The following is a 57671-nucleotide window of genomic DNA, read 5'->3' as shown; positions in this document are numbered from 1 at the left end:
TGTCTTGAGTAGGAAGCAACAACTAACAGAAAATTTTACAGACGCGATGAATCGGGTATCTACAACAGACGCGATGAATCGGGTATCTACAACAGACGCGATGAATCGGGTATCTACAACAGACGCGATTCATCGCGTCTCTACAAATATTGATCCGGTACGTGCTGGTTTGATTGCAGATTACTGCTTTGTACCCCATCCCGATCGCCCGAACTTGCTACCAGTATCAACTTTTGAGCGCTGGGATCGAATCGGTTATGCAGCGACTACAGCCTATAATGAGATATTAGAGTGGTTAGAACAGCAGCGATCGCAACAAGAACTACGTTTAATTCCCAGTCCCATTTCTCTGTTAGACAGAGCAATTCAGCGCTTTTTGTGGAATGGTAGTAATCTTCCCTACGAACAACTGGCAGCGCTACGAGAATTATTAGAAACTGCCCAACACTACTGGGAAATTGACACCAGATTACGACAAATTGCTCCAGTTGAGACAACGCCTTACACAACTATTATTGAATTTATTCAACTACTGCGACGTGGGACTATTACCGCCAACCCTTACCCTGTGCGTCCCATTGGTGGAGTGAGAAAGGCTGTCACCTTAGCAACTATATTTCAATATCGATCTAGTAGGCGATCGCACCGTTGGCATTTTTGGCTAGATGCTGGTTCACCTCTATGGGCGAAAGGTGGTGCCGCGACTTTGTTCGGTGCGCCGTTTTTCCTGCGAGACAGATTAGGCGAACCTTGGACAGCAGAAGATGAGAAATTAGCAGAAGAACAACGACTGCGAAGGATTTTGACAGATTTACTGTCTCGTGTATCCGAGAGAGTTTATTTGTGTCATAGCGATTTAGCGGTGAATGGACAAGAACAACTAGGGCCGCTGTTACCTTTAGTGAATGCTTGTGTAACGGTTATTTCTGAATCTACTGTTAATTGAATAGCTCAAGCTCAGATCCCCGATTTCTTCAAGAAGTCGGGGATCTATAGCGGTTCTCAGTTGGATGCAATACAGTTTGACCTCTCTCCAAACCTCTCTCCTTTTAGGAGAGAGGCTTTGAATCTTACTCCCCAATGCTACAAGGGTTGGGGCTGGGGGTTAGGTCTGTATTGCACTCAACTGAGAACCGCTATAGTTATTCACGAATGATTAGGGACTTCCAAGAAATAAATTATCCAAAGAAACGAACCACAGAGACACAGAGAACACAGAGAGAAGAGAAATAGAGAGGATTTTTGCGTTAGTTTTAGGATATTTTTTTATTTGGAAGTCCCTTAAGTAGGGCTATAGCCGATTTCTATATCCAAAAATCTTATGACTTATTAATCACTTTAAATTATCAATTTAACAAACAAAAACATTTGTTTCTATTAACGAAACTTTCTAGAATATTTGGGGGTGAAATCAACCAAGCAGCAATCAGGTTGAGTTTCGCTTTCTAGTCTCAAGCAAAAAAGTTTGTGGCGGGGGAAGCAATTTGAACATCCTAGAATTTTCTCTACTGGTATGGTTCGGCTCATTTGTTGCCGGGTTTTTGGGGGCACTAACCGGGTTAGGTGGTGGAGTTGTAATTGTCCCCTTTTTAACATTAGTGTTTGGGATTGATATTCGTTATGCGATCGGTGCTTCATTAGTATCTGTAATCGCTACATCTAGCGGAGCCGCATCTGCTTACGTTAAAGAAGGATATACAAATGTGCGGCTAGGGATGTTCCTAGAAGTAGCAACAACCTTTGGCGCAATAGCCGGGGCAATTATAGCAGCAAAAATTTCCACGGGATCGCTTGCTGTTGTGTTTGGAATCGTTTTACTCTACTCCGCCTATTTGTCCCGTCAGAGCCAACCCGAACACGTCAACAATTTGCCGCCAAATTCTCTGGCAATCCGTCTTAAACTGAATAGTACTTATCCAACTCCCACAGGAGAACAGTCTTATAACGTGCGCGGTGTACCCTTCGGATTTGGATTGATGTTTGTCGCTGGCATACTTTCAGGATTGCTTGGTATTGGTTCGGGAGCGCTCAAGGTGCTAGCAATGGATAAAATCATGCATATTCCCTTTAAAGTGTCAACCACCACCAGCAATTTCATGATTGGAGTCACGGCGGCGGCTAGCGCTGGCATATATCTGAACCGAGGTTACATTGACCCCGGATTAGCAATGCCTGTGATGTTAGGAGTACTGTTTGGTGCTTTATTAGGGGCGCTGGTATTAGTTAGAGCCAACGTGAATATTTTGCGAAATATTTTCAGCATTGTGATTTTGGTGCTAGCGGTGGAAATGATTTATAAAGGGCTAACGGGGAGGCTTTAGAATGGCGAAAAGCAAGCGTAACAAATCTGAGCAACGCTTTGAGCAATTTCTCGGCAACCTGTTAAGAGTTGGGGTCATTCTTGCCACCGCTTTGGTTTTGGCGGGGGGAATTTTGTATTTAATTCGCCACGGAAATGAGGCTCCTAATTATCAGCTTTTTCGGGGAGAACTACCAGAGTTTCGTAGTCCATCGGGGGTGGTGACATCTGTTGAATCTGGTCGTCACCGTGGCATTATTCAACTTGGTTTGTTGGTATTGATTGCTACTCCAGTTGTGAGAGTAGCTTGTTCACTATTAGTCTATCTGCAACAACGAGATTTTACCTATATTATTGTGACTCTGATTGTACTATTTGGATTGTTATACAGTCTGATTGGAGGATATTTATAAATAAGTTTATCTCGCCTCCAGAATCACAATTTTTAAACGAACCGCAGAGACAATAGAGTTGCCAGTGCGTTGGGCGGGTTCCCCGACTTGAAGCAACTGGCGCGACACAGAGAGGAGAATAAAGAGAGGTTTTTACAACTGATTTAGGACTGCGATAGTAGTTATATTTAATTAATGCAAATTTCGAGACTGTGGTTGAGTTGGAACAGGAGAACGAGAAGGTAATTTATCACGCCTTAAGAGCAAAGGAATACTGAGAATTCCCAAAGTCATTACTACTCCGGCCATTATCCAAACCATTAACCTATTTGGTCTATAGTCGCCTCGTTCAATTTGCCAGAAAACTTGGTTGTATCGCCACGCAGCTAAAGCAATAGTCGAAATTCCAAAAATTACCAAAGAAACACCCAAATTTTCCGAGTTGGATAATTGATGTACGGGAGGTTCTTGTTGAGTAATAGCAAGATTCAACTGGCGCAGAAATATACCAAATCGGGCAATAGCAAAACCAAAGCCAATCAATGCAATAGAAGTGCGTAGCCAAGCCAGAAAAGTACGTTCATTCGCTTGATGCTCCCTTTGACGGTCAATTTTCGGTATTTTATCCATGAGTACTTCTAATGGCAAGTTCCTCGTAAAAGTCTAATTTAAAAGTGCCTTTAGATTTTGGGAAAACTAATTCTATATCTAAAATCTAATTTTTTACTATGCTTGATGACAACGATTTTGCGTTAGCCTCGGCTGTTGACACTTCGGTTGTAGTGCTTGAGGAGTTATCTTTACATCCTCAGCCAGAAGTTCGTGAGGCGGTGGCTAGAAATCCGAATACGCCTATTGAAGTGTTGCTGAAATTAGGTAAGGAGTTTCCAGACGCAATTACGGCGAACCCAATTTTCAATCTTTTGTTGCTGGAAAATCCTGATAGTCATTTCGTCAGGCTATCTTTAGCCCGTAGCACCACAACTAGTGAAAGTGCGATCGCTCGGTTATCCAAAATCGAGGATGAGGAAATTCTTTGTGCCGTGGCTAGAAATCCAAAGACACCTCTTCACATTCTGGAACAACTTTTAGAAAACCCGCCTACTTTCTACGATGACGAAAATGCTGATGAATTTGATTTCGATGAACTCTTTATTGCGATTGTTCAAAATCCGAACACTTCTGAATCGTTATTGCTTCAACTAGCCGAGCGTGGAAGCAGCAATGTTAAAATGGCGATCGCTCAGAACCCGAAAGCACCGTTATCCCTGCTAAATCAGTTTGCAGATTGGCGAAATTTTAGGATGCATAAAGCAATTGCTCGAAATCCTCAAGCACCAAGCGCAATATTAGAAAAACTAGCGGGAGAAAATGAAAAAGAAATTCGTGATCTAGTCAAGAACCATCCAAATGTTTCCGAAACTGCGATCGCTATCATCAATTTTATTGAGGGAAAACCTGGAACATCCATCGACTTGCTAGAGCTGTTAGCTAGCGATCGACGAGCCTCTGTCCGGCCATTGGTTGCTACCCATCCTTCAACCCCTGCAAAGGTTTTAGAAAAACTCGCGCAGGATACAGACCCAAATGTGCCCCCTCAAGCCGCAAACAATCCCAATGCAAACTCTACCGTTCTAGAGTTTTTTGCAGAGTTCTTGGTTAAGCAACATCAACGAGTCTCACCATCCAATCAAGCTATGTATGAAAGAAGTGCAGTTCAATTGGTGAGCCGTTCTGACATAACTCCAATGACGCAAGCGGTTTTTTGAGAATTATCGCCATTACGCGGATTCTCTCTGCTGCCGTTGTTGTTTTGCTAATTTGATGATTTCATCCATGTTTAGGGGTGTAGATTCTCCGCTATCAATCCCAAGGTGTATCTCTTGACACAACTCTGCTAGGCGTATTGCTTTGAGGGCATCTTTCTCCTTGAGAAGCCGCAGACCTTCTCGGATAACTTCAGAAGCAGAAGTGTACATACCGGTTTCAACTTTAGATTGCACCCACTTTTCTAGTTCGGGGGTTAGGGAAACGTTCATCTGCTAACTACTCATAGGCTGATAGCAATAATTCTACCGGGAATAACAGAAAATATCCAAATTTGTTATTGCTCTTGTTTACATAATGCCTAAGTAACTTTTATTTTGCGACACGAGCAGGTCAATTTTCGGTATTTTATCCATGAGTACTTCTGATGGCAAATTCTCCTTTGATGAATAGCATTAACCAGTTAAAGAGCAAACACTGAGATACATCTGTAACTATCAACACAGTCCAATGATGATTCTGAGAAGACCCCAAGCGATCGCCAGAATCTTTACAATGGTAGATAAGGTAAAGATATATATCAGAGTCAAAATCAATGGCACTATTCGGATTTGGCAAAAAGTCAGTTATGCCCACACCTGACGAAGCGTTGTCAGGAAGGGCACAATCTATGTCAGTACCCGCAGCTCATTATGTCAACAAGAATCCCTTACAACCCCCTTATCCCGATGGATTAGAGAAGGCAATCTTTGGCTTGGGCTGTTTTTGGGGTGCAGAACGCAAATTTTGGCAACTTAAAGGAGTTTACACCACCGCAGTGGGTTACGCTGCTGGTTTAACACCCAACCCCACTTATGAAGAGGTATGTAGTGGGCGAACCGGTCACAATGAAGTGGTGTTGGTTGTGTTTGATCCCAAAGTAATTAGTTATGGCGAACTGCTCAAAGTCTTTTGGGAAAGCCACAATCCTACCCAAGGGATGCGTCAAGGTAATGATACAGGCACTCAATACCGTTCGGGAATTTATGTATATTCCGAGAATCAAAAGCAGCTAGCAGAAGCATCGCGGGAAGCTTATCAGCAAGCTCTCAACGGTGCAGGTTATGGCAAGATTACCACAGAAATCTTAGATGCGCCTGAGTTCTACTACGCTGAAGCTTACCATCAGCAATACCTGGCTAAAAATCCCAACGGGTATTGTGGTTTAGGTGGGACAAACGTATCTTGTCCCGTGGGTATAGTTGAATCGCAAGTTAGTAGTTAGAAATGGAGTTGGTGGGGTAGTCAACTTAAGGTGAGTTCGACGAACCTCTCCCTGCCTTGAACTAAAGTTCAAGTCTGTCCCTCTCCGAGTCGGAGAGGGACAGGTTTTGTCTAGTTAAGAATATTTGTAGGTTGGGTGGAGCGGAGCGCAACCCAACATATATCAGGATGTTGGCTTTGGCAAAGCCTCCACTCAACCTACAATTTTTTTGCAACATTTTATTTAGCCTTGACACGCCACTACAAAATTACGAATTACGAATTAAATGAGCTAGGCGTTTTAACACTTTGACAACAGTATGTAGGTCATCTCCACGATTCAGTGACAGTGTGTAAGATAATGCATATCTCGGTGTACCCTGCTTCGTCAACTTAATAAATCTAAATTCATTACCATTGGTGATAAACCCAAAAACAGGTTTAGCCGAAGTTGCATCTGCTAACATATAAGCCAATGCTTGGGGAATTGCTGGCACTAATGAATATTCTGCTCGTTTTGCCTCAATAACCAAAACCCAAAATGGAGGATGGAACACCAAGATGTCAATACGTCCTCTGATAATCCTGCCTTCGTCTTCAGAAGAAATTTTTACCTCTTGTTCTGAGGCAATGTAGAAAGGCGGTTGATAAAAACCTGCTAGACGCAATAGTGGAGATAGCACCACCATTTTGACTACAGGTTCTAAAATAGGATATTTCGATAGATGCAAATATTCTGCCTTGACTTCGTTGAGAGATTGCTTTTCTAAGTCACTCAACTCAGGTAAATCATGCCGCCATTCTGAAAAAAAATCTTCGTCATCTCCAAGTTGTAGACCAAATTCATCAATAAGTTGGGCTAGGGTGATATCTTTTCCTTGAAGAATTTGAACCATTTGTTGAACCCTTATACTTTGCCTAAAAAACCTTCCCTTGATATTTACCCAAAAGAGTGCTTTACAGTGACGATTTGAGCAAAGCGATCGCGCCGACCCACAGCATAATACTAATAGGCGCTCCAATTAGAATCCCCGCGATCGCCCAGCCTCTTTGATGGGCTTTGAATTGCTCAATACTGCGCCACCGTCTACTTTTCCAAGCCCATTCATTGCCTTTGGCACCAAGTGCGATCGCCATTAAACACCCAACTTGGGGTATAAAACAGAATAGTCCATACCACGTTTGATTCGGCCACATCCACAACCAAGGCATCAAAAACGCGCCCCAATTCCAACCGAGAATTTCCTCTGGGACTGTTTCATTGTGATTATTTATCCCGCATCCAGAATTGTTGATTATTTCTTTTAGCGGTAAAAGCTGATTCTTGTTTGCAGATGTGACAGTCAGCCCCGATTTGAGAGCATTTAGCGCTTGGCTAGCACTAGCAAATCTTTGTTCAGGAGCAGGTTCTATTAACTTTTGTAGCCAACTGACGAAACTGGGACTGAGATTAACTCGGTCTGTAAATTGCAGTCGCAAATCCTGTTGTGGTAAATCAGAGGGTGAAGTTCCAGTGAGCAAATGAATCAAAGTCGCACCCAGTGCATAGAGGTCTGAAGCCGCAACCGCTCGACCACCAAATTGTTCCATTGGGGCATAACCATAAGTACCGACAACGGTAAAAGTAACGCCCTCTCTTGCCGCTTTATCCTGAACTGCACCAAAATCAACTAAATAAATCCGATTATCTTCGCCCCAGATTAAATTACTCGGCTTAATATCTCTATGCAACACCCCTGGATTTAACTCATGTAGATAGGTGAGAATATTTAAAATCTCACCAGCAATTTTCCTCGCTCGCTTTTCACTAAACCTTTTGCCAACAGCAAGTTTATCCTTAAGCGACTCACCAGGGATATATTCTTGTATTAAGGCAAACCAGAGTGTGCGATCGTCGATACAAAAATAATCTATATATCGGGGGATGCGAGGATGATTTAGCTGTTTAAGAATTTGTGCTTCCCTCTCAAAAAGTTTCAGGTCATCCCACTGCACGGTACCGCCAAAGGCCAAAAGTTTGACCACAACCGTCGAATTTTCGCCATCAGAGGCTTGTAAATCCAATGCTTGCCAAGTTTGACGAATTCCATTGTTACCGAGTTGACGTTGAATTTGATAACGGTCTTGTAATATCTGTTCTGGTTGCAGCATCTTACACCTGCTGGCAGTTTACGCTGATTTCATTCCCTTATATTCAAGGATAGTCATTATCTAGATAAACTGTGGGAGCCTGATAATTTATTGAAAAAGGAGTACCTAATCGGTGAGAAAATTTAAAACACTTGATGAAGTTGAAGAAGAGTACTTCCGTAAGCACCCGGAAGAAATCGACGATTATTTAACCGAGATATTTCAGGAATATGCAGAAGACAACGATTCCGGCGCGTTGTTGGCATCCTTGCGCGTCGTTGCTCGTGTACGAGGAATTAGTGAGATAGCCGAGCAAATAGGCATGACACGACGGGGATTGCAAAAAGCCTTATCCAGCAATGGCAACCCGCGCCTTGAAAACGTCAATTCCATCATAAAGGCACTGGGATATTGCCTCACGCCACAAAAAATCATGCCTCCATCAGCAGAGTAAATCACAACAGTAATAATCGATGGTGACACCAATTCTATGTGAGGCTGCGCTTTATTCAGGTAGGGGGCAATTCATGAATTGCCCCTACAGCGCGGTTTCGGGTAAGTCCTACAGGCGCATCTTCATAAAGAAATGGTATGACACTATTGGGTGCAGAATATGGGTTAAAGATAATTTTTGCGATAGTAAGCTTGATATTCCACAGATAGCAGAGGTTCCCACCAATGACGATGATTGAGATACCATTCAACAGTTAAACGTAAACCCTCAGCAATTGTTACTGAAGGTGTCCAACCAAGCTCAGTTTTAATCTTATTCGCATTAATTGCATATCTGCGATCGTGTCCCTGTCTATCCTTGACAAAAGTAATTAACTGCTTTGCTGGACGTACTGGTAAATCAGGTGCTAATTCATCCATCATCTCACATAAAAGTTGCACGAGGTTAATATTTTCCACCTCATTATTGCCACCAATATTATATGTTTCTCCTGGTTTACCCTGATTGATTACCACATCCAGAGCCAGACAATGATCGCCCACATAAAGCCAATCCCGCACATTTTTACCATCACCGTAAACAGGTAATGGTTTTCCGATCAAAGTGTTGATACACATTAGGGGAATTAGTTTTTCGGGAAACTGATAAGGTCCGTAATTATTAGAGCAATTTGTGATAATGCTTGGAAGTTTATAAGTATGATAATAAGCACGGACTAAATGATCGCTACCAGCTTTCGAGGCTGAATAGGGACTATTGGGAGCGTAAGATGTAGTTTCAGAAAAAGCTGCGTCATTTGCGCCCAAACTACCGTAAACTTCATCTGTAGAAACGTGTAGAAAACGATAATCTGATGGCTGTGCTTTTGTCTCCCAATGTTGCCGAAAAGCTTCTAGTAGGGTGAAAGTTCCCACTACATTAGTTTGCACAAAAGCCGCCGGACCAAGAATCGAACGATCAACATGAGATTCAGCAGCAAAATGGGCGATGGTATCAATATTTTCTGTTGATAATAGCTCGTCTATGATGGTGCGATCGCAAATATCCCCCTGCACAAACCGAAAATTCTCTCCACCTTCAACCAGCGCCAAATTCAGACGATTCCCCGCGTAGGTAAGCGCATCCAACACCACCACCCGATCATCTGGATAAACCTGACACCAATGATGGACAAAATTCGCCCCAATAAACCCCGCGCCCCCAGTAACTAATAACCGCCGACTCATTCAATTTCCTCTCTTCTCTCTGTGTTCTCTGCGCCTCTGCGGTTCGTTTCTATTGCTTAAAGTATTTCTTCCCCAGCTTCCCGTATATTCTCTGAGCGAGTAATTTAGCCAGACGTATTCTCGTCAAATCCTTAATATTAGATGGCTGCTGTATCTTGTGGTCAAAAAATTCATTTAACTCATCCAGAATAACTTGAAAACGCTGAATAATATTTTCAGTTCGATGCTCAACCAAAAACTCTTCAGACAAGCTAAACATTACTGAAGAATCAATCACCTTGATAATACGTTGGACATCATATTCTTGAGAATATCCAGCAATTTTATAGCAATTAAATCCAGGATCTAAGTAATCAGCCAGTCCACCGTTAACACTAGAAAATACCTGGCAGCCACAGGCAAGAGCTTCCATTGGTTGCAGACCAAATCCTTCACTAACGCGCTGTTGTGCCCAGTACTCAGCCGAATCATAGAGGTAAACCTTAGCTCGGTTGAATAGTCCAGGTAAATCCTCTATGTATGAATCAACAACCAATACTTTACAACATTTTTGCAACGCTGGAATCAATTCTTTAATTAAATACTCAGAAGATTTACGAGCCTGAACTAAAACATCAATATCCCGTTCCAGACCTAAATTTTGAAACTCATCAGAAATTTGATTGGGCAAATAATAAATCAGAGAATTGGGTGATTTTTCTCCCCAATATCCCATTGTATAACGGCTAACAGTGATGATCGGAATACTCGCGGGTAGTCTAAATGGATAACCTGCACTATGTGCATGGTAAACGACATTGTATTGCTTTAGTTTAGCCACGAGTTGAGCTATATCAAATCCCCAACTGATCACAAAAATTACATCACTTAAATTTTTCTCTTTTAGCAAATCGTCAAGAAAAAGCTTATCTTTTTCTCGTTGACGGTAAGTTACAACATCAGCACTACAAATATGCTGAACTAAATTAAGTGCTTTTAGTTCTGCCCAAAGACCACCACAGGCAAATTTGCCATCTGTACCGGGTAGTAAGAAGTAAAGTTTTCTCATAATTTTTTTTAGATTGGGGCATTGGACATTGGTTATTTTCCTCTGCCCCTCTGCTTCCTTACTCTGTTCATTCTTGCCAGCCCACTTTAACAAAATGTGCCTCACGTCCCCAAACGTCGCGTGTACGGGTAATATTTTCAATTGCTAGGTTAAAAGGAATGGCAGTTGTTAGATAACGCTGTGCCATAGAACCTAAATCAGGTGCGAGTTCGGCGGCTGTCGTCGCCGCTAAACCCAAACCTATAAGTTGCTCGATTGGTCGAAATGGTAGCAATAGATGCACACCTACAGCTAGTCCAGCTGTTAAGAGCATTGCTACTGATAAATTTGTGCCACAACGGGGATGTACAGCCAAATCCCATTCTCCACTGGTGATGCGATGTCGAGCAAGTGCGACAGCAGCCCGCAAATTACTAATATTTACCTCACCATAAAGGTAGAATCCCTGCTCAGTAGACAAACCGCCTAATAGTTCATTATCTAGTTGAACTTTAGTGGGTTCTCCTGTGGCAGCATAAGCACTTTTTGATTCGCTCAGAACCCAAACAGTCGCGTGTTCTAAGGCGTGAACCTGCCGCAGCATCAAAATTTCTTTCAACCCTGGAATAAACGATAGCTGTTTGAGTAAGTCGGTATCTTGTGTAGGTTGGGGAAAGTCTGAAAATCGGTCTTCAACATTCGGAACTTTCTCAGATACAGGTATTGTAAAATCAAAGTTAAAAAATTCAAAGGGAGACGAGCTACCCTGAAAAGAAGCGGAAGTATTCATTGCAACACTCCTCCCAAAGCTGATGGGGCAACATAGATTTCTCTCAAATGTAACGCTTGCACCATTGAATTGTTGCTAATTTTTGTGGATTATTTAGTTTGGGCATGGGGCATTGGGCATCCCTTCTCTACGAGATGCTACGCGTAGCTTGCTTCCACGAAGTGGTACGGCTCCGCTCAGGGCAAGTGGGCATGGGGCATCCCTTCTCTACGAGACGCTACGCGTAGCTTGCTTCCACGAAGTGGTACGGCTCCGCTCAGGGCAAGTGGGCATTGGGCATGGGGCATCAGTCTTGTTTTATCAAGATTCGCGGAAAACCCCATGCAATACGCTTGGGGATGGATAGCGGTGTACGGAGCGGAGCGAAGTAGACAATTACCTTTGAATGTTAAAATAGAAAAGTGAGTATGAGCAACTATCTACGTGTTGAAGCATTCTAGTTTCGGTGAGACTCCGGCACAGTAAGTCACTACTGCTTAAAAGCAGCAAGCCTAAACAACTGACAAGTAATATCAGAATGCAGAGCGTACCTATCTGGCTGAGTGATGGACTCTGAAAGCATGAATCTAAACCAAAAGTAAGCCCAATTCTTACGCCTCTGGTATGGGTGTTAGTTTCAGGGTCTAGAGGGATACTTGGTGCGATTCGTTGATTAGTGAATCACGGTATCCAGTCCGTAAATAACTAATCCAGCCCGACAGCAGATTACTGTCAACAAAGAGGTTGAACTCTCGGTTTGATGTAGGTGAAAGTCCTACCATTCAGACTCAGAATTGACTCCTTACCTGCCCACACTGAGTAGACTCGGTTTCTACAGGGTGAAGCTGGGAACAGGGCGCAATCAGACAGCCGTTGCGGGTTGACACTGGCGCTAACAGGGAGTTCTTACGGCGAAACAGGGTCTAGAAAAGCAACTTACCCTCAAGCAGGGCGTAACACAAAATCCCTGACTTCACTGGAGAAATTAACCTCCCGCCACATTTTTGAGTAAATAGAGGCAAAGAGTCAAGGGAGTCCAGTAGTTGAATTGACCACGCCTAACGGAACTATCAATCTCTCCGAGGGAACGAATAAAAACGAATTGTGGGTCTTAGGGCAGTCGAACCTTAAGTAGACCAGACGAGCGGAGGAATCCCCACAGTTCGGGTAGGACAGACCGTAATTGGTTTGAGGTGTTCAGAATACACTACCTAGAGAAGAGTATGGTTAGACACAGTTACAAAACTAGTGAATCATGGGTAGCACTACCTTGGAAGAAATTCCGGCGTAACCTATTCCGCCTTCAAAAGCGCGTGTACAAAGCTGTTCAGGTTGGAGACAAGCGGAAAGCCAGGTCACTCCAAAAGCTTATTCTAAAATCAACCTCAGCTCGATTTCTTGCAATAAGACAAGTATCACAGCTAAACGCGGGTAAAAAAACGGCTGGTATTGATGGTAAGAAATCCCTCTCATTTGAAGAACGCTTCAACCTTGAAGAACTACTGAGAAAGAATAGCGGAAATTGGAAACATCAAGGCTTACGGGAAATCCCCATCCCTAAGAAGGATGGGACTACCAGAATGCTTAAGATACCCACCATCGCAGATAGAGCTTGGCAATGCCTCGCAAAATATGCACTCGAATCAGCACACGAAGCCACTTTCCACACCAGAAGTTATGGGTTCAGAACCGGGCGCTCTGCCCACGATGCACAAAAGTACATCTTTCAAAATTTATGTTCCCAAGGTAATGGAATAGAAAAACGAGTAATTGAACTCGATATTGAAAAGTGCTTCGACCGGATTAACCACTCAGCAATAATGGACGAACTCATAGCACCCAAAGGCTTAAAACTCGGAATCTTCCGATGCCTCAAGGCTGGAGTTAACCCAGAATTCCCCGAACAGGGTACGCCTCAAGGGGGAGTAGTTAGCCCATTACTAGCTAATATCGCACTTAACGGAATTGAAAGTATCCACAGATATCATGTGGGATACAAACAGGGAAGGAAAATAACAGACAAAACCTCGACAGAGAAAATTGCCGAGCCATCAATCCGATACGCGGACGACATGGTTATTATACTTCGACCCCAAGATGATGCGATAGAAATACTTGAAAGAATCAGCGAGTTCCTCCGCAAACGCGGAATGAATGTAAGCCAAAAGAAAACCAAAGTTACCGCCGCGACAGATGGGTTTGATTTCCTCGGCTGGAACTTCAAAGTTCAGAGCAATGGAAAGTTTAGAAGCACTCCCTCAGTGGACAACTTCAAAGCATTCCGTAAGAAAGTAAAACACATCGTCAATAACTCGAATTATGGTGCTACCACAAAAGCTATGAAACTAGCTCCGGTAGTTAGAGGCTGGAGAAATTACCATCGCTTTTGCAAGATGGACGGGTCGAGAAACTCGTTATACCACATCGAAACAAGAGCATTCAAGGTATTCAACAAGGAAACTAAAAAAACACGCTACTCTAGTAAAACGTTATTAGACAAAGCATTCCCATCAGTTCCTTACTCCGAAGGAAGGCACGTCATGGTGAAAGGAACAAAATCCCCCTATGACGGAGATATAGCCTATTGGAGCGAGCGTAATAGTAAGCTCTATGACGGTATGACCTCTAAAGCTCTTAATAAGCAAAGCCATAAATGTGCTTCCTGTGGTCTGAAATTCATTGATGAAGAAAAGGTACATTTGCACCACATCGACGGAAATCACGCCAATTGGAAAAAGAATAATCTAGAAGCAATTCATGAGAGTTGTCACGATTACAAACACATGGGCAAAAGCGCAAGCTGAGAACATCGGAAGCTGGATGCACAGAAATGGGCACGTCCAGATTTAACTGAGAGGTGCGGGGAATAATATCCCCCATCGACTCAACCAATGTCCCACTGTCAGCATGGGCTGTCAGGAATCCCCATCCGCCTTGCGGTGGGGTGGTTCAATCAATTTGGAAACTAATTCTGATCTTTATAGTTTCCGAGTCCGAGGGTCAGCTGGCTCCACTAACATAAACCCTGGCTGAGTGAAGGACTCGGAACTTTTGGTAGAGTGTTCACACTGAAAACTTAGGCGTGAGCAGGGGAACAATTAGTCAACTTCAAAATCGGGTTGCAATTATACCAGTTCAGAGCAGTTACGCTGCTACTAGTAAATTGTTTATTCGATCTGGTTAGGCAGAAGACAGCAATTCACATCATTCAAACAGACTTTGCCCCACTGTAAAGCCCATCGGACAAGAGCTACTCGATTTTCTGTCTGGGTTTTGGTGAGAATATTACTGATATGGTTATCAACTGTACGCTTGCTAATCTCCAGTTTTCCTGCAATTTCTTGGTTAGTTAAGCCAGCGGACACTAGGTCGATAATTTGCAGTTCTCTGTCTGACAGACTAACGGGGGTCTCAGACTTGCCACCAGCCATAACTATTTCTATCCTCCCTTGGTATATGTACTTAATCGCTCTTTCTAATTCTAGAAGATTCTTCTGTTGGTAGGGGTTTCAACTATTAGCAGTAATCCGATTGTCAATATTTTCTTTGGATTTCAAGTTGGCATTAATCTAACCTACGCAATATTTAAAGTAATAAATATATCTATTTATGGCGAATATATTATCTAAGCACTGAGCTAAAATAACCGAGATTAGAAGCATATATATGCTATATGAGTATTAAAAATTGCTATTTAATTCTATGAAGAACTGGCGACAGATTAGCAAAAATTATTGTAGATTTTATACTGTAAATTCCTAATCCCAAATCGAAATCTAAAATTGAAAATGAGATGAGCAATCCCCGTGTTTTATGCCTTGGTGAAATTTTGTTTGATTGTTTAGCCGATCAATTAGGACTAAAGCTGGAAGAAGTGAAATCCTGGACTCCCTACCCAGGAGGGGCGCCAGCTAACGTAGCTTGTGCTTTAGTCAAGCTGGGAACTTCAGTAGGATTTATCGGAGCCGTTGGCGAAGATGAGCCAGGGAATGCACTGGTCAAGCTATTACAAGATGTAGGTGTAGATACGACGGGGGTACAACGCCATCCCACAGCACCAACGCGACAAGTTTATGTTACACGGGATCTGTCTGGCGATCGCACTTTCGCCGGATTTGGTCAGTATGACACCACAGAATTTGCCGATACTCACCTGCAAGCTAAACAATTGTCAGATTCGCTGTTTCAAGAAGCAGATTTTCTGGTTTTGGGTACTTTAGAATTAGCCTATCCTGAAAGTGAAGAGGCAATTCACCGCGCTTTAGAGTTAGCAGAACATTACGACTTGAAGATTGTGCTGGATGTCAACTGGCGTCCTGTATTTTGGGATGAGCCAAACATCGCCCATCAAAAAATTCCCGAATTATTTAAGCGTGTCGATTTTCTTAAACTCTCCAAAGAAGAAGCTGAATGGCTATTTGAAACCGCAGATCCCGGAGCCATCACTTACCGTCTAGCTTCAATTGAAGGGGTACTGGTGACAGATGGAGAAAACGGTTGTGCTTATTGTCTGGGTGAGAACGAAGGCAAGTTACCCTCATTTTCCATCCCTGTAGTTGATACAACTGGTGCAGGAGATAGCTTTTTGGCAGGATTCATCAACCAACTGAGTCAGCATGGTATTCACAACTTGCGGGATGCCGAAACCGCAAAACGCATTGTCACTTATGCCAGTGCTGTTGGGGCACTGACTACCATTAAACCAGGTGCGATCGCTTCTCAACCAACAACTGCTGAAGTCGAAGCTTTTCTAGCCACACATCAACTATCGGAACTAGCATAAGTCACTGGAATATCAGCCGTCAAAGGCTGATACTCCTGGCTAGAAAATGGACAAAAATCTTGATGCCATTCTGCGGTCATATTGCACAATAAACGCAGTTGGAGAGGTGTCGGTACTGGGTTAACGCGCTCAACTTTTACTTTTAGAAGTTCTGAATTTTTGTTCTTGAGTTTAAAAACATCATCCACAATATATCGAGGGCAATAACCTACAATGTGATGATCCTCAGTGCATAAGAGCAATGCACGCGGGTCAGATGGATTTTGAAATTCGTTAGCTAAATGTAACAGTTCACCCGTTTGTAATTGATTAATTCGCTCAGTTGCACAAGCAGGAAGATGCCGCAGTCCATGTGCAAAAAAATGGATGCGGTATAAACCATTTTCATCTGGTTCTGGGCATGGGAAAACTTCAAAATAATCTGTTACCTTGCGTCCACCACTCCGAGAAAGAATGCTAACTGGATCATCTTCACCTTCGGGAATATTTAGCGATTCAATATAATTTTTGTAGTCAGGGCGAGAGCGTCGCATTAATCGATTAGAAAATAAGGGGAACAGTTCAACTGATGCGTATTCTTTGTTCAACTCTGGGAAGGAATACAATAGCTGAAAATTGTGTTGATCTTGAGCTTTAACAGCACCTTGCGTATATACAAACTGATATTTTTTTCCGTCAAATGTTAAGCGACCAATGGGAAACCAAGCGCGACTTTTAGGATCTTGCCAAGCTAAAAAAAGTGTTTTCATAGTAGGGTGTCCAGCAGCTTATTTTGATTTAACTCCAATATCTTTTGTGCAAATTCAATTGCTGTTTGCGATATGCGATTAGATGGAATATGCTCAAAAAGCTCTAACGTATCATTGCTTGACACCCTTGCTAAATTATTTAACCACACCCTGGCTGCATCTGGATACCGTTGTTGCGCTTCACAAAATGCATTAAAAGTCTTGAGGGTTTTTTTATCATTAGATCTAGCATACAACGCAGAATTGCATCTTTCTACATACGCTTGGACAGAGAAGCCAACGTCTTTTGTGGTTAACCTGCTTTTCCTTTTAGAATCAGACTCGTTCCTACCGAGACAGGAGGCGTGGTCATAAGTTGGTGCTAGATAAATCTTCTCTTGTAAACTGACGAGTGCCCAATTTTCATGGTGTCGATCGCTATTTCCAATCCAAGCATCCAAAAGTAAATACCCAACAAAAGTTTCCGTCGCATGACTAATTCCCTCTGGTGGTGTCCAGTCGATGGGTAAATTTAGTGAAGCATCTCCGATAGCATTGAATACATTATCTATTGTGTGTTGGGATAGGTCTTTAGAATCTTGTGGATAATTGGATACTATCCTAGCCAGAACTTCATTACCAAGGATGAGAATTGCACCTTGTTGAGGCGGCAAAAATGAGGGTGAAACAATGCCATTTTCCTCATTGAATGTCGCTAGTTCATAATCAGCATGTGGTAAACCCAGCAACTCACACAACTGGGCTGCAATCTTTTCTGCCCAGTCTTCTCCTGTATTTGGTCTAGCTTTCTTGTAAAGACAACGACCTAAATACTGATGGCGAAACCAGAACTTTTCTTTGGTTCCTAAATCTTCATCAGCGTCAGGAGCGTCTAGGGGAACCTCAATGATCGAAAACTGCTCTGGCATAATTTATGGGAAAGCCTGATTTAGAGCAAATTATTAACTTCACCTATTTTTAAAATGTGTAACAGTCAATGGTTAGCCTTAGCTTGCTCCCACAAAGTATCAACAGTCACAAACTCATAACCTTGTTGTAGCAGTTGTGGAATGAGAATTTGAATTGTGGCAGCAACATCTTGTCCACCACAAGTACCATCATGTAAAACAATCAGCGAACCATTTTTGACCTGCTGCATAACTCGCTCTACCACAGTGGTAACGCCTGGACGTACCCAGTCTTCTGGTACAACGCTCCACATTACTGGGCGGTAATTCCACTCAAAGAACAATTTTAAAGTCGCAGGTGTAAATAAACCATTGGGCGGGCGGACATCTCGCACTTGTTCAGGTTGCAGGTTGCAGGCGTTGTAAATGGCAGCTTGGGTTTTTTCTAAAGTTTCCTTCAAGTCATTTGGGGAAAGCATGGGGAAAGAGCGATGATCGTAACCATGCAATCCGATCCAGTGTCCGCGATCGCTAACAACTTTAGCAATGGCTGGTGAACGGTTGACGCAAACACCCAACCAAAAAAAACTCGCTGTCATGTTGTAACGATCTAATACAGCCAAGACTTCGGGTGTGTATTGCGGATGGGGTCCATCATCGAATGTCAGGGCGATCGCTTTACGATGAGAATTTCCCCGCCAAAGGCACTTGGGAAAACTTGGTTGGAGAACGCGATATAAAATTGGGAACAGGGGAGCTAGTTGCATTTTGGGTTTATCTGCTGCAATGTTAAATCATGGATTTGACGAATATTTACCCCTTCCTTAATCGGTAAATTCGTTGCCAGAGAAGATTAGCACTATCCATATCTCCTTGATGTTCTTTGAGTAATGCCAGATGAGTCAGCGCCTCTTCGTGAGTAGGTTCTAAATAAATTGCTTTTTGAAAAGATTGTGCCGCCTGCTCATTTTGTGACATCGCTTGCTGCACCTGACCTAGTAAAAGATATGCTTCAGTACTCACCTGATTTTGCTTGAGATAGTTGTTGCATAGTTTAAGCGCTTCATTCAACCGACCTTGATCAGCTAAAGCTCTAGCTGTCTCTAACAAATTTACCTTGAGGTCTATTGGCGATCTGAGATTCTGGGGAGTAACATTTAATCTTTCTTGTGTTACCAACTTAGAATGGTTTTTTTTCGGTAGCTGTCGCCTGTTGAGAACATCTATATTTTTGCCTGTGAAGCCTTGTCTCTGAAGATTGGGATGATGATTTTTGCTTATATTTTCGCACGCTTTCGACTTTCGATGAGCAACTACTGAATGTTGACGAACTGAGACTAATTGAGTTTTAAACAATAACCAAGCTTCAGCGTGTCCAACAAATAACAAACCTTCTGGCCTTAGCAACCTTTCTAGGACTTGAATGGTACGCTCTTTTGTTGTCAGATCGAAGTAAATCAGCAGATTACGGCAAAAGACTACATCATAAAGCGGCGTGTCAGCTAGAAAATCCCGATCTGCCAAGTTGCCATTAATAAAATTCACCATATATCTCACCTGTTTACACAGGTGGTATCCTGCCTCAGTTGCCTGAAAATAGCACTCTTGAAAGGATCGGCTATTGCTACGAAACGAGTATTGATTGTAGATTGCTCCTTGGGCTTTTAACAGGCACTTTTTGCTAATATCAACAGCATCGATGTGAATGTTTGTAGGGTTCAATCCTGCTTCCAAGAGAGCGATCGCAATGGAATATGGTTCCTCACCTGTTGCACATGGTACACTCAAAACCCGCAGTACGCCCTGTGGATTTTTTGGCAACCACTCAGATAATACGTAATGCTTCAGAAATACAAAGGACTCTGGTTCTCGGAAAAACCAAGTTTCTGGAACAATTACGCTGTCAATCAGTGTTTCCCATTCTTGGGTAGATGCTTGCAATTCCCCTAGATAGTTAGTAATATCCGTGATGCCACAATCTGCCATGCGTTGATAAATAGCACTAGCGATCGCATCAGTACCAATAGAATTTGCATCTAAACCAATCTTGCTTCTTAATAAAGCTTCAATCGCAGATTGTACCATTTATTGAGTCTTCAGACCACTCTAAAATCCAGTATTTTCATGACTTTCTGGCAAGAGATTGATTTGCTGTGCTTCTGACAACAAGTACTCAATGCGAAGACACTGAATCATCCCTTGGTCATCTACAATCATTTTGCCCAAATATGGCGCTGTATCTATCTGGAGATTTGGATCAACAAATTCAGACTCAGACTTGTGTAATGTTTCCACAACTTGTTCTGTCATTAAACCCAAAATATAGGGAGCCTGAAGTTTTGTTTTATTATTTCCCCAATAATTGACTAGTACAATCCTAGTACTCAAGTACTCATCCGAGGGTTTGCCACGCATCAACCAGCATAAATCCATTACTGGTACAATGCGTCCTCGGTAGTTAAAAACACCAGTTATATACTCAGGCTGATGGGGCAAAGTTTTAAGCACAACAAGTGGTATTACTTCTACAACCTGTCGGCTTTCTATGGCATATCGCTCATTCCCAATGTTGAGAAGTAACATCAACACTAATTTATATCTCCAGTGCTAGCTTTTGTATTACTTATATGGTTATGCAATCTTTGATTTTTTGACTCTAGCTCTTTAATTTTGGAATTTAATTCCTCCACTAAATTTAAACCTTGTCCGTTTTGAAACCTGGAGTAGTGCGGGCAGCGTTCGACTGAGCGCTCACGCCGAAGTCTTGCCCGCTACTACTAAGCTGATGTGCAGCTAAATTGTATAATACGAAAACGTAAAATTATTGTAGTGCAGGCAACATGAGCGCATCGCATATACAAATTAAATACGCAACAGCTTAGTAGGGAGCATCTTGCTCCCACTACTTTTAAAAACTATGGTTCTCAAAATAGATGTGGTTCAATAATAGCATTGTCATTAATTTCTCAGAGTTGACCACCCGGCGAATAATCATTCAAACCTTTACTGGGCTTGGTTTATAGCCAACAACTCGTACTGACCTCAGCAAATCATGTTGCTCTCGACTGTTCATTTTCTTTGTGATTTGGGAATCTTAAGAAACGAATGTGTTTTAAAGCAGCAGAGGAACAGTAGGATATCCAATGTTCAAGAACATTACCTTGCAAACACGGTTGATCAGTTCATTTTTATTCATGGGACTGATTGTACTCATGATGGCCTTGCTCGGATGGTTCACCACCAACGAGTTAAATAAGTCAATTAACACACTAGAGACAGATAACATCCCCAGTGTGTCCGGGATATGGAAGATTAACGAAGGTCAAACACAAATCCAATCGGCAGAACGGTTACTATTTGATCCTGAAGTCACTGTTAGTAAAAGACAGGGTGCAATCACTCAAATCCAGGACGCTTGGAAACAGATTGATGAAGGTATTAAAATTTACGAAGCTACGCCATTAAGCGATCAAGAAAAAAAAGAGTATGGCGTTCTTAAAGAACAATTGGATGTCTGGAAGCAAGCCCATGAGAAGTTGTTAGATATTGAGCTACAGTTCAATCAACTTGGTGTTCGTAATCCTTGGAAGAAACAAATTGAATTAATGCGTCAAGGAAAAGAAAACTCATCTGAGTATGGCACTATTCAAACAGCATTGGAATTACGTAATCGCATGGATTCTGAGGCAGAAAATAGGGAAGAGCCATTATTTAAAATAACTGACGAGCAAGCAGACAAACTTTTAAAGCTTAATGAAGGTTACATATCAGATACCAAAAAAGAAGTAGAACAGAATGTGGCTCATAGCATTTTCTGGATTTCTGTAGGAATTGCCATTGGCCCTATAACAGCGATTATTTTGGGGTTTGTAATCGCTCGACAAATTGCGTTTCAGATTCTTGGTGTCGTTAGGGTTGCAGAGCAAATTTCTCAGGGTAACTTAACCACTCAGATTAGGGCTGACTCTAACAGCAAAAATGAAATGAATAGACTCTTAACTGCTTTTCAAACTATGACTCAGAATCTCAACACTCTGATTCGTCAAGTACAGCATTCAGGTATCCAAGTGACTACCTCAGCTACTCAAATAGCAGCTTCGGGTAAACAATTAGAAGCAACGCTCACGGAGCAGGTAGCTTCTACTAATGAGGTAGCTGCCGCTACTAAAGAAATTTCTGCTACCTCTAGGGAATTAGTAAGTGCAATGGAACAAGTTGCGACCATTTCCCAAAGCACAACGACAGCAGCGAATGATAGTCAAAAAGATATAGTGCGGATGGAAACCACTATGCGGCAGTTAGCAGAAGCCACTAATGCGATCGCTGCCCGACTGGGAGTAATTAGCGAAAAGGCAAACAACATTAATACTATTGTTGTCACAATTACCAAAGTGGCAGACCAAACCAATCTGCTGTCATTAAATGCGGCGATCGAAGCCGAAAAAGCTGGAGAGTACGGCTTGGGCTTTGCTGTAGTTGCGAGAGAAATTCGCCGACTAGCAGATCAAACCGCCGTTGCTACCCTCGACATTGAGCAGATGGTAAAGCAGATGCAATCGTCAGTCTCTACAGGTGTGATGGAGATGGACAAGTTTGCCGCAGAAGTAGGGCGGAGTATAGAAGATGTTGCCAGCATCAGCATACAGGTTGGGCAAATAATCCAGCAAGTGCAAGACTTGAATCCGCGATTTGAGTTTGTCAACCAGGGTATGGAAACCCAATCTGTGGGAGCGCAACAAATTAGTGAGGCGATGGTGCAGTTAAGCAGCACCTCTGTGCAAACTACGGATTCCTTGCGGGAAATTAATCATGCCATAGCCCAACTTAACCAAGTTTCCCAAGGATTGCGTCAAGAAATTTCTCGCTTCCAGGTGGAAGCAGAATATTCCGGTTTAACTCGTCAGCAATAAATCTAATCAAAAATTGAGTGGATTCATCAACCTCAGATACTCAAACTTCTTACTCAGCACTCAACACTTTCACATCACAAGGAAAAGCTAGTACAACAAGGCAAAAGTAAAAAGTAAAAAGAAAGAATACTTATACCGCAAGCTTTTTACCCATTTAGGATGGTAGGTCTATTTCCGCCGTGATGTACTAGTCTCTAAACTCAGCTACCTACTTAATAATTTGTTCAAAAATTAAAATACAGACTGTTCATCTCGTTTGTGATTTGGGAATTTTAAAAGATGAACACGTTTTACAGCAGCAGAGGAACAGTAGGATATCCAATGTTCAAGAACATGACCTTGCAAACACGGTTGATCAGTTCATTTTTATTCATGGGACTGATTATACTCACAATGGCCTTGCTGGGATGGTTCACCACCAACGAGTTAAATAAGTCAATTAACACACTAACGACGAATAACATCCCCAGCCTGTCGGGGATATGGAAAATTAAGGAAGGTCATACACAAATCCAATCAGCAGAACGGTTATTATACGATCCTGGAGCCACTGTTAGTGAAAGACAGGGTGCAATGACTCAAATACAGGATGCTTGGAAACAGATTAATGGAGGGATTCAACAGTACGAAGCAACGCCATTTACTCAAGAAGAAAGAACAGAGTATAACTTACTTAAAGAGGAACTAGATATCTGGAAGCAAGCTCATAATAAATTATTAGATATTGAGCAAGAGCTAAATCAACTTGGCATTCATAATCCTTGGAAAAAAGAAATTGAGTTAATGCGTCAAGGAAAAAATAAACCAGAGGATTTTGCCATTATTCAAAAGGCAATTGAATTACGCGATCGCATGGATTATCAGGGAGCAAATAAGGAGGAACCGTTATTTAAAACAACTAGCGATCAAGCAGACAAACTTTTAAATCTTCATGAGATTTACGTATCAGATACACAAAAAGAAGTCGAACAGAATGTTGCTCGCAGCATTTTATGGATTTCTATAGGAATTGCCATTGGGCCTATAACTGCGATTATTTTGGGGTCTGTAATCGCTCGACAAATTACAGTTCAGGTTTTTGATGTCGTTAGGGTTGCAGAGCAAATTTCTCAGGGTAACTTAACAACTCAGGTCAAGGCCGACTCCAACAGCAAAGATGAAATGAATAGACTTTTAACTGCTTTCCAAACCATGACTCAGAATCTGAACACTCTGATTCGTCAGGTACAGCATTCAGGCATACAGGTTACTTCTTCAGCGACTCAAATAGCAGCTTCAGGTAAACAATTAGAAGCAACGCTCACGGAGCAGGTAGCTTCTACTAATGAGGTAACTGCCGCTACTAAAGAAATTTCCGCTACCTCTAGAGAATTAGTAAGTGCAATGGAACAAGTTGCGACCATTTCCCAAAGCACAACGACAGCAGCGAATGATAGTCAAAAAGATATAGTGCGGATGGAAACCACTATGCGGCAGTTAGCAGAAGCCACTAATGCGATCGCTGCCCGACTGGGAGTAATTAGCGAAAAGGCAAACAACATTAATACTATTGTTGTCACAATTACCAAAGTGGCAGACCAAACCAATCTGCTGTCGTTAAATGCTGCCATCGAAGCCGAAAAAGCTGGAGAGTACGGCTTGGGCTTTGCTGTAGTTGCGAGAGAAATTCGCCTTTGTTAATTATAAAAAAGGCATAGCAACAACAGATAATCTCAATCAAGAAGCTTTCTTTAAAAAATCTATTGCACTCTTTGATAATTTTCAACAAGTATCTGATGAATTTGAAACTAATGAAAATCAAGCTATAGAAAGAAGTATAATCTCAACTAAATCCACTATATTCTTTTTGAGTTCATTAACTGTAATTGCATCAATATTATCATTAGTAATTACACTTGCCGCTACTTTTATCGTTGCCCAAGTTTTAAGTCGTAAAATTGCCACAGTTGTGGAAGTGGCACACCAGATTTCATCTGGTGATTTGACACAAACAGTTGTTGAGGGTACAACTAACAGTAAAGATGAAGTTGGACAACTTCTAAAAGCCTTCAAAAATATGAGCCAGAGCCTGAATAAACTTATCCGCCAAGTACAGCAGTCTGGGATACAGGTTACTTCCTCAACGACTCAAATAGCAGCATCAGGCAAGCAATTGGAAGCCACAATTACTGAACAATTAGCTTCTACTAACGAAGTTACAGCAGCCGTCAAGGAAATTTCTGCTACTTCCAAAGAATTGGTGAAAACTATGGAAGAAGTGGCAGTAATGTCACAGGATACAACCACAGCAGCTACTGATAGCCAAAAAGATTTACTGCGGATGGAAGCTACTATGCACCAATTAGCAAAAGCTACCAATTCCATAGCTGCCAAATTAGGATTAATTAGTGAAAAGGCTAACAATATTAACAATATTGTTGTCACAATTACTAATTAGTGATGCGATGGTGCAGTTGAGTAGTGCTTCATTGCAAACAGCCGATTCTCTGCGAGAAATTAATTATGCGATCGCTCAACTCAATCAAGTTGCTCAAGGATTGCGTCAGGAAATTTCTCGCTTCCAAGTAAAAGCAGAATATTCCAGTTCTATTTGAGTGTGAGGATATTCATACCATTTTAGATTTTGGATTGTGAAAGATTTGTTTGATCGGCTTTTGGGCGCTTCATTTGTCGCAATCATTATTCAAATCGGTATTAGATTTTATGGATAGTATCGCAAGTCCCTTAAATATTGAACGTTGTTGGAATTTTATCGGCATTGAGGGCGATCGTTCCTGTCCCCAATTAGCCACTTACACCCATTGCCGCAATTGCCCGGTTTACTCTACTGCTGGTCGTCATTTACTAGAGCGCTCTATACCTGAAGATTATCGGCAAGAGTGGACTCAATTACTAGCTAAATCTAGAGTCGATGAAAATTCCCAGATATCCCATACTTTACCCACTACTCAAACTCTGACGGTGGTAATTTTTCGTCTGCAACGGGAATGGCTAGCATTTTCTGCCCAAATCTTCAAAGAAATTTCCCCTCCGAGTGTGGTTCATACCCTACCGCATCGCAGCAACCAAATTTTGCGGGGATTGGTGAATATCCGAGGTGAATTGCGATTGTGCATCTCTTTGAGTCATCTGTTGAATCTGGAAGTTGCCGATATACCAGTACAAACGCTAACTCCTGTGGTGTATTCGCGGATGGTAGTTCTGGAAAAGGCAGGTAACACTTGGGTTTTTGGTGTAGATGAACTTTATGGAATACACCGATTTCACCAGGATGAGTTAGAAGAGCCGCCCAAGAGTCTGACTCAAACCTATACTAAAGGATTATTCCAATGGCAACCTGCGGGATTAGCAATGGCGCGATCGCACAGTGTCAGTTATTTAGATGATGAATTGTTATTCACCACCTTAGCCAGGAAGGTGTTGTAATGTTAGAAGAATTTGATGTCAGCAATCTTTCCTTGCTTGATTTATTCAACATGGAAGTCAAAACTCAAGTTGTGGTGTTAAATGATTGCCTGTTGGCACTGGAGACGAAACCCGATCCCCAACCAGAACTGGCAGCCTTAATGCGGGCAGCCCATTGCATCAAAGGCGCGGCTCGAATTGTCCAAATTGATCCGGCTGTCAACCTTGCCCATGTCATGGAAGACTGCTTTGTGGCGGCTCAAGAGGGAAAAGTTACCTTAACTGCGGCTCACATTGATGTGTTGTTGCAAGGGGTAGATATGCTCCTACATCTAGCCCAAACGGTTACAACTAAGCCAAATTTGCAGATTTTAGAAGATATCGGCATTCAATCGTTAGTGAGTGCGATCGCTAATATCCTAACTCCAGAGGCAACCTCTACAGAAATTCATCCCCTAATAACAACAGCGCAGTTAGAAGACAACCAACAGACAACCCTGATTTCCCCATCCCCACTAGAAGAACTAGGCATCACCCAAAATCGGGCAGTGCGAATGAGTACTGAAAATCTCAATCGCTTAATGGGTTTAGCTGGAGAGTCTTTAGTTGAAGCGAACTTGTTAGAACCATTTGCTAACTCTTTGCTGAAGCTGAGAAAGAATCAGGGGGAATTGTCTAACCTACTGGAGAAGTTACAGGAGTTATTGGGCAACTCTCATCTGGATCGGCAAATTAAGGAAACCTTGAGTGCAACTCATCAAAAAGCTCACGAATGTTACCAGATGATGAGCGATCGCCAAAACGAACTAGAAAAATTTTCTCAGCGTTCTGCTAACCTTGCCCAGCGCCTATATCAGGAAGTCATTGCTACCCGAATGTGTTCTTTTGCTGATGGGGGACAAGGATTTCCCCGGATGGTACGTGACTTAGCAAGACAATTGGGTAAACGGGTGAAATTGGAAATCGTCGGTAAGTCTACTTTGGTAGATCGAGATATTCTAGAACGCTTAGAAGCTCCGTTGACTCATATCTTGCGGAATGCGATCGATCATGGCATTGAACTGCCCCAGGAACGTCTAGCAGCAGGAAAGCCAGAAGAAGGAATTATTCGCATTGAAGTTACCCATCGTTCCGGAATGCTGTTTATCACTGTTGCAGATGATGGACGGGGAATCGATATCGAGTTTTTACGCCAAGTTGTCATCAGCAAACAACTGACAAACCCGGAAATGGCTACTCAACTTACCGAAGTTGAGTTGATGGAGTTCCTATTTTTGCCTGGTTTTTCCACAACCCAGACTGTCACCGAAATTTCGGGACGCGGTGTGGGTTTGGATATAGCCCATAGCGCAGTGCGGGAAGTTGGCGGGACGCTGCGGGCTGTTTCTGTGTTGGGAAGGGGCATGACTTTTTACTTGCAGTTACCGCTAACGTTATCTGTGATTCGTACCTTGTTGGTGGAAATTGCTGGCGAACCCTATGCCTTTGGGCTAACGCGAATTGAACAGGTGTTGATATTATCCAAATCTAAGATTGCTGTATCGGAAAATCGCCCATTTTTCCTGATGAATAATCAACCTGTGGAGTTGATTTTAGCAAGTCAAGTTTTAGAGTTAGCCTCGCCTGTGGTGAATATGGAATCGTTATCAGTGATTGTAATTAGCGATCGCCTCAACCGTTATGGACTAGTTGTAGATCGGTTTCTGGGTGAGTGCAATTTGGTTGTCCGACCTCTAGATCCCCGTCTTGGTAAAGTCCCCAATATTAGCGCCAGTGCCCTCATGGATGATGGTTCGCCAGTGTTGATTGTCGATGTCGAAGATTTGGTACGTTCCATTGCTAAGGTGTTTTCCAATGGACAAATTTCTCAAGTAAATCAGTCGGCTGATCAAGCAGTTACCAAAACTTACAAGCGAGTGTTAGTAGTAGATGATTCGATCACTGTGCGCGAAATGGAGCGCAAACTCCTGGAAAACAATGGTTACAAAGCTGAAGTGGCTGTTAATGGCATTGATGGTTGGAATGCAGTCCGTAGTGGCAATTATGACTTGGTGGTGACAGATATTGATATGCCCCGAATGAACGGCTTTGAACTCACCAGCCAGATCAAAACTCATACCAAGTTGAAGCAAACACCCGTGATTATTGTTTCTTACAAAGACCGGGAAGAAGACCGACTGCAAGGCTTAGAAGCAGGTGCAGACTACTACTTAACTAAGAGCAGCTTTCATGATGACACTCTGTTAAAGGCGGTGATTGATTTAATTGGAGAAGCATAAACCAATTTTAGATTTTGGATTTGGGAATAAATCTTTTGTAGAGACGGCGATTTATCGCGTCTCTTGCCTTAACCGAACTATTTATTGTGTCAACTTTAAATTTAGAAATAAAGGAAACAACCACAAAGAAAATTAGCAATAAACCTTTGACAATCCAAAATCCAAAATGGTATAGCCTGTGAGAATTGCGATCGCTAACGATATGTTCATGGCTGTAGAGGCACTACGGCGTATTTTGGTAAAAGTACCAGACTATCAGTTGGCGTGGGTTGCTTACGATGGTGCGGAGGCTGTAAGCAAGTGTGCGGCTGATACTCCCGACTTGATTTTGATGGATGTGTTGATGCCAAGCATGGATGGAGTAGAAGCTACACGACGTATCATGAGCCAATCTCCCTGCGCTATTGTGATGGTAACAGCTAGTGTTAATCACTATACAGCCAAGGTTTTTGAAGCAATGGGCTATGGAGCCTTGGATGCCATCAATATACCAGTCTTCGGTGATGATGGGCTGCTAAATAAAATTGCCACGATCGCCCAATTAGTTGGCAAATCTTCACATCGGCGATCGCTATCACTTCCACCCTTAATTGTCATGGGCGCTTCCACTGGTGGCCCCCAAGCATTGACAACTATTCTCTCCCAATTTCCCCAAGATTTTCGGGCGGCTGTGGTCATTGTCCAGCATATAGATGCCCAATTTGTCCAAGGTTTTGCCGCCTGGTTAAACGAGCAAATTCCTCTGCCTGTGCAACTAGCGATCGCCGATGCCATACCACAGCCTGGCAAAATTCTTGTTGCTGACACAAATGATCATTTGGTGATGCGTCCCAACCTCACCCTTCGCTATGACAAACAACCACTAAATTTTTCCTCCTATCGTTCAATCGATGTTTTCTTCACGAGTGTGGCTAAAAATTGGCCTGGCAAGGGCATTGGAGTGTTGCTAACGGGGATGGGTCGAGATGGCGCTCAAGGCTTAAAACGATTGCGCCAAGAAGGTTGGCAGACTATTGCCCAAGACCGCAAAACTTGCGTTGTCTATGGTATGCCGAAAGTAGCAGTGGAATTAGGATCTGCGGTGGAGGTTTTGCCAGTTGAAGCGATCGCATCAGCCTGTATAAAGTTTTCACCCAACTCAAAATTGCCGGGTTAAGGTTGATATCAAGATGCAGAAGGGGACGCGGAGAGTTTTAAATCTTTAACGAAAGGCGGAGAATTATTTATTTCCCAATATCCCATACCCAAGTCCCGGTTTTATTGGGCTTGCTCTAACTTACTTACGGTACAATACTTAGTTATAAGTAATAAAATGTACTTTATATTTTAGTTATAATTACTATAGAAACTTATAGTATAATCAATTACTATAAGTTCAAATAACTTGATCGAGATACCTTTAGAAAGTGTTTGAAATTCCTATTAATGGTGAATTAATGATCTTAAAATAATTGCGATATCATAAAATAATAATGCCCGTTATTAGTTTGTAATTATTCACACCAACACCATTTAAATAAAGGTGCTAAATGAATCTGCAAGAAACAGCACTCTTACAAATATCTGAAGATAAAAAAATATTATCACTGAAGTGGAGTGAACCACAAACCCCACAAGCCGTGCCATTTATTCTGGATTCTAAAACATCCGCAGTCAGGCTTTTGCTAATTGACGATCAGGTAATTATTAGCGAAGCCTTCCGTCGGATTGTTGCGACAGAAACAGATATTTCCCTTCACTACACAAGTAATCCAGCTAAAGCTATTCAAGATGCAATCGCCATTGCACCAACGGTGATTTTCTTGGATATGATCATGCCAGAGATAGACGGATTAATGTTGCTGCGTTGGTTTCGTTCTCATCCAGTAACTCGTGATGTTCCTATCGTCATGCTATCCAGTAAAGAAGAAGCAAAATTGAAAGCTGATGCCTTTGCTGAGGGTGCAAATGACTACCTAATTAAGTTACCCGATGCAGTTGAGTTAATTGCCCGCATTCGTTATCATTCCAAAGCATACAATAACCTCAAAGCACTCACTACTGCTACTGCCACTGCTCAACTTCAAGCAGAACAGTTAGAACATACCTTACGGGAATTACAAACCACCCAAGTTCAATTGATCCAGACTGAGAAAATGTCTAGTTTGGGTCGAATGGTCGCAGGTTTAGCCCACGAAATTAATAATCCTGTTAATTTTATTCATGGCAATTTTAATCATCTTAATAATCATGTAAACTGTCTTTTAAATTTAATCGAACTATATCAAGAAAAACATCCAGAGTTGTATTCTTTATTTGCCGACAAGTTTGGTGACTTTAATGTTGATTTTATCATTGATGATTTACCAAAAATTCTTTCATCCATGAGGATAGGGACTGATCGTATTCGTGACATTGTACTGTCCCTCAGAAATTTTTCTCGACTCGATCAGTCAGAAAAAAAAGCTGTGAATATTCATGAAGGTATCGAAAGTACTTTATTACTTTTAAATCATCGGCTACAACCAAAAATTGAAATTATTAAAAAATATGGTAATCTCCCACCAGTTCAATGTTATCCAGCACAACTAAACCAAGTATTCATGAATATCCTTAGTAATGGCATTGATGCTTTACTAGAGCTAGATAATCAGATCGAAAAGCAAATTGTGATTAAAACTGAAGTAACTGAATTGTCAACAGTCATAATTACATTCAGAGATAACGGTAATGGAATAGATTCCGAGATCCAAAGCAAGATATTTGATCCTTTTTTTACCACTAAACCTATCAATAAAGGAACCGGACTAGGTTTAGCAATTAGCCATCAAATTATTGAGAAACATCATGGTAATATCCAGCTCAAGTCTGAACTTGCTTATGGAACAGAATTTGCAATCGAAATTCCAATAGCATTACCTGCTATATGTAGCGAACTGCAAACAGTGGGACATGAAACTGCAAAGAAGCCGATTTTGAAACCATATTGACACTCCCCGACCTGAAGGTACGGGGATTCTGTAATCTACGTCAGAATTTGCTCTAGCAGGCTTGCGCCAACTAGCGTAGTGACCCCGACTCCCAGTGGCGTTGGGTATGAAGGTAGGTGCATCTACGGCGATCATGGCTGGTTCCTCTGGTTTGACGGTCTGATCAATCCAGTTGAGGATGTCTGCAATGGCTTCTTGGCGATCTAAATCAAGTAGTTGCAGTTCTCCATCTATTCTAAGCAGCATAGTCCACTTGGTTGCGATCGCCAGCCTAAATCAATGCCAATAAATTTCATGGTTGTAACACGAATTTGCAATTATTTTCCCATTGCACGGCAACTATTCATCTAAATTTACTTGCAAAAAATTAGGGAAATAATCTTATAATCTGGAACAGATTGTCTTAATTTATTTTATCTGGCAATAAATTAATCAAGATTATTCCCATGAAGATTTTATTTTTACATCCTAATTTTCCCTCGCAATTTCGCAACCTAGCAACAGTTTTAGGTAAAGATCCTAATTACCAAGTCGTCTTTGGGACAAATCGACGTGAAGGGGAAATACCTGGCGTTTATAAAGCTATTTACACTCCTTCTCGTGAAGCGGCTCCCCAAACTCACCACTACGTTCGCAGCCTGGAAAATGCTGTTCTTACCGCCCAGGCTATCTATCGCGTGGCAGAAAAATTAAAATCCGAGGGTTTCTTTCCAGATATAGTTTATGGTCATTCTGGTTGGGGTCCAACTTTATTTATGAAAGATGTTTTCCCCAAGGCGGAATTATTGTGCTATTTCGAGTGGTTTTACCATGCTCACGGTTCGGATGCAGATTTTGATCCCAATGAACCACTGAATGCTGATGATGAATGCCGTATCCGCGTCAAAAATGCGCCGATCTTAACTGATTTATATAGCTGCGATCGCGGTCTTTCTCCCACCAATTGGCAGCGACACCAGTTTCCTAAAGAATATCATAGCAAACTCACTGTACTTCATGATGGTATTGATACCAAATATTTTGTTCCCCAACCAGGTGCAAAGTTAGTTTTACCAAGAATAAATCTTGATCTTTCCCATGTAGAAGAGTTGGTAACTTATGTGGGACGGGGGATGGAACCTTATAGAGGTTTTCCACAGTTCATGGAAACGGTGGCACTAATTCAGCAGCGAAGACCTAAGTGCCATGTAGTAGTTGTGGGCGAAGATCGGGTGGCTTATGGTAAAAATCTCCCCGATGGTCAGACTTATAAACAATTAATGTTGGAAAAATTATCTTCTTTGGATTTATCGAGGCTGCACTTTACAGATAGGCTTCCTTACAATGAGTACCTTCAGGTTTTGCAAGCTTCTTCTGCTCATATTTATTTAACCCGTCCTTTTGTTTTATCCTGGTCAATGTTAGAAGTAATGGCAGCAGGATGTTTATTAGTAGCTTCTAATACTCCGCCAGTATTGGAAGTTGTACAGGATGGAGTAAATGGACTGCTGGTAGATTTCTTTTCTCCCCGGAATATCGCCAATAGGGTTGAAGAGGCGTTGAATAATCCTCAGGAGATGAAAGCAATTCGTGCCAATGCGCGAGAGACAATTATCAAGCGTTATGATTTAGCAAAACTGTTACCACAGCATTTGCAATGGATGTTCGCTGGGAAAAGTTCTGAGAGTTTGAAAAAGCGCCCAAATTCTAAAGGATTTGGGAGAAATTAGATTAGTCATTAGTTACAACCAACAAATGACAGAGAAATATAAAAACGATATTTAAAATGCGAATTATCTTTACCATTGCCCATTTTTTCAAACCTAGCAGTGAGGCTCGTCATGCTTCCCAACGTAAAGACCCGCAACCTCGCTTGCAGGCGTTAACTAAAAGCATTAGTACTTTGCACGAATTATTTGGGAAATCTCAAAGTATCATCAATATTGCTCAACGACTAGCTTTACCTGCTAATCAGCCCCAGTCGCACGAACTAGATATTGTTATTTGTACAACCCAAGATAATCATGTTTTGAATCAGCTTCCCTTACCATCCCATTTATATAAGCATCATTCTACTAATGTAGAACCTCTGCTTTTGGGATTTGAGTGCCAAGCTGTTCTGCAAAGTTGTCTCGGTAAATATGATTACTACTGCTTCCTTGAAGATGACCTAATTATTTATGACCCTTGGTTTTTTATAAAATTAAACTGGTTTACCCAACAAGCTGGTGATTTAAATTTGCTCCAGCCAAATCGTTATGAAGTCTCCCCCTACGGTTTGGTTCACAAAGCTTACATTGATGGAGATTTGGCTTTAAGAGTAACTGCTCCCTTTCAAAATGTGCAGGAACAACAGGAACTCAAGGGTATAATTATGAATACAGCAATTATCTTTCGTCGTGCCCTCAATCCACACTCAGGCTGCTACTTTTTAAATGCAAATCAGATGGCTCATTGGGCTAATCAAACTTATTTTCTCGACCGAGATACTAGCTTTGTTGGTCCTTTAGAAAGTGCTGCTACTTTGGGAATCATGAAGACATTCCGAATTTATAAAACCTCACCGGAACAAGCAAGCTTTTTGGAGATTCAGCACTATGGAACTGGATTTCTGGGGCTAATTGGAGGACAGGTGGGTTTAGCAGAAAGGTAAATCGAATTTAAGAGTTTGGTGATAAAAATTACTGCGATCGCTATCTTTAAAAAACAAATAACAGATAGATTTTAGTTGATTCAGTAGGAAGAGAGTTTATAGAAAATCGGATACATGAAATAATAGTATATTTGATAATATGGTCTGATTAATAGACTTTTTCCAAACTTCTAGTATTCAAAGCAATATCAGTTAGATAAGGAATAAGCGCGTAGCCAATGCACTCTGCTAGACGTGGTGGTACAGCATTTCCGATTTGCCACATAGCTTTTTTCATAGAACCTTCAAAAATAAATGAATCTGGAAATGTCTGTAATCTTGCCATTTCACGCGCTGAAATCACCCGGTTTAGATATGGATGAATATGAGTACCACCGTGATTTTCTTTAACAGTCATACTCGGTTTACCAGGATATTGTCGTTTGAAAGCATCAACGTATTTTGTATATAAAGAACCACCAGGAGGTACTTTAGCAATTCGCTCCATATACTCAGGTGAATGTCTAGTCCACTGATGATTTATCTCTGGTATTGGGGTATATGCTGGTAAATCGGAAATAGCTGATTCAATAGATTTGTATTCTTCGGGCAAAAACTTAGCCTTGGGATAGGGATTTGGCATTCCAAATCTGTTAGCGATAAAGATAGCTCTTGGTCGAATTTGTGGGACTCCGTAAGCAGCAGATTCAAGAATTGCAACAGATATATTCGGATAACCAATAGATTCAAAAGCTTCGATAATTGCTTTTTTTACATCTCCGTTTTGGATAGTCAGAATGCCTGGAACGTTTTCCATAACAACATACCAAGGACGTATTTCTGAGACAACACGCACAAATTCATAAAATAAACGATTGCGGGGATCTTTATGGTCACGTTTTCCTGCTACCGAAAAACCCTGGCATGGTGGACCGCCTATAATAAGATTTACTTCAGGTAAGCCGATTTGTTGTAGCCAATTACGGGAATCAAACTGTTCGATATCTCCAGAAAAGTGATGACATTGGGGAAAGTTATTTTTATGGGTAGCAGAAGCAATTGGGTTGATTTCAACGCTAGCTAAGGGTTTAAATCCAGCTTGAACTAGTCCTTGTGTTATGCCTCCTGCTCCACAAAACAGATCCATGAAGGTGTAATTAGATAGTGGATTTGGTACAGAATTAACATCAATGAATATTTTGTATGGATCGGAGTCATTTTGATCTAGTTCTCGTTGGATACGTTCATAACGTCCTAATTTGGGTTTTTTTTGCTTTATAGTAGAGTGATTCTCCTCATTAGGAAAAAAAGAAAGTTGGATTCCTTGCATTTTTTGTTTGATATTGATGTCTGTTTCTGTGTGACATATATAGCAATCCTAAATGAGTTGTGAAAATCGAGAGACTCAGATCCCCGACTTCTCAAAGAAGTCGGGGATCTTATTGTTCACGAATGATTTAGGACTGCTATAGCCTACGATATATCAAACATGGCACAGTTTTTCCAGAAACCCACAAAAGCGATGTCTACGACGGGCTACGCCTACGCTTAAAATTTATCCTCTCAAGGTAAAACAGGTTTTAAGATTTAGGTTGTGTATTTCACCAAGTTTAAATCCGCTATATTGCTGTTAGACTTCTGTTAAATTCTGACTAATGGTTTTTCAACAGGTGTAGGGGTAACTAGCGGATCAAATCCTAACTGCTCAGTAATGCGCTCTCTGGCTAAAATACGGTATTCCCAAAAATGCTCGCCAGCCGCACATAAACCTAAATACATATTTACGAATTGCGGCTTGGTGCGGATAATAGCCCAAAGCTGTTGCCAAAATTGACCCCGAATTTCCTGCCGTTGCCAACCTTGTCGCCAGAGCAAGTTTGCAAGTAGTCGCAGTCCTTTTCCAGGAGGAAAATACATCGTCTGCTGTAGTTGGGGATTAGGTGTAATTTTGAGGCATTGTTCAAAACAACGTCGGAGATAGTTTTTGGGTTCGTACATTCTCCAAATTGCTTCTAAATATTCTTTAGCAACTTCAGCCATCGGACGGCTAGGAACAAAATTCATTAAGGAATTCTGATCCCCCACCTCCAAACCTCCAAATCCTTCTAATAATCGCTCCTCTTTTTTTAGTCTTTCCCAGAGGGCAGTATTGGGAAGGGCTTGCAGGATACCTAGCATTGGTTGAGGAATGCCGGTTTCTTCAATAAAAGCTTCAATTCGCTCCCCAGCGCCAGTTTTTTCTCCATCAAAACCAATGATAAATCCTGCATAGATCAGTAACCCGGCTTCATTGATGTTACGACAGGCTTCTAACAGGGGATTGCGGGTATTTTGAAACTTGCGAGTGAGTTGCAGGCTGTCTTGATCTGGTGTTTCAATACCTAAGAAGACTGCGTAGAAACCAGCTTTAGCCATTAGTTCTAATAGCTCAGTATCTTCTGCTAGGTTGACGGAAGCTTCAGTCATGAAGGTGAAGGGATAATTGCGTTCCTGCATCCACGGAATTAATGCTTGTAAAAGGCGTTTTACATTGCGCTTATTGCCAATGAAGTTATCATCTACTACGAACAGAGATCCGCGCCAGCCTAAGTCATAGAGCGTTTGAAGTTCTGCTAGGGTTTGACTGGGTTCTTTGGTACGTGGTTTGCGACCGTATAAATTGATGATGTCACAGAATTCGCATTCAAAAGGACAACCGCGAGAAAACTGGATTGCCATCATTAAGTAATCATCTCGCTTGAGTAAATCAAAGCGAGGTATGGGGCTTTTGCTCACATCTGGTTTTTCCAGGGCGCGGAAGGTTCCTTGTTCTTCACCTTTAGCGATCGCGTCTAAAAATTGTGGAACTGTAATTTCTCCTTCATCTAAAATCATGTAGTTAGCTCCTGCTTTCTGGGCAGGTTCTGGTACTGAGGTCGGATAAGGCCCACCCACAGCCACTTTTTTCCCCAGTTGCGCTGCTTTGTGGATTTGGGCGAGAAAGTCTTCTTTTTGTGCAAGCATGGCAGAAAGAATCACAATGTCGCACCATTGCCAATCAGCATCGGTTTCTTGGTTAACATTGCGGTCATAAAACCGAATTTCCCAGTCTGTCGGTAGCATAGCGGCAACAGTCAGAATTCCTAGCGGTGGAATAACTGCCTTAAGTCCCGCTATTTTCATGAATTCGTCGTAAGACCAAAAGGTTTTGGGGAAGCGGGGGTAAAGTAAGAGTGCTTTCATTGTTCGGAGTCCTATAAACTAAATTTGGATTTGGATATATTTTAACTTTTGAAAAATCTTTTTTTGAATAGCGATCGCAGAGGTGATGCTAACATCCCACTATGTTGATTCTTTGTTTATCTGTCTGAAGATAGACATTGTGTAAATGGACAGATTCAGAAATCAAATATGATTCCTATATTTTGGTAAAAACATACCATGATTAATTTGTACAGTGCGTAAGTCGTAATTTTAACTCCTATTCCAAATTAGTGAATCCTATGAAAATATTGATCGTGAATGCAGGCTCCAGTAGCCAAAAAAGCTGCTTTTATGAGATTGTTGGTGATGCACTTCCCAAGCATCCTCCTGTGCCTCTCTGGGAAGCTCAAATTGATTGGACTCATAAGCAGGGTTTGGCAGAAGTCAAGGTTAAAACAGCTTCAGGGGCTATTCTCAAAGAAGAGTTACAGTCAGAGTCTCGCCCCAAAGTGCTTGCTCATTTACTCAAAACGCTTTGGAGTGGGAATACTCAAGTAATTGAGGAACCAAAGGCAATTGATATTGTCGGGCATCGCGTAGTACATGGAGGTCGGGAATATCAGCAGAGTACTATGATTAACTCTGAGGTTAAAGAGGCGATCGCTAGTTTTGCCATTCTTGCCCCAGATCATAATCCTGCTAATCTCGAAGGAATCGAGGTCTGTGAGGAAATTTTGGGAACAGTGCCCCAAGTCGCTGTATTTGATACTGCCTTTCACGCCCAAATACCAGATGCTGCGGCAATATACCCCGGTCCCTACGAGTGGGTGGAGCAGGGTATCCGTCGCTATGGGTTTCACGGCCTCAGCCATCAATATTGTGCTGAACGTACTGCTCAAATTCTCGGTCGAGATTTGCCATCTCTGCGGTTAATTACTTGTCATTTAGGTAATGGTTGTTCTCTAGCAGCGATTCGTAATGGTCGTAGTGTTGACACGACGATGGGATTTACACCATTAGAAGGGTTGATGATGGGTAGTCGCTCAGGCTCTGTTGACCCTGGCATTCTGATTTATCTACTACGACAATATAATTATTCGGCTGACAAACTAAATGAACTGCTCAATAAAGAATCTGGGTTGCAGGGAATATCTGGTGTGTCCAACGATCTACGGCAGATTCTAGAAGCGATCGCCTCTGGCAATCAAAGAGCGCAACTGGCGCTAGATATATATATACATCGTCTCCGGTCTGGTATTGGTGCTATGCTCACCAGTTTAGGAGGATTAGACGCGCTAATTTTTACAGCCGGAGTCGGTGAAAATGTGGCATCGATTCGGGAAGCTGCTTGCACTGCCTTTCAATTTTTGGGGCTGAAACTCGATCCAGAAAAAAATGTGCCCTCGCCAGATGATCGGGAAATTACAACGTCTGACTCAGCAGTAAAGGTTTTGGTAATTCATACTCAAGAAGACTGGGCGATCGCGCGCGAGTGCTGGCAACTTTTTTGAAAACCTCTTGTAGGCTTTGTAAACACCCTATCTTGCAAGAATATCTTGAAGCCTAGTACAAGAAGGCAAAAGTAAAAAGAAAGAATGCTTATTTTGTAGGCTTTCTGGCTATTTAAAATGGTTGCTTTATTTACGCCGTGTCGTACTAGGTGTTTTCCCGCTTTCTCTGGCAACATAGCGTTTTATACGAATAAGATCGGTTTTAGCTTGTGCCAAATAGCGTAATTCATACATGGCGTACTACACATCCGCCGCTAGAATGGCGGCGATGTCATCATCGGTATAGTTTCCACCTTCTTCAACTACGTGAACCACATGCTCAGTTAAAACAGCCAGTTTTGCTTCTCGCAGTTCTGCTTGCCGCAAGGCATCCCGCACCACTTCGCTCTGATTGTTGTAACGCCCGGAGGCAACCTGCGCCTTGATGAAATTGTCGAAATGTTCACCTACCGAGTAACTACCTGCCATTTTCAGCCTCCTCCTCTCTCCTTGTCTGAACGTATTATAGTAAGCTGTTCCACATCTAGTTTGTATATCTAAATTTCATCAAACTCTTGTGGGGTGGGCATCTTGCCCGCTCTAATAATGCAATTTAAATGGGGAACAGCTTAATAGATACTAACTATTAACAGACATTTCTATGCTATTCCTTGTCTTAAAACTCCGAATTTTGAGACAGGGAGCGTATTGTGTAAAAGGGGTATGACAGGCTCACAGTCTGGTTATTTGGCTAATGCGTCTGGCGCAAACAAGGGCAATTCATCAATTGCCCCTACTTGTCTACTGGCTAACAAAATCTTTATGGGCAGTGACAAGCATCTGAGCCTGCCTTAAAACGTTTCCGAATAAATAAATAGGAATCTGCCAAGCGGCAACGGTAACTTCTTTGACAAGATCCTGTACACTAATTGCGATTAATTCATGCTCTGTCGGCTCTCCTTCAACCGTACCAGACCAAGTAAAAGCTAATAAGAAATCATCATCTCCAGGCAAGGATGCAATCAAGCATTCTTCTGGTGTTGGCTGGCAAATAATTCCATAATCGTTTGCAAGTTCTACTAATCTTTGAAAGTTGTTTACGTTTGTCATTTGTCCTTTGGGTGTAATTCAATCTCTGTTTTAGAAGAAATCATATTTTGACCTCCAGAACTCAAGTTAGTTGCTCCATACCATAAATTACGAATTATTAATTATTCGGTCAGAGTTAAGAGTTATTGGAGTTGGATCAGGCTTAAGTCCAAAATCTTACCGCGATCGCCTGGTTCTATCAGCAACAATTGTTACTGTTTAAAAAAAAAGCTAGACTACCTACTTTTTCGGTTGACCGTATTTACATACACCTCCCTTCGTTGCCATTTCAATATTGATGCCCTAATCTCATCCAGGCTGACGGAGCGCATTGAGAATTGCGTAGATGCCTAGCGGCTTGTCGTCAGACATTGCTTTTGGCGGAACAGCTGTAAACCGAAGCAAAAAGAGATGCTCGTCAACATGAGATTGTTGGATCACCTTGGCATAGATATGTTCTTCTTCTGTAGCCAGTTCTGCTTCAATCAATAACTTGAGTTTGAGATTACTCAAGAGTTCTAAAGAATGTGGCGATCGCAATTGCGCCCCTTTTTCAGAGAGGCTAATCAGTGCGCCATGAAATACTGTTCCCACTACATATTTTCCCTGTAAAATAGCGTATTCCACAGGTACTTCTTGATTGAGAATAATTATTTCTTCATCATCTTCAGGCAAGAATAAATTATATTTACTGCTAATGCCACGAATTTCACAAATTGTCACAGGGTGTTTCATTCCCTTGGGTTCTATTTGTAGTTGCCCAGCAATTTGAAGGTCAATATTGGCATCTTTGCAGGTATTTTTGGAAACTAAAATCTGTCCTCCCACAGTATAAGACTCAATTCGGGCAGCCAAATTAACATGGCTGCCAATAACTGTATATTGAGCGCGTTTTTGAGAACCAACATTTCCGGCTACAGCCTCGCCTGTATTAATTCCAATTCCCATTTCCAGGATTGGGAATTTATTATGCCGATTTTGTTCATTTACTTGCTGCATCGCAATCGCACAGGCGATCGCTCGTTGGGAATCATCTATGCGACTAATTGGCGCACCAAATATCACAAAAATGCCATCACCCATAAACTCATTAAAAATTATTATTATTCTTAATTTTTAACTTTTAATTAAAAAAAGGTCAAAGGCAGGGGTGGGGTTCTTTTTGTCATTTATGCAACAAATCTAATACTCAATTCCCGGTTGCGCTTTCACTCCTTGATCGCGGAAAGGGTGCTTAACTAGGGTCATTTCGGTTACTAAGTCAGCACACTCAATTAAAGCTGGTGGTGCGCCTCTACCTGTGAGAATAACGTGTTTGTTAGCTGGTTTTTGCGCCAAACCCGCTAAAACGTCTTCTACTGGTAAGTAAGCCATTTTAAGGGCGATATTGATTTCGTCTAACAACACCAGATGAAAGTCTGGGTTGCGGATATATTCTAATGATTTTTCCCAGGCGGCGCTAGCTTTGTCAAGATCGCGATCGCGGTCTTGAGTTTCCCAGGTAAAGCCTTCGCCCATTGCATGAAATTCTATCTGGTCTTCCCAAGAACTGAAAACCCTTTTTTCGGAAGGTTCCCAGCTACCTTTGATAAATTGGATGATCGCTACTTTATACCCGTGACCTAGCGATCGTAACACCATCCCTAAAGCCGCAGTGGTTTTACCCTTACCGTTACCAGTATTTACAATAATTAACCCTTTTTCTGGTACAGCTTCTGCTATGCGCTTGTCTTGCACTTCTTTGCGTCGCTGCATCTTTTTGCGGTACTGTTCATCAGTCAGAGATGAAGACATTACCTCATCAATCAAGCGCCCAATTTCTTGGTCTGGGTTCAATTCTTGTGGTGTATCGTTTTTCATCAAGCTTGTCTAGAAATAACTGTTAAAAGTGTTGAAAATGAACCAAAATTGTCTTAGTTATCCAATTTAACTTAAGTCACTTGATTGGAAATTGCCAGTAAGTTTTCATGTCAAATATTAATAGTGTGTTAGCTTGATAACATAATTTGCAGACAAGGATGGAAATATATATGATATACAAACTGAACCTCTAATTTGAGTTTACTATTACTTTTTTAAGTAATTTAATATGTTCATTAAAGCATTTTATCAGTAAAATTTTACTATTATGTCCTTTGCTACATTCATGAGCTAGACTACCAACCAAAGGCTTTGTTTTAAGTGTCAGGGGAATGATGTGTGATATTGGGAGTTGTGCATTTATGGATGTTGTTGTTTCCATTTTTCCCATAAAGGCTGCGTATCCTCTGGTTGCCCATCATAGTTGAGCAATTGATCTGAAATTATCACCCATGACTGGGCACTGCGTGTCCAAATGTTACCCACTGGGTGTAACCAACTTGTATCATCTAAGGTTCCAGCTTTGACATTGATAGTATTTGGTTTGTAAGTCCGTTCATGGAACAATCGCGTTCCGCAGTCGCCACAGAACAGGTTATTTACTTCACGCCCGCGATCATTTTTCCGAGTCCAAGCTTTTGGTTTTCCCTGAACAATTACAACAGCATCTCGTAGTACTGTAAGAGACATACCAAAGGCACTAGACGATTGTTTCTGACACTCCTTGCAGTGGCAGAGGTAAAGGGTTAACGGCTGGGCAAGAATTTCATAACGAATCTGTCCACATTGACAACCTCCAGTATATGGAAGACTCACAGGTTTTATCTCCTGACCATTTGTGTTGCTTTATTGTAACTAAAACTATCTCAATCTTAAAGTGAGTTTTAGTAGACACAAACAAAAGACACGGTGACACGAGAAAATTCTCATTCTCTGCGCCTCCCTAAATCCTCCTCATCCCTCATCTTCATCCAATTCATCATCCTCACACCAATACTGTTGAGGTGCGTTTCCGTGAACTTCTAAAATTTTTGGTTTTTTGATTTTGTTATCAGGTGGATTAATTGCTTCTAACTGCACATCAAATTTCCAGTTGTCACCAAAATCATAAAGATATGTGATCTTAGCACCTGGTTCTAGAGATAAATCACCAATCTGAACTTGGTCTGCAAATGGGGGTGTTTCCATGTAGGCATGACCGATTTTTATTATCCGGCCAAAATGATCTTTATAACTAAACTCGTACAGGTGATCGTAATCAAAATCAAAAGCATCAAGAATTGTCTCTGCCAACCAGCTTAATGGTTTTTTAGCTGGTATAATAATGCGTCGCCAAGCCTGAGAAAGGGAAACTTTAAAAATATAAATACCATCAGTAAATCCTTGCTTGGGAACCAGTAAATTATGTTCCCATTCTGGAAAAAATGGTTTAAAATGTGACTGCAATTTTCCAAAATTTACATTTACATCATCCTGTAGTTCTCCTCGTATACCCAATGGAAAAAGTAGTTGTAACAGAGCATGACCAAAGGGTAAGCGTTGTAAACTAGTAATGCGCCACCCCTTGCCTTCTTGTGGTTTTCCATGTTTGATAGATAACAATCCAAATAACTCTAACAGGGCAATATTATGCAGCCCAGGGTAATAACTAATATCATGTTGGTTTTCATACTTAGGAAACTTTAAACCTTGATCTGGGACGCGGGTCCAAAGTTGAATACATCTAAATAAATTCCCGAATGAATCTTGATGTTCACCCAAAATTTCGTTATTTCCCCAAATTAACCAGGCTTCTAATAAGTTGAAATAACGTTCTGTTGAGTTCAGGCTTAACCATGATTGCAAAGTTGCTGAGTCTAAAACTAAAACCTGCTTCTTTCCTTGGGATCTAATTTGGGCTATTCCAGAACTCCGTAATAACAGATATAGTCCATGAATGTAGGGGTATGATTTCTGTACGGGGCGTTTGAGTTTAGTTTCAATTGGGTGACTTAAGCGAGAATTAAGTTCTGATAGGACTTTTAGCGGTAGAAGGTTATTAACACTACTAACTTCCACTCCGTTTGGTTGTAAGAAATCCATGAGAGTTTGAAAGTCATGCAGAATTATACCGGGTTGATTTTCATCAATGCTGAGTTCTTGTAGGAGTTGTTGTTGCGATTCTGTTAGGGAAGGTAGTTCAGGATTGAGGGTGCGTTCTAGCCGCGCAAATAAATCTTCCATAAATAAAAGTTTTAAATTCTAAATTCACAATTTAGCCTTCCGTAAAACCATGTTCTCTTTATACTATGACTTCAGCAGTTATACCAATTCTATGTGAGGCTGCGCTTTATTCACGTAGGGGCAATTCATGAATTGCCCCTACAGCGAGGTTTTGGTAAGTCCTATAGGCGCATCTTCAAAAAGAAATGGTATTACCCTAAAAAAGATTGAACCGTCAAGTGTCACAGCAGGACTATCAACACCGTAATACCAATTCTCTGCGAAGCTGTACATTATTTTCACCCCTCCCAACCTCTTCTTGATAAGGGACTGACAACAAATAAATTACCCAATCTTGTGGGGTGGGCAACATGAGCGCCTTAGCTTAGGGGCGGGCGAGACGCCATTAGTGTCAAGTTAACGTGAAAAGGGCGGTTAGAAACCGCGCGCCAGGTGCTTCTCCCAGGGGGAGACGCTACGCGAACAAGTCGGCGGAGCCGCCCAACGCACTGGCTTGTCTACACGAGACTTTACCCACCTGCGCGGGTTAAAAACATTAATTTTTCAAAGTCCGCCTACGCGGACGAGAGTTTGTATAGCCGCGAATTCTATTCGCCCTGGCTCTAAGTTGACACCAATGGCGAGACGCCCACCCCACAAGAAGTAGTTGAGTCTTTTTTTATTTGTCAGTCTTTAAGGGCAGGTGCCGCAGGCAGTGGGGTTCTTTCTATGCATCTTTATAAAGAATTGGTATAAGCGTAATGAAATGTAAACGATAATATTTTCACCTTTTACTTGACAATCTCAGGAATTTGATATGAATAGTAACACTCGTCTACAGATGATTTTAGCGGATACACCTACTGTTGTTAAGGGACTTCCAAGAAATAAATTATCCAAAGAAACGAACCACAGAGACACAGAGAACACAGAGAGAGGAGAAATAGAGAGGGTTTTTGCCTCAGTTTTCGGATATTTTTTTATTTGGAAGTCCCTAAGCTAAGAGGATGTTTGAAAAGTTGTCTTTTCGGTAGCAAAACATTTAGATTCCCCTAAATCCATGCCAGATCATTAGCTTAAAATACTGGAATCTCAATCACAAATTCTGTGCCTTTACCCAGTACAGAATTGCAACTCAACTTACCACGGTGGTTATCCTCAACAATTTGACGAGCGATCGCTAATCCTAATCCTGTTCCTTTGCCAACGGTTTTTGTGGTGAATAGGTTGTCAAAGATACGTTTTTGCCGCTCTTCTGGCATCCCAGTCCCGTTATCTGCAATTTTTACCACAATAGTCTTTTGTTGACCTCTGCAAGTTGTAATGGTAATGCGATTTGGATTGGTTTGAATGTCGGTAATACTGCGTCCCTGATTCGATTCTTCTAAAGCATCGATGGCATTCGCCAAAATATTCATGAATACTTGATTTAACTGTCCTGGAAAACATTCAATTTGGGGGAGATTACCATATTTTTTGACTACCTCGATTTCTGGACGATTGCCACTGGCTTTGAGGCGATGTCTGAGAATTAGGATGGTGCTATCAATGCCTTCGTGAATATTGAAGGAGATTTTGCGATCGCGATCGGCTCTGGAAAAAGTGCGAAGACTGTTACTAATTTCGCAGATGCGATCAATTCCCAGTCTCATTGAGGCGATTAACTTGGGTAAATCCTGTCGTACATACTCCAGATCGATGGTTTTTATCTCGTCCTGAATTGCCGCACTAGGATCGGGATATTCTTGTTGATACAAATCAATCAATCTAAAGGTATCGTTAATATAATCTGAGGCGGGTTGTAAATTGCCAGCAATAAAACCAACAGGGTTGTTAATTTCGTGAGCCACACCAGCCACCAAATTACCAAGAGCCGACATTTTTTCCGACTGCACGATTTGAAGTTGGGCTTGTTGAAGTTCGGCTTCAGCGCGTTTGCGATCGCTAATATCAAACCCTGTGCCAATAATCCGGTAAATACGCCCTTCCTCATTCCTGAGTGGATTCAGATTTACCCACCACCAGCTTTTCTCACCGTTAATGGTGAGACACTCTTCGTAAGAAATGGGCATTCCTGTTCTGACGCGTTCAGCAAATTGTTGTCGGAGAATTTCACCCTGTTCTTCTCCCATAACTTCGGTTGGTGTTTTGCCAACGGCATCAACGCCGCGAATTCCGATCACTCGCTCGGAAGCAGTATTCCATCCGCCATAACAAAAACTGTCATCCTCTAAAACATCCACGACAAAGATCACCATTTCGGCTCCATCATAAATGCTGCGAAGAAACTGCTCTTGCTGCCGCAGTTGTGCTTCTGCTTCCTTAAGTTCAGTGATGTCTCGACTTGAGCCGACAATAAACGCCTGACCGTGATTATTTTCAAAGCGGATTTTCTTGGTGAGTAACCAGTGAATTTGACCGTTGTTGTCTGTAATTAGCTCTTCGTTCAGATGCTCAGTCTGGGACTGAAATACTATGTTGTCCTTTTGCCAGAAAACATCTGCATGTTCTTTCAAAAAGAAATCGTAGTCTGACTTACCAAGAATTAACTCGCAATCAACGCCGAGCAAATTACACAATGATTGATTAGCTAGCACCCAACGATGTTGTTCATCTTTAACAAAAATCATGTCTGAGATGACATTAATTACTTGGTTGAGAAATGCTTTTGATTCTTTAATTTCTTCCTCAGCCTGCTTGCGATCGCTAATGTCTCGCACAACACCGTGTATTATTTGTGTAGCATCGTAGGGAATTGCAGTCAGCATCACCTCTGCCCAAAATTCTTCGCCATTGGCACGTTGATGTATCCACTCAAAGCGATGACACCCAGTTTGCAACGCTTTGGCAATCATCGCATTTGATTTATCAGAGGAAGATTGACCATCGGGCTGAAATTCGCTTGAGATGTCTGACGGGTGAACAGAATAAAGCTGATCTTTGTGACTGTATCCAAACAGTTCAACTGTTGCCTGATTGCAGTCGATAAATCCATCGTTGCCCAAAAGCAAAATGGCATCTGCTGACTTTTCAAACAACTCTTTAAAACGCATTTCTGATTGCTGTAATCTATGCAGCGACTCTTGTAATACTTGGCTTTTTTCTTGTTCATGAGCATAGAGTCGGGCATTTTCTAAAGAAATGGCGGCTTGAGTACAGAGTAGATTGAGAATATTGACGCGATCGCTCGTAAATGCTCCAGTTGTGAGATTATTTTCTAAGTAAACGATGCCAGCAAATCTACCCCGAAGCAGAATCGGGCTACACAAGATGCTCTTTGGCTGTTGACGCAGAATATAGGCATCGCCCGCGAAGCTGGAATCGGCAGTTGCATCAACTATTACAGCAGGCTGCAAGGAGTGTTTGACGCTATAAATCAGTTCCAGGGGAATGTCTTGGCTTTCTTCGACGGGAATTTGTTGAAGAACGATGGGTTGCATCCCAGCACTGACAATCCCTTTGATCAGTAGGCGATTGTCCCGCAGCAACATTAACACGCATTTCTCAGCCCCAGCATTTTCGATCATCACCTGAAGCAGCGTCGCCAGCAATTTTTCTAATTCAATTTCGCCAGAAAGAGTCTGGGAGGCTTTGAGTACTGTTTCTAAATCGAGCGTCTCTGAAATACTGCTTGATGTGGAAGTTTTACTGTGATGAAAAGATCGGGTAAAAAATGTGTCAATTATAGTTAAGGACTGTTGTTGATCTTGCAAAATCGGTGTCAAAAGCTCCGGATAGCGTTGTTCCAAGTCATCAACTTTGGCTTTAGCCCCGCAACGAACATAGCAATAGTAGGCATTAAGTAGATATTCTTGAGCAATCCGTTCTTTACCCCATTCCAGATAAAACCCAGCAGCAAGCTCATTGGCAAGGGCTTCGGTGTTAAGGTATTGGTTGGCTTTTGCGATGGCAATGGCGCGATCGTACCATCCCAAAGCTTGGCTATAATCTTGACTAATTCGGGCAATTTCTGCCTCTACTAGCAAGGAAAAAGCTAGATAGTTTTCAGGACAATTATCTGCCCACAATTTGAACTTCTGACTAGATTTTTGTAGCTTTTCTAAATAATCATGCTGCAACGTTTCACTACTACTGCCATAAAGTTGTGTTAGGTTGAGAGCTTGATAAAAATCATGGAGAATAATTTGAAACTGGCCATATAGTGAACCGTGAGTTTTTTCTGCTTCTAATCCCAATTGGTAAGCCGTAGCGTAGTCACCATAGCTAAAGTGGAGAAAAGCTTTAGCGAAATAGTAGGTACTCATCCCATAAAGATATTGACTGTCTGCAAAAACTTTTAGGGCTAAGGCTTCATTAAAGGTTTCATCGTTGAGACTAAACCGATCTGAAATTGCTCCTTGCAAATTAGCCAGAACTTGATTTTGAATAGCTAAAGCGAAGGCGGCTGGAGGTTCGATTTTTTCGGCAAATTCAACTAATAGCTTTTGTTCGTCAGCTAAATAATCTAAGCGATCGCAGACTAAAAACTTTTTCCAGAAATTGAAAGAACCACCATGAAAACACCAAGATAGCTCTCCTGCTTCCATCGCTGGATAAAAGGATTGTTTGATAGTTTCTAAGCCGAATTTCAATGGTCTACGCCAGTGGCTCACAAAACTACCAAAGGTCATATACGCTTTGCCTTTAATCGCTAAAATGTTAGCTTCCTCGTTGAGTTGTAGCCCTAAAGCACCAAAGCTATCGCCTTTTTCATACTGTTCAAAAATGGAACACAGAACAGTAGCATACCAAAGATAGACAAAGCTAGAAAGAGGAGTATTACCATATTTTAAACAAAGATTTGTCATTTCTAGTATTACTAATACCATCAAATCTTGATTAGCAATATAAGTTGGAGGAATCATATTAATTAATAGCAATACCAGCATTTGTTGCTCAGTACTCTCCATTTGAGGGAGAACAGCAAGAGATGCAATTTGGCGATCGCCAAGATTTTTTACTACCTCTTGGGCTGCCAATTTTATCGTCTGGTTATTGGGTGCAATAGGTAATTCTAAACCCAACATTTTTAAGCTATCTAATCCTATTTGAATCGCTTTTTCATAGATAGCACTGTTTTGGTATTGTATCAGTCGAATCGCGTTGATGGCGGCTTTGTCTAATTGCGATCGCGAATTGTTCAGGGTAGTTGCAACCAAGGTTTCTGCTGCTTCAAAGTCCCCAGCCAGATATTGACATTCAATGCACTCTCGATATAAAGAAAAGGTGAGATGATAATCCCTTTCCCAGCTATCAAGCGCTAATAGTTTAATTCCTGCGGACAAATACAATACACCTGCTTGGTATGCTGTTGACAGTTTAGCTTTTTGTCCAGCCAGTAAATTGAGTTGGGAAATCTTTAGTAGTTCTGTTGTTTCAGTAATCTGAAATGAACCCATATTTAAATGGTTAACAATATCAAACAGTTTTTCTTCTTGTTCTACATCTGAGGTATTTTGGAGTAGCAACTTTCCTAAAGTGTAGTGAAACTGCGGTTTTTGGTCTTCTGGAATTAAGGAATAAGCTGCTTGTTGGACGCGATCGTGCAAAAATTTATACCTAGCTGTCATTTGTTCGCTGTTTGCTAATGACATAAACCCTTCGTCTTCCCGCAGGGTATGACTAGTTACAAATGACTCTTGTTGATAAAACTTATAAACTTCAGTTTGAGGTAAAATCAAGCCTTCCTGCAAAGCCTTCCACAAACAAGTGGCTGTTTCTATTTGTGATTTTTGGGCAATAATCGCTAATGTTTCTAAATCAAACTGATTCCCAATACAAGCAGCTAATTGTAATATCTCTTGCGTTGATTGAGGAAGTTTTTTTAACTGCAATGCCATAAAGTCAACAACATCATCGGTGATTGCTTGCTGAGTGACTTGCGTAATATCACATTCCCACCCCCCCGTAGCCCCCCCTTGGTAAGGGGGGGTAAACTGAATGAGTCCATATTGATGTAATGCTTTGAGAAACTGCGTGACAAAAAACGGATTACCTTGAGTTTTCTGATATACCAATTTAGACAAAGGCAGAGCTAAATTTTCGGTACATTTTAATGTCTCAGTAACTAACTGATTCAATTGGCTTTGACTTAGTGGTATTAATGTAATGGTATTAATTATTTTTTGTGCTTTACTGATATCTGCCAAAGTCAATATCAACGGATGCGTTGCCGAAACTTCATTATCACGATAAGCTCCAATTAATAATAAATAACTACATTCTGAGTCAATCATTAGCAACTGAATTAGCTTTAAAGATGCCAAATCTGCCCATTGCAAGTCATCTAAGAAAATCACCAAAGGATGTTCTTTTGTAGTGAACACCTGAATAAATTTTTGAAATAATAAATTAAACCGATTTTGTGCCGCACTTCCAGAAAGCTCACTTACAGATACTTGTTGACCAATAATTTGTTCTAGTTCGGGAATTACTTCAATAATTACTTGCCCATTATCAGCTAGTGCTGCGAGAATTTTAAGTTTCCAAGTTTCTAATTGAGCATCAGTTTCTCGACTTAGTTGCCCCATTAAATCACGAAATGCTTGTACAAAAGCTGAAAAAGGAATATTCCGATTAAATTGGTCAAATTTACCTTTGATGAAATAGCCTCGTTGCCGAACAATTGGCTTATGGACTTCGTTGACGATCGCTGTTTTACCAATACCAGAGAAACCTGCTACTAGCATGAGTTCTCGCTGATTATTCGCCACCCGCTCAAAGGCTGCTAAGAGAGTTTTAACTTCTTGCTCACGACCATATAATTTCTCAGGGATAATGAAGCGATCGCTCACATCTCGTTGAGCAATTTGGAAGTTCTGAATCTTGCCAGTTTGTTCAATTTGAGATAAACAAATTTCTAAATCATATTTCAATCCCAATGCACTTTGATAGCGATCTTCAGCATTTTTCGCCATCAATTTCATCACTATATCACAAAAAAATTGGGGAATATCCTCATTTGTGAATTTTGAATTGATAATTTTTAATTCATCCGGCTGTTTGGCAATATGACAATGTAGCAACTCCATTGCATCATGAGATTCAAAGGGTAACTCACCTGTAAGTAATTCGTAAAAAGTGACACCCAAAGAATAAAAATCAGTCCGGTAGTCAATGCCGCGATTCATTCTACCAGTTTGTTCTGGCGACAGATAGCTTAGTGTCCCTTCTAATATCTTGGGACTCATTAAAGTTTGAGTTTCCCGTGGTAACAAAGATGCAATACTAAAATCGATTAATTTGACTTGTTTGGTTTCTGAATTAATCAGAATATTACTAGGTTTAATATCCTTATGAATAATGCGATGACGATAGAGAGTATCTAAGGAATTACATAGTGCGATCGCTAACAGTAAAAATTCTCTGAGACTTCGCTCACTTATCCACCACCAATGTTTCAGGGAAATTCCCCCAAAATCTTCCATCACCAACGCATAACCATTTTGGTACGGCTCCAAGTCATAAGTTTGAATGATTTCAGCTTGATGGAGATTTTTGGCGATCGTATACTGATTACGAAACTGTACAAGTTCAGTAAAACTAGGATAAAGATTTTTCAGCAGTTTAATCACTACAGGTTTTTGGTCAGCCTCTCGGTATCCGCGATAGACTAATGTTCTCGAACTGTTGTAAAGTTCTTGACTAAGATGATAACCGGGAATACTAATTAGCTTGCTAACCATAATTGCTGCATCTTGAAAACTTCTATGTCTATTGTTCCCAGATATTAAGAAGCAGTTAGCTAAGGCAATACTAACAAACCAATACTTCACAGAAGTTATATAATTTCAGTAGATTCCGAACTTTCAGAAACTGACACAAGAAGGGAGTGACAAATAAAAAAACATCCAAAATTTTCTTGTGGGATGGGTGTCCTCAACCGTCCCAGATTCAGGGTGGGCAGGATGCCCACCCCACAATATGGATAATTTAATTTATTTTTTGTCAGTTCCTAATATAACGGTTTGCAATTTTGTGGAGTAAAGATTCAGATACGAATGGCGCTAAGAAAAGCCCAAAGACTTGTGTAACCTCGTTCCCAGTCTTCAGACTGGGAATGTATTCTGAGAGGGCTGCTGCCTCTGGTCAAGAAGTAGGAGGCGGCAGCCCCCCCCAGAGTGGTTTCCCAACCTCCAGGCTGGGAAGCAGTCAGGGCAAGGGTTGTATCTTAACTTAGTGCCATTCGATTCAAATACCTCTGCCCCTTTTGGTCATGATATGGCAATATATAAAGTTGTAGCTGACCGCCTAAGTAGAGGTTTAACGTGGATACCATTGCAATTCCTGCTCTAAATCGGCCAGTGGATGCCACGGTAGAAATTCCTGGTTCTAAAAGTCTTACCAATCGGGCGTTGCTTGTGGCTGCTTTGGCGCAAGGTGACTCCATTTTAGAAAATGCTTTATTTAGTGAAGACAGCGAGTATTTTGCCAAATGCGTAGAGCAATTGGGCATTCCCATTACTCTGAATTCTCATCTGGCACAGATTCAAGTGGTGGGAAGAGGAGGCGACATTCCAGCGAAACAGGCAGATTTATTTGTGGGTTTGGCAGGGACAGCAGCACGGTTTATCTCGGCGCTGGTAGCATTGGGTAATGGCGAATATCGTTTAGATGGCGTTCCCCGGATGCGAGAACGACCGATGGGCGACTTGTTGACGGTGCTGCAAACGGGCGGAGCAACCGTTAACTTTGAGGGAAACCCTGGGTTTATGCCCTACACAATCTATAGTCAGGGATTCACTGGCGGAAATTTTCCCTTGAAAGCTAACCAAACAAGTCAGCAACTTTCGGCGTTGCTGATGATTGCGCCTTATGCTCAACAAGATACGTTGATTGAGGTTGAGGGGACATTGGTTTCTCAATCTTACGTCAAAATGACCTGTCGTTTAATGGCGGATTTTGGCGTGGAGGTGGTTCAAATCGGCGAGAATCAATTTCAGATCAAAGCCGGCCAACGTTACCAAGCTCGACATTACACAGTAGAACCTGATGCGTCAAATGCTTCTTACTTTTTCGCCGCCGCCGCCGTCACGGGTGGACGGGTGCGCGTCAAATATTTAACCAAACAATCCTGTCAGGGTGATATTCTGTGGTTGAATGTTTTAGAACAGATGGGTTGCCAGATTCGGGATTCGGATGAATATACCGAAGTGACGGGTCCGAAACAATTGCAAGGTATCGACATTGATATGAATGATATATCAGATTTGGTGCAAACATTAGCTGCGATCGCGCCCTTTGCCAGTTCACCAATTACTATTCGTAACGTAGAACATATTCGATATAAGGAAACCGATCGGATTAAAGCTGTGGTAACAGAGTTGCGGCGGCTAGGGGTTAAGGTTGAAGAATCCGCAGATAGTTTGAGAATTGAGCCTAGCCCCATCACCCCAGCGGCGATTGAAACCTACCACGATCATCGAATGGCAATGGCTTTTGCTGTCACTGGTTTAAAGGTTCCAGGGATTGTAATTAAAGATCCTGGTTGTACAGCTAAAACCTTTCCAGATTACTTTACCCGATTCTTCCAAATGTTAGAACAATAACGCATACTTAATTTCTGGAGATATCAAATACACTCTGACCTCTCTTCTTTTAGGCTACTGTGCATACACAAGTCCTAAAATCCTTGCCTGGTAAGATACAAGCCCTTAGTAGGCAAGGGTTTGAGTTTTAGCGATGTTCTAGTTAGACTAAAAAGAAATATTTTCTATTGCGATGAAATCAACAAAATAGCCGCAAAAAATCCTTCAAATCATTCAAAGCATGATGCTCAAAATTCCAAATCGCTGGTTCCTTCATCATTACATAATCAAAGCCTTTCATGCTACATTTTCGCTCTGCTTGCTTCTTTTCAGATTTTGAGCAAGTATCAAATCGGATATACATATCAACCCAGAATTTATTAAAGTCTTTAACACTTATTTTTTGACCATGCTGTTGTAAGCAATTTTTCCAACTCTTTAAACAATCAGCATGAACAGAATCTTGGGACTTAATGCTTTTAAGGACTGTTTCAAGTTCCCCTTGCCCATCAAGATTGGTAAAGTAGCAAGCCAGTTGGATATTGAGACCATCAAGAGTTAAATTTACAAACTCTTTAACTTTTACAAGTAATGGCGCTTCTGTAAAAGCTTCTTGAACACATTCATTAATAAACTTAATTCTATCGCTTTCTTGAGCGTTATCAATATCAATAATTATACCTACTCTTTCAATTTCACCCTTCTGTATATCGGCTTTTAAGTCTTTGAGAGCCTCCGTTAACTTTGTTTTATCTAACCCGTCCATTGGTCTATAGTCTTCTTCTGAAATGATAATTGGGGATGCAACTTCTATATTCAAGTTGAGATGACGAATAATTGCCTGAAGGAAATATTTATCATTTTTGCTTTCCACAATCAAAATATTACTACTCACCCCTCACCTCTTTGTTGTGGCTTATTCCATAATCCAAAGTATCTAAATCTCGTCTTATAGCAACTATCCGGTTAGTCTTAAACTGTCTTGTAAGTTCAAAATGAGCAGATGTATTTTGATATTCTAAACCAGCTTTTATAAAAGCCTTAGTCATTTCTAAACTATGTGTTGTGGCAAATATTTGCACATTTAACTCATTGGCCAACTTGTAAATAATAGTCCAAAAATAGGCTTGATTGGAATGATGAATACCATTTTCTATTTCATCAATCAGCAAAATACTATTCTCATTATTCACAAGTCTTAAGATAATATCAGCGATGCGATTAATTGCATCACCAAACAAGGACAAGGGTAATCTACCTTCTCCCTCTCTTTTAAGATAAACAGTCGGTTCACCAATACTAAAACTCTCCACCTGTACAATCGAGGTATCAATAGCCTGAAAAGCTCTTAGAACTTCATCATCTCTCTCATTCAACCGAGCCTTATCAAATTCTATTGTTAAGTCTCTACTAGAAACTCTTAAGAAGGAAGGTATAAAAAAAGCATTTTTAATGTCAGGAATTTTGATATCTTTTGCTAGCAATCCCTTTGCACTTGAAATAATTGAAGTTTCAAAAGCTTCTCCATGATTAATCCTTGTTTTAAGGTGTATCACAGATCGTACAGACTCACTTCCTGAAAAAAGGCTCATGATGTTGTCTTTTATCTCATCCTCACTATCTTCCTCATCGGTTTCTTCTAGGAAATTTTTTACAGATTCATCAACGTATATCTCAACTATTTTTGAAGATTTATTATCCAAGGTAGACTCAATTACAATTTCACTATTCTTATTCTGATGAAAGAAGAAATTATTCCAGGTTCTTTCAGGCAAAGACTTGCTATAACTTAACTGTTCACGTCTTATATGTCGGAGAGAAATAATTGTATCTGGTCGTGGAGAACTATTTATAAATAGTGCCTCCAATAATGCAGTTTTTCCAACATTATTCTTGCCACTAATTAAATTGATTTTCTCAAAACCAGATACCTTTAAGTCATCAAAACATCTAAAGTTTTTAATTTGAATATTTTTAATCATTAGAACTTCAATATTGAAATGGTTTCATTATATTTTACCTAATAAATATAAAGTTTATCTTAAATTAAGCCGTGAAAAGCTTAAACAGTTAGCCTACACTAATAATACTAACGATAACACTCAGACTACTTAATACTGCTGTTTCCATACCCAACAGTAGCAAATCTCTGTGAATTAAGTAGGTAGGCATGAATAAACCTAAGCATATAACAGAATATAAATGACTGATTGCCTCATACCCGAAACAGATTGCTAGCTAGAGCGGGTAAAGGAGAAACTGAACAGATGACGCAAAAACGGGACATACAGCACGATCGCAAGAAAGATTGAAGGGAGCATCCCAAATGTGCAAAAACCTTGATAGCCCTCATCCCCTAACCCCTTCTCCCATCTTTGGGATTCGGGGAACTAGAATTATGTCTCCCCTCTCCCATCTTTGGGAGAGGGGCTGGGGGTGAGGGAAAAGATTTAAGCTCTCATTGGGATGCTCCCAGATTGAATCCCTTAGCAAACTCGCATGGAAATTAGGCTGCATAAGCTAATTAATTATCGAGTTTTTCAAATGAGTGAACCTATCGGTTTCTTGCTTTCTTTTGGGAATCCTAAATCTCAGAAGCTATCGAAACCGCAAATGTATATGACTCAATTTAAAATATGTGACTCAAAACAATGGCAATTTCTACCCTTTCTAACGAGTCGTACTATTGTTATTTTTACCAGCATTTTGCTATTTTCAGAATCAAGTATTGCAACTGCTGGGCAGTATCCGGTAAATATTGCACAGATAATACAGACAATGAGCTAGATGAATGATTCTTTGAACTCTGTTAATCAGTCTTTGAGGTGGATGAACGGAGTTCTGAGGTGGATGAATGAGTATCTGAGGTGGATGAATGAGTTTTAACTTTTCCCAATCCCTAATCCCTTTTACAGTTGCATTTTTTTAAACATCTGTTACATTACTTTACAGACAGTTACAACTGCTACAACACTTGAACTTTGGAGTCATGCTCATGTCAGGTTTTAAGAATCCTGCGCCGATTGTTTCAGAAGATCCTAATGCTGTGCGTTTTGGCTTCACTCCTCAGAGTGAAAATTGGAACGGTCGTCTTGCAATGATTGGTTTTGTATCTGCGATTTTGATTGAAGCTTTTTCTGGTCAAGGCTTACTCCATTTCTGGGGTATCCTCTAAATTGATGACAGTACGGTAGCACAACTAGGCTACCGTACTATCTATATTCCAATACAGTTCAGTTAAGCAATTTGTTCCTCCTCCTCCTTCTCTCTCCGTGTCGCGCCAGTTGCTTCTCCCTTGGCGCTAGCCTCTCCCTTTGGGAGAAGGGGAGACGCTGCGCGTAGCAAGATCCCCGGAGGGGTACAAGTCTCTTAACCGCAAGGGCGCACTGGCAACTCTATTGCCTCTGCGGTACCCTGCGGGAAGCCGTTCGCGTAGCGTCTCGTAGAGAAGCGTCTACGTTAAAAAAATGACTTTGACTCATAGTACTAGCCTTAACCCAAGCGTATTGATCTATATTCCAGGGAAAACATTAGTTTCTAACTTATGGCGATTGTTGGGATTAGTGCAAAATATCAGATTTTTCCGGTTGAGGCAAAATATAAGTGAATAATTACTTTACGTTGAATATGTATAGCTAAAACTCATGGAAATACCCCAGCGCGTATCAGTCCGCTACAAAGACGCGTCCTACAACAGTAATGAAATCCGCTTGAGAACTTTTCGGCTTGGGTTGCAAATATGGGATGAACAAACCAAACCTAGAAAAACAGAGCTTTATCAGTTTATATCGTCTTGCTTGAAACAAGTTGACCGCCAAGATCGTTTTATGTTTTCTCTGCTATTTATAGAATTAACAGACCTCATACGCAATTCTTCGCTGGAAAGGGGAACGAAAGAGGTTCTGATTAAAACAGCTTTTAGAGAATTTGCTTGTGCTATCACAGACTTTGAAGACGTTGCCAAATAAGGTTGGTCATAGGGGCGCTGGTATTACGTAGGTATAGGCCAACCCAGGCAGCCCAAGGGAAATCTGGGTTTATTCTGGTTGCAGGAAGGTGGGGGAAGAGAGCGGTGAACTGCTTGGATGGAGAGATGCAAAATTCTCGTCCAGAACTTTGAGATAACTCTAGCTAATGCGACTACCAAAGTTAATGTTTGTTTTATTCGGCTGATGGTTAAGAGACTTGCATCCTGCTATAGCAACAGGACTTACGCACACTCTACGATTCTTGGCGTTCTTGGCGTCTTCTCTACGAGACGCGAAGCGCGAAGGCGGTTCGATAAATTAAGCTTTTTGGCGATTTTTGCGTAAGTCCTAAGCAACTTGAGATATTAGCTAATTTAGTCCATCAGATGTTGCTGCACTTGGGAAACTAATTCATTTGTCCAGTAGTTGGCGAGTTCGGCATTAGCGGCTTCC

At 41.3% G+C, this 57671-nt stretch carries 46 protein-coding genes and 2 pseudogenes (1 of these 48 running past the window's edge); 23 read left to right on the top strand and 25 right to left on the bottom strand.

The window, feature by feature from the left end; genetic code table 11:
• The 3 genes from V7K97_RS26890 to V7K97_RS26880 form a co-directional block, all read left to right on the top strand.
• Nucleotides 1-946, top strand: the 3' portion of a protein-coding gene (locus tag V7K97_RS26890; protein ID WP_334804035.1) for a recombinase family protein. Its footprint begins 1316 nt before the window's first position; the window shows 946 of its 2262 coding nt (coding positions 1317-2262); its start codon lies off the left edge, out of view; its stop codon occupies nt 944-946.
• A 538-nt stretch (nt 947-1484) separates the two neighbouring features.
• Complete coding sequence (locus tag V7K97_RS26885; RefSeq protein ID WP_334804034.1) at nt 1485-2321, top strand: sulfite exporter TauE/SafE family protein; 837 nt, start codon at nt 1485-1487, stop codon at nt 2319-2321.
• Between the two features lies 1 nt (nt 2322).
• Nucleotides 2323-2712 carry a DUF1634 domain-containing protein gene (locus V7K97_RS26880; protein ID WP_334804033.1) on the top strand — a complete coding sequence of 130 codons (390 nt, stop codon included), beginning with the start codon at nt 2323-2325 and terminating at the stop codon, nt 2710-2712.
• Between the two features lie 171 nt (nt 2713-2883).
• Here the strand turns inward: V7K97_RS26880 and V7K97_RS26875 are convergent, their stop codons facing one another.
• Nucleotides 2884-3321 carry a YidH family protein gene (locus tag V7K97_RS26875; protein WP_334804032.1) on the bottom strand — a complete coding sequence of 146 codons (438 nt, stop codon included), beginning with the start codon at nt 3319-3321 and terminating at the stop codon, nt 2884-2886.
• Between the two features lie 98 nt (nt 3322-3419).
• Between V7K97_RS26875 and V7K97_RS26870 the strand changes: the two genes are divergently transcribed.
• Entirely contained in the window at nt 3420-4460 is a 1041-nt protein-coding gene (locus V7K97_RS26870; protein ID WP_334804031.1) for a hypothetical protein, read from the top strand.
• A gap of 12 nt (nt 4461-4472) precedes the next feature.
• Here V7K97_RS26870 and V7K97_RS26865 read toward each other — a convergent pair whose 3' ends face one another.
• Nucleotides 4473-4730 (bottom strand): type II toxin-antitoxin system ParD family antitoxin, encoded by a 258-nt coding sequence (locus V7K97_RS26865; RefSeq protein ID WP_334804030.1) that lies wholly within the window; start codon nt 4728-4730, stop codon nt 4473-4475.
• Between the two features lie 238 nt (nt 4731-4968).
• On the opposite strand from V7K97_RS26865, the gene V7K97_RS26860 reads away from it, so the two are divergent.
• Both V7K97_RS26860 and msrA read left to right on the top strand, forming a co-directional pair.
• Complete coding sequence (locus V7K97_RS26860) at nt 4969-5100, top strand: hypothetical protein (RefSeq protein ID WP_334804029.1); 132 nt, start codon at nt 4969-4971, stop codon at nt 5098-5100.
• Nucleotides 5054-5722, top strand: a complete 669-nt coding sequence (msrA, locus tag V7K97_RS26855; protein WP_334804028.1) for a peptide-methionine (S)-S-oxide reductase MsrA — start codon at nt 5054-5056, stop codon at nt 5720-5722. The genes V7K97_RS26860 and msrA overlap by 47 nt, the downstream gene beginning before the upstream one ends.
• 247 nt (nt 5723-5969) lie before the next feature.
• Here msrA and V7K97_RS26850 read toward each other — a convergent pair whose 3' ends face one another.
• Both V7K97_RS26850 and V7K97_RS26845 read right to left on the bottom strand, forming a co-directional pair.
• Nucleotides 5970-6596, bottom strand: a complete 627-nt coding sequence (locus V7K97_RS26850; RefSeq protein ID WP_334804027.1) for a type I restriction enzyme HsdR N-terminal domain-containing protein — start codon at nt 6594-6596, stop codon at nt 5970-5972.
• Between the two features lie 61 nt (nt 6597-6657).
• Complete coding sequence (locus V7K97_RS26845) at nt 6658-7851, bottom strand: serine/threonine protein kinase (RefSeq protein ID WP_334804026.1); 1194 nt, start codon at nt 7849-7851, stop codon at nt 6658-6660.
• 112 nt (nt 7852-7963) lie between these two features.
• On the opposite strand from V7K97_RS26845, the gene V7K97_RS26840 reads away from it, so the two are divergent.
• On the top strand, nt 7964-8284 hold the full coding sequence (locus V7K97_RS26840) for an addiction module antidote protein (protein ID WP_334804025.1): 321 nt from the start codon (nt 7964-7966) through the stop codon (nt 8282-8284).
• A gap of 164 nt (nt 8285-8448) precedes the next feature.
• On the opposite strand, the gene rfbB is transcribed toward V7K97_RS26840, so the two are convergent.
• The 3 genes from rfbB to V7K97_RS26825 form a co-directional block, all read right to left on the bottom strand.
• Nucleotides 8449-9510 carry a dTDP-glucose 4,6-dehydratase gene (gene rfbB / locus V7K97_RS26835; RefSeq protein ID WP_334804024.1) on the bottom strand — a complete coding sequence of 354 codons (1062 nt, stop codon included), beginning with the start codon at nt 9508-9510 and terminating at the stop codon, nt 8449-8451.
• A 49-nt stretch (nt 9511-9559) separates the two neighbouring features.
• Nucleotides 9560-10558: a glycosyltransferase gene (locus V7K97_RS26830; RefSeq protein ID WP_334804023.1), complete on the bottom strand. Its 999-nt coding sequence runs from the start codon at nt 10556-10558 to the stop codon at nt 9560-9562.
• 67 nt (nt 10559-10625) lie between these two features.
• A complete protein-coding gene (locus V7K97_RS26825; RefSeq protein WP_334804022.1) occupies nt 10626-11327 on the bottom strand; it encodes a DUF6391 domain-containing protein in 702 nt (233 codons plus the stop codon).
• A gap of 1202 nt (nt 11328-12529) precedes the next feature.
• On the opposite strand from V7K97_RS26825, the gene V7K97_RS26820 reads away from it, so the two are divergent.
• Nucleotides 12530-14110, top strand: coding sequence for a group II intron reverse transcriptase/maturase (locus tag V7K97_RS26820; protein WP_334804021.1), 1581 nt, complete (start codon nt 12530-12532; stop codon nt 14108-14110).
• A gap of 363 nt (nt 14111-14473) precedes the next feature.
• On the opposite strand, the gene V7K97_RS26815 is transcribed toward V7K97_RS26820, so the two are convergent.
• Complete coding sequence (locus V7K97_RS26815; protein WP_334804020.1) at nt 14474-14737, bottom strand: helix-turn-helix domain-containing protein; 264 nt, start codon at nt 14735-14737, stop codon at nt 14474-14476.
• A 362-nt stretch (nt 14738-15099) separates the two neighbouring features.
• On the opposite strand from V7K97_RS26815, the gene V7K97_RS26810 reads away from it, so the two are divergent.
• The gene (locus V7K97_RS26810; protein WP_334804019.1) at nt 15100-16089 is read left to right on the top strand and encodes a carbohydrate kinase family protein; all 990 of its coding nucleotides are present in this window, start codon (nt 15100-15102) and stop codon (nt 16087-16089) included.
• On the opposite strand, the gene V7K97_RS26805 is transcribed toward V7K97_RS26810, so the two are convergent.
• The 5 genes from V7K97_RS26805 to V7K97_RS26785 form a co-directional block, all read right to left on the bottom strand.
• Nucleotides 16068-16838 (bottom strand): HIRAN domain-containing protein, encoded by a 771-nt coding sequence (locus V7K97_RS26805; RefSeq protein WP_334804018.1) that lies wholly within the window; start codon nt 16836-16838, stop codon nt 16068-16070. The two genes, V7K97_RS26810 and V7K97_RS26805, sit on opposite strands and share 22 nt — an antisense overlap.
• Nucleotides 16835-17746 carry a HipA-like protein gene (locus V7K97_RS26800; RefSeq protein WP_334804017.1) on the bottom strand — a complete coding sequence of 304 codons (912 nt, stop codon included), beginning with the start codon at nt 17744-17746 and terminating at the stop codon, nt 16835-16837. The genes V7K97_RS26805 and V7K97_RS26800 overlap by 4 nt, the downstream gene beginning before the upstream one ends.
• A gap of 65 nt (nt 17747-17811) precedes the next feature.
• Entirely contained in the window at nt 17812-18492 is a 681-nt protein-coding gene (locus V7K97_RS26795) for a polysaccharide deacetylase family protein (RefSeq protein WP_334804016.1), read from the bottom strand.
• 46 nt (nt 18493-18538) lie between these two features.
• Complete coding sequence (locus tag V7K97_RS26790) at nt 18539-19810, bottom strand: CheR family methyltransferase (RefSeq protein WP_334804015.1); 1272 nt, start codon at nt 19808-19810, stop codon at nt 18539-18541.
• Between the two features lie 21 nt (nt 19811-19831).
• On the bottom strand, nt 19832-20308 hold the full coding sequence (locus tag V7K97_RS26785) for a chemotaxis protein CheW (RefSeq protein WP_334804177.1): 477 nt from the start codon (nt 20306-20308) through the stop codon (nt 19832-19834).
• 560 nt (nt 20309-20868) lie between these two features.
• On the opposite strand from V7K97_RS26785, the gene V7K97_RS26780 reads away from it, so the two are divergent.
• The 8 genes from V7K97_RS26780 (at nt 20869) to V7K97_RS26745 (ending at nt 31288) form a co-directional block, all read left to right on the top strand.
• On the top strand, nt 20869-22635 hold the full coding sequence (locus V7K97_RS26780; protein WP_334804014.1) for a HAMP domain-containing methyl-accepting chemotaxis protein: 1767 nt from the start codon (nt 20869-20871) through the stop codon (nt 22633-22635).
• A gap of 321 nt (nt 22636-22956) precedes the next feature.
• On the top strand, nt 22957-24315 hold the full coding sequence (locus V7K97_RS26775) for a HAMP domain-containing methyl-accepting chemotaxis protein (protein WP_334804013.1): 1359 nt from the start codon (nt 22957-22959) through the stop codon (nt 24313-24315).
• Complete coding sequence (locus tag V7K97_RS26770) at nt 24290-25072, top strand: methyl-accepting chemotaxis protein (RefSeq protein ID WP_334804012.1); 783 nt, start codon at nt 24290-24292, stop codon at nt 25070-25072. The genes V7K97_RS26775 and V7K97_RS26770 overlap by 26 nt, the downstream gene beginning before the upstream one ends.
• The gene (locus V7K97_RS26765) at nt 25053-25229 is read left to right on the top strand and encodes a hypothetical protein (RefSeq protein ID WP_334804011.1); all 177 of its coding nucleotides are present in this window, start codon (nt 25053-25055) and stop codon (nt 25227-25229) included. The genes V7K97_RS26770 and V7K97_RS26765 overlap by 20 nt, the downstream gene beginning before the upstream one ends.
• Before the next feature lie 109 nt (nt 25230-25338).
• On the top strand, nt 25339-26061 hold the full coding sequence (locus V7K97_RS26760; RefSeq protein ID WP_334804010.1) for a chemotaxis protein CheW: 723 nt from the start codon (nt 25339-25341) through the stop codon (nt 26059-26061).
• Complete coding sequence (locus V7K97_RS26755) at nt 26061-28319, top strand: hybrid sensor histidine kinase/response regulator (protein WP_334804009.1); 2259 nt, start codon at nt 26061-26063, stop codon at nt 28317-28319. Before V7K97_RS26760 ends, V7K97_RS26755 begins: the two co-directional genes overlap by 1 nt.
• A 178-nt stretch (nt 28320-28497) precedes the next feature.
• A complete protein-coding gene (locus V7K97_RS26750; protein WP_334804008.1) occupies nt 28498-29475 on the top strand; it encodes a chemotaxis response regulator protein-glutamate methylesterase in 978 nt (325 codons plus the stop codon).
• Nucleotides 29476-29848: 373 nt separating this feature from the next.
• Complete coding sequence (locus tag V7K97_RS26745) at nt 29849-31288, top strand: ATP-binding protein (RefSeq protein ID WP_334804007.1); 1440 nt, start codon at nt 29849-29851, stop codon at nt 31286-31288.
• 84 nt (nt 31289-31372) lie between these two features.
• On the opposite strand, the pseudogene V7K97_RS26740 reads toward V7K97_RS26745, so the two are convergent.
• Nucleotides 31373-31584: pseudogene (locus tag V7K97_RS26740) on the bottom strand (DUF429 domain-containing protein); the annotation flags it as partial.
• A 150-nt stretch (nt 31585-31734) separates the two neighbouring features.
• Here V7K97_RS26740 and V7K97_RS26735 point away from each other — a divergent pair.
• Together V7K97_RS26735 and V7K97_RS26730 are read left to right on the top strand one after the other, a co-directional pair.
• Nucleotides 31735-32997: a glycosyltransferase family 4 protein gene (locus V7K97_RS26735; protein ID WP_334804006.1), complete on the top strand. Its 1263-nt coding sequence runs from the start codon at nt 31735-31737 to the stop codon at nt 32995-32997.
• Nucleotides 32998-33053: 56 nt separating this feature from the next.
• Nucleotides 33054-33920 (top strand): calcium-binding protein, encoded by an 867-nt coding sequence (locus V7K97_RS26730; RefSeq protein ID WP_334804005.1) that lies wholly within the window; start codon nt 33054-33056, stop codon nt 33918-33920.
• Nucleotides 33921-34068: 148 nt separating this feature from the next.
• Here V7K97_RS26730 and V7K97_RS26725 read toward each other — a convergent pair whose 3' ends face one another.
• Both V7K97_RS26725 and V7K97_RS26720 read right to left on the bottom strand, forming a co-directional pair.
• Entirely contained in the window at nt 34069-35229 is a 1161-nt protein-coding gene (locus tag V7K97_RS26725) for a DNA cytosine methyltransferase (protein ID WP_334804004.1), read from the bottom strand.
• Nucleotides 35230-35540: 311 nt separating this feature from the next.
• The gene (locus V7K97_RS26720) at nt 35541-37121 is read right to left on the bottom strand and encodes a B12-binding domain-containing radical SAM protein (protein ID WP_334804003.1); all 1581 of its coding nucleotides are present in this window, start codon (nt 37119-37121) and stop codon (nt 35541-35543) included.
• A 260-nt stretch (nt 37122-37381) separates the two neighbouring features.
• Here V7K97_RS26720 and V7K97_RS26715 point away from each other — a divergent pair, with 260 nt between their 5' ends.
• Nucleotides 37382-38593, top strand: coding sequence for an acetate kinase (locus V7K97_RS26715; protein ID WP_334804002.1), 1212 nt, complete (start codon nt 37382-37384; stop codon nt 38591-38593).
• A gap of 240 nt (nt 38594-38833) precedes the next feature.
• Here the strand turns inward: V7K97_RS26715 and V7K97_RS26710 are convergent, their stop codons facing one another.
• The 7 genes and pseudogenes from V7K97_RS26710 to V7K97_RS26680 form a co-directional block, all read right to left on the bottom strand.
• Nucleotides 38834-39061, bottom strand: coding sequence for a type II toxin-antitoxin system ParD family antitoxin (locus V7K97_RS26710; RefSeq protein ID WP_334804001.1), 228 nt, complete (start codon nt 39059-39061; stop codon nt 38834-38836).
• 312 nt (nt 39062-39373) lie between these two features.
• On the bottom strand, nt 39374-39682 hold the full coding sequence (locus V7K97_RS26705; RefSeq protein ID WP_334804000.1) for a hypothetical protein: 309 nt from the start codon (nt 39680-39682) through the stop codon (nt 39374-39376).
• Between the two features lie 288 nt (nt 39683-39970).
• Nucleotides 39971-40753: pseudogene (locus V7K97_RS26700) on the bottom strand (adenylate/guanylate cyclase domain-containing protein); the annotation flags it as partial.
• 90 nt (nt 40754-40843) lie between these two features.
• Entirely contained in the window at nt 40844-41521 is a 678-nt protein-coding gene (gene cobO, locus V7K97_RS26695; RefSeq protein ID WP_334803999.1) for a cob(I)yrinic acid a,c-diamide adenosyltransferase, read from the bottom strand.
• A 360-nt stretch (nt 41522-41881) separates the two neighbouring features.
• Nucleotides 41882-42337, bottom strand: coding sequence for a GFA family protein (locus tag V7K97_RS26690; RefSeq protein WP_334803998.1), 456 nt, complete (start codon nt 42335-42337; stop codon nt 41882-41884).
• A gap of 138 nt (nt 42338-42475) precedes the next feature.
• Nucleotides 42476-43744 carry a plasmid pRiA4b ORF-3 family protein gene (locus V7K97_RS26685; protein ID WP_334803997.1) on the bottom strand — a complete coding sequence of 423 codons (1269 nt, stop codon included), beginning with the start codon at nt 43742-43744 and terminating at the stop codon, nt 42476-42478.
• A 1055-nt stretch (nt 43745-44799) separates the two neighbouring features.
• On the bottom strand, nt 44800-51408 hold the full coding sequence (locus tag V7K97_RS26680) for a PAS domain S-box protein (protein ID WP_442936903.1): 6609 nt from the start codon (nt 51406-51408) through the stop codon (nt 44800-44802).
• A 582-nt stretch (nt 51409-51990) separates the two neighbouring features.
• Here V7K97_RS26680 and aroA point away from each other — a divergent pair.
• Nucleotides 51991-53271 carry a 3-phosphoshikimate 1-carboxyvinyltransferase gene (gene aroA, locus V7K97_RS26675; RefSeq protein WP_334803995.1) on the top strand — a complete coding sequence of 427 codons (1281 nt, stop codon included), beginning with the start codon at nt 51991-51993 and terminating at the stop codon, nt 53269-53271.
• Between the two features lie 178 nt (nt 53272-53449).
• Here aroA and V7K97_RS26670 read toward each other — a convergent pair whose 3' ends face one another.
• Together V7K97_RS26670 and V7K97_RS26665 are read right to left on the bottom strand one after the other, a co-directional pair.
• Nucleotides 53450-54145, bottom strand: coding sequence for a DUF3226 domain-containing protein (locus V7K97_RS26670; RefSeq protein WP_334803994.1), 696 nt, complete (start codon nt 54143-54145; stop codon nt 53450-53452).
• Entirely contained in the window at nt 54138-55232 is a 1095-nt protein-coding gene (locus V7K97_RS26665; RefSeq protein ID WP_334803993.1) for an AAA family ATPase, read from the bottom strand. Before V7K97_RS26665 ends, V7K97_RS26670 begins: the two co-directional genes overlap by 8 nt.
• A 1013-nt stretch (nt 55233-56245) precedes the next feature.
• Here V7K97_RS26665 and V7K97_RS26660 point away from each other — a divergent pair.
• Nucleotides 56246-56425, top strand: a complete 180-nt coding sequence (locus V7K97_RS26660; RefSeq protein ID WP_094348356.1) for a chlorophyll a/b-binding protein — start codon at nt 56246-56248, stop codon at nt 56423-56425.
• Between the two features lie 469 nt (nt 56426-56894).
• Nucleotides 56895-57218 carry a hypothetical protein gene (locus V7K97_RS26655; protein ID WP_334803992.1) on the top strand — a complete coding sequence of 108 codons (324 nt, stop codon included), beginning with the start codon at nt 56895-56897 and terminating at the stop codon, nt 57216-57218.
• Nucleotides 57219-57671: the final 453 nt, after the last annotated feature.

Origin of the sequence: Nostoc sp., from assembly GCF_036917815.1 — a bacterium.
GTDB lineage: Bacteria > Cyanobacteriota > Cyanobacteriia > Cyanobacteriales > Nostocaceae > Nostoc.
Note: the sequence above shows the minus strand (reverse complement) of the source record. Positions and strands in the feature narration are given on the sequence as shown.

What these genes read in the sequence shown, in the direction of transcription:
- V7K97_RS26875 (WP_334804032.1), bottom strand. Translation starts at nt 3,321, where the DNA reads ATGGATAAAATACCGAAAATTGACCGTCAAAGGGAGCATCAAGCGAAT.
- V7K97_RS26825 (WP_334804022.1), bottom strand. Translation starts at nt 11,327, where the DNA reads ATGAATACTTCCGCTTCTTTTCAGGGTAGCTCGTCTCCCTTTGAATTT.
- V7K97_RS26790 (WP_334804015.1), bottom strand. Translation starts at nt 19,810, where the DNA reads ATGGTACAATCTGCGATTGAAGCTTTATTAAGAAGCAAGATTGGTTTA.
- V7K97_RS26710 (WP_334804001.1), bottom strand. Translation starts at nt 39,061, where the DNA reads ATGGCAGGTAGTTACTCGGTAGGTGAACATTTCGACAATTTCATCAAG.
- V7K97_RS26860 (WP_334804029.1), top strand. Translation starts at nt 4,969, where the DNA reads ATGATGATTCTGAGAAGACCCCAAGCGATCGCCAGAATCTTTACAATG.
- V7K97_RS26705 (WP_334804000.1), bottom strand. Translation starts at nt 39,682, where the DNA reads ATGACAAACGTAAACAACTTTCAAAGATTAGTAGAACTTGCAAACGAT.
- V7K97_RS26800 (WP_334804017.1), bottom strand. Translation starts at nt 17,746, where the DNA reads ATGCCAGAGCAGTTTTCGATCATTGAGGTTCCCCTAGACGCTCCTGAC.
- V7K97_RS26730 (WP_334804005.1), top strand. Translation starts at nt 33,054, where the DNA reads ATGCGAATTATCTTTACCATTGCCCATTTTTTCAAACCTAGCAGTGAG.
- V7K97_RS26850 (WP_334804027.1), bottom strand. Translation starts at nt 6,596, where the DNA reads ATGGTTCAAATTCTTCAAGGAAAAGATATCACCCTAGCCCAACTTATT.
- V7K97_RS26795 (WP_334804016.1), bottom strand. Translation starts at nt 18,492, where the DNA reads ATGCAACTAGCTCCCCTGTTCCCAATTTTATATCGCGTTCTCCAACCA.
- V7K97_RS26845 (WP_334804026.1), bottom strand. Translation starts at nt 7,851, where the DNA reads ATGCTGCAACCAGAACAGATATTACAAGACCGTTATCAAATTCAACGT.
- V7K97_RS26735 (WP_334804006.1), top strand. Translation starts at nt 31,735, where the DNA reads ATGAAGATTTTATTTTTACATCCTAATTTTCCCTCGCAATTTCGCAAC.
- V7K97_RS26810 (WP_334804019.1), top strand. Translation starts at nt 15,100, where the DNA reads ATGAGCAATCCCCGTGTTTTATGCCTTGGTGAAATTTTGTTTGATTGT.
- V7K97_RS26870 (WP_334804031.1), top strand. Translation starts at nt 3,420, where the DNA reads ATGCTTGATGACAACGATTTTGCGTTAGCCTCGGCTGTTGACACTTCG.
- V7K97_RS26715 (WP_334804002.1), top strand. Translation starts at nt 37,382, where the DNA reads ATGAAAATATTGATCGTGAATGCAGGCTCCAGTAGCCAAAAAAGCTGC.
- V7K97_RS26745 (WP_334804007.1), top strand. Translation starts at nt 29,849, where the DNA reads ATGAATCTGCAAGAAACAGCACTCTTACAAATATCTGAAGATAAAAAA.
- msrA (WP_334804028.1), top strand. Translation starts at nt 5,054, where the DNA reads ATGGCACTATTCGGATTTGGCAAAAAGTCAGTTATGCCCACACCTGAC.
- V7K97_RS26680 (WP_442936903.1), bottom strand. Translation starts at nt 51,408, where the DNA reads ATGGTTAGCAAGCTAATTAGTATTCCCGGTTATCATCTTAGTCAAGAA.
- V7K97_RS26725 (WP_334804004.1), bottom strand. Translation starts at nt 35,229, where the DNA reads ATGCAAGGAATCCAACTTTCTTTTTTTCCTAATGAGGAGAATCACTCT.
- V7K97_RS26655 (WP_334803992.1), top strand. Translation starts at nt 56,895, where the DNA reads ATGGAAATACCCCAGCGCGTATCAGTCCGCTACAAAGACGCGTCCTAC.
- V7K97_RS26665 (WP_334803993.1), bottom strand. Translation starts at nt 55,232, where the DNA reads ATGATTAAAAATATTCAAATTAAAAACTTTAGATGTTTTGATGACTTA.
- V7K97_RS26805 (WP_334804018.1), bottom strand. Translation starts at nt 16,838, where the DNA reads ATGAAAACACTTTTTTTAGCTTGGCAAGATCCTAAAAGTCGCGCTTGG.
- V7K97_RS26775 (WP_334804013.1), top strand. Translation starts at nt 22,957, where the DNA reads ATGTTCAAGAACATGACCTTGCAAACACGGTTGATCAGTTCATTTTTA.
- V7K97_RS26720 (WP_334804003.1), bottom strand. Translation starts at nt 37,121, where the DNA reads ATGAAAGCACTCTTACTTTACCCCCGCTTCCCCAAAACCTTTTGGTCT.
- rfbB (WP_334804024.1), bottom strand. Translation starts at nt 9,510, where the DNA reads ATGAGTCGGCGGTTATTAGTTACTGGGGGCGCGGGGTTTATTGGGGCG.
- cobO (WP_334803999.1), bottom strand. Translation starts at nt 41,521, where the DNA reads ATGAAAAACGATACACCACAAGAATTGAACCCAGACCAAGAAATTGGG.
- V7K97_RS26755 (WP_334804009.1), top strand. Translation starts at nt 26,061, where the DNA reads ATGTTAGAAGAATTTGATGTCAGCAATCTTTCCTTGCTTGATTTATTC.
- V7K97_RS26785 (WP_334804177.1), bottom strand. Translation starts at nt 20,308, where the DNA reads ATGTTACTTCTCAACATTGGGAATGAGCGATATGCCATAGAAAGCCGA.
- V7K97_RS26760 (WP_334804010.1), top strand. Translation starts at nt 25,339, where the DNA reads ATGGATAGTATCGCAAGTCCCTTAAATATTGAACGTTGTTGGAATTTT.
- V7K97_RS26830 (WP_334804023.1), bottom strand. Translation starts at nt 10,558, where the DNA reads ATGAGAAAACTTTACTTCTTACTACCCGGTACAGATGGCAAATTTGCC.
- V7K97_RS26880 (WP_334804033.1), top strand. Translation starts at nt 2,323, where the DNA reads ATGGCGAAAAGCAAGCGTAACAAATCTGAGCAACGCTTTGAGCAATTT.
- V7K97_RS26685 (WP_334803997.1), bottom strand. Translation starts at nt 43,744, where the DNA reads ATGGAAGATTTATTTGCGCGGCTAGAACGCACCCTCAATCCTGAACTA.
- V7K97_RS26660 (WP_094348356.1), top strand. Translation starts at nt 56,246, where the DNA reads ATGTCAGGTTTTAAGAATCCTGCGCCGATTGTTTCAGAAGATCCTAAT.
- V7K97_RS26820 (WP_334804021.1), top strand. Translation starts at nt 12,530, where the DNA reads ATGGTTAGACACAGTTACAAAACTAGTGAATCATGGGTAGCACTACCT.
- V7K97_RS26815 (WP_334804020.1), bottom strand. Translation starts at nt 14,737, where the DNA reads ATGGCTGGTGGCAAGTCTGAGACCCCCGTTAGTCTGTCAGACAGAGAA.
- V7K97_RS26780 (WP_334804014.1), top strand. Translation starts at nt 20,869, where the DNA reads ATGTTCAAGAACATTACCTTGCAAACACGGTTGATCAGTTCATTTTTA.
- V7K97_RS26865 (WP_334804030.1), bottom strand. Translation starts at nt 4,730, where the DNA reads ATGAACGTTTCCCTAACCCCCGAACTAGAAAAGTGGGTGCAATCTAAA.